55 protein-coding genes, 2 tRNA genes and 2 pseudogenes (1 of these 59 cut by a window edge) are annotated in these 55,783 nt (G+C 56.0%); 30 read left to right on the forward strand and 29 right to left on the reverse strand.

The features are described from left to right. Window positions 1-2 precede the first annotated feature (2 nt). Window positions 3-77, forward strand: a tRNA-Glu gene (locus AC2FHX_RS09755). A gap of 5 nt (window positions 78-82) precedes the next feature. Here the strand turns inward: AC2FHX_RS09755 and AC2FHX_RS09760 are convergent. Genes AC2FHX_RS09760 through AC2FHX_RS09790 form a run of 7 tightly spaced genes read right to left on the reverse strand, consistent with a single transcriptional unit; the run spans window position 83 to window position 7,469 of the window. After that, window positions 83-1,924, reverse strand: coding sequence for a V-type ATP synthase subunit A (locus AC2FHX_RS09760; protein ID WP_496701806.1), 1,842 nt, complete (start codon window positions 1,922-1,924; stop codon window positions 83-85). Then, window positions 1,921-2,613, reverse strand: a complete 693-nt coding sequence (locus AC2FHX_RS09765; protein WP_281994823.1) for a hypothetical protein — start codon at window positions 2,611-2,613, stop codon at window positions 1,921-1,923. Before AC2FHX_RS09765 ends, AC2FHX_RS09760 begins: the two co-directional genes overlap by 4 nt. A gap of 1 nt (window position 2,614) precedes the next feature. Beyond that, window positions 2,615-3,292 carry a hypothetical protein gene (locus AC2FHX_RS09770; RefSeq protein WP_496701804.1) on the reverse strand — a complete coding sequence of 226 codons (678 nt, stop codon included), beginning with the start codon at window positions 3,290-3,292 and terminating at the stop codon, window positions 2,615-2,617. After that, the gene (locus tag AC2FHX_RS09775) at window positions 3,292-3,735 is read right to left on the reverse strand and encodes an ATP synthase subunit C (RefSeq protein WP_281972343.1); all 444 of its coding nucleotides are present in this window, start codon (window positions 3,733-3,735) and stop codon (window positions 3,292-3,294) included. Before AC2FHX_RS09775 ends, AC2FHX_RS09770 begins: the two co-directional genes overlap by 1 nt. Further along, a complete protein-coding gene (locus tag AC2FHX_RS09780) occupies window positions 3,732-5,528 on the reverse strand; it encodes a V-type ATP synthase subunit I (RefSeq protein ID WP_496701802.1) in 1,797 nt (598 codons plus the stop codon). Before AC2FHX_RS09780 ends, AC2FHX_RS09775 begins: the two co-directional genes overlap by 4 nt. Further along, window positions 5,525-6,130, reverse strand: a complete 606-nt coding sequence (locus tag AC2FHX_RS09785; protein ID WP_496701800.1) for a V-type ATP synthase subunit D — start codon at window positions 6,128-6,130, stop codon at window positions 5,525-5,527. Before AC2FHX_RS09785 ends, AC2FHX_RS09780 begins: the two co-directional genes overlap by 4 nt. Beyond that, entirely contained in the window at window positions 6,108-7,469 is a 1,362-nt protein-coding gene (locus tag AC2FHX_RS09790; RefSeq protein WP_496689802.1) for a V-type ATP synthase subunit B, read from the reverse strand. Before AC2FHX_RS09790 ends, AC2FHX_RS09785 begins: the two co-directional genes overlap by 23 nt. Before the next feature lie 319 nt (window positions 7,470-7,788). Here AC2FHX_RS09790 and AC2FHX_RS09795 point away from each other — a divergent pair, with 319 nt between their 5' ends. From AC2FHX_RS09795 to AC2FHX_RS09830, 8 genes are all read left to right on the forward strand, one after another. After that, window positions 7,789-9,528: an ABC transporter substrate-binding protein gene (locus AC2FHX_RS09795; RefSeq protein WP_271946219.1), complete on the forward strand. Its 1,740-nt coding sequence runs from the start codon at window positions 7,789-7,791 to the stop codon at window positions 9,526-9,528. A gap of 62 nt (window positions 9,529-9,590) precedes the next feature. Next, window positions 9,591-10,640 carry an ABC transporter ATP-binding protein gene (locus AC2FHX_RS09800; RefSeq protein ID WP_496701798.1) on the forward strand — a complete coding sequence of 350 codons (1,050 nt, stop codon included), beginning with the start codon at window positions 9,591-9,593 and terminating at the stop codon, window positions 10,638-10,640. Window position 10,641: 1 nt separating this feature from the next. After that, a complete protein-coding gene (locus AC2FHX_RS09805; RefSeq protein WP_496701796.1) occupies window positions 10,642-11,718 on the forward strand; it encodes an ABC transporter ATP-binding protein in 1,077 nt (358 codons plus the stop codon). After that, a complete protein-coding gene (locus tag AC2FHX_RS09810; protein ID WP_142634709.1) occupies window positions 11,715-12,578 on the forward strand; it encodes a carbohydrate ABC transporter permease in 864 nt (287 codons plus the stop codon). The genes AC2FHX_RS09805 and AC2FHX_RS09810 overlap by 4 nt, the downstream gene beginning before the upstream one ends. Beyond that, complete coding sequence (locus AC2FHX_RS09815) at window positions 12,575-13,372, forward strand: carbohydrate ABC transporter permease (protein ID WP_142634711.1); 798 nt, start codon at window positions 12,575-12,577, stop codon at window positions 13,370-13,372. The genes AC2FHX_RS09810 and AC2FHX_RS09815 overlap by 4 nt, the downstream gene beginning before the upstream one ends. 8 nt (window positions 13,373-13,380) lie before the next feature. Continuing rightward, window positions 13,381-13,785, forward strand: coding sequence for a DUF2160 domain-containing protein (locus AC2FHX_RS09820; RefSeq protein WP_281972348.1), 405 nt, complete (start codon window positions 13,381-13,383; stop codon window positions 13,783-13,785). 65 nt (window positions 13,786-13,850) lie between these two features. Continuing rightward, window positions 13,851-14,246 carry a BlaI/MecI/CopY family transcriptional regulator gene (locus tag AC2FHX_RS09825; RefSeq protein WP_142634715.1) on the forward strand — a complete coding sequence of 132 codons (396 nt, stop codon included), beginning with the start codon at window positions 13,851-13,853 and terminating at the stop codon, window positions 14,244-14,246. Beyond that, the gene (locus tag AC2FHX_RS09830) at window positions 14,233-15,330 is read left to right on the forward strand and encodes a M56 family metallopeptidase (RefSeq protein ID WP_496701794.1); all 1,098 of its coding nucleotides are present in this window, start codon (window positions 14,233-14,235) and stop codon (window positions 15,328-15,330) included. The genes AC2FHX_RS09825 and AC2FHX_RS09830 overlap by 14 nt, the downstream gene beginning before the upstream one ends. A 217-nt stretch (window positions 15,331-15,547) precedes the next feature. On the opposite strand, the pseudogene AC2FHX_RS09835 reads toward AC2FHX_RS09830, so the two are convergent. The 5 genes and pseudogenes from AC2FHX_RS09835 to AC2FHX_RS09855 form a co-directional block, all read right to left on the reverse strand. Continuing rightward, a pseudogene (locus AC2FHX_RS09835) lies at window positions 15,548-16,084 on the reverse strand (DDE-type integrase/transposase/recombinase). Window positions 16,085-16,189: 105 nt separating this feature from the next. After that, window positions 16,190-17,239, reverse strand: coding sequence for a hypothetical protein (locus AC2FHX_RS09840; protein WP_496701793.1), 1,050 nt, complete (start codon window positions 17,237-17,239; stop codon window positions 16,190-16,192). 22 nt (window positions 17,240-17,261) lie between these two features. After that, window positions 17,262-17,573 carry a MocE family 2Fe-2S type ferredoxin gene (locus AC2FHX_RS09845; RefSeq protein ID WP_496694939.1) on the reverse strand — a complete coding sequence of 104 codons (312 nt, stop codon included), beginning with the start codon at window positions 17,571-17,573 and terminating at the stop codon, window positions 17,262-17,264. Then, window positions 17,573-18,733, reverse strand: a complete 1,161-nt coding sequence (locus AC2FHX_RS09850; RefSeq protein WP_496701791.1) for a fatty acid desaturase family protein — start codon at window positions 18,731-18,733, stop codon at window positions 17,573-17,575. Before AC2FHX_RS09850 ends, AC2FHX_RS09845 begins: the two co-directional genes overlap by 1 nt. Window positions 18,734-18,811: 78 nt before the next feature. Continuing rightward, window positions 18,812-19,840 carry a LacI family DNA-binding transcriptional regulator gene (locus AC2FHX_RS09855; RefSeq protein ID WP_496701789.1) on the reverse strand — a complete coding sequence of 343 codons (1,029 nt, stop codon included), beginning with the start codon at window positions 19,838-19,840 and terminating at the stop codon, window positions 18,812-18,814. A 177-nt stretch (window positions 19,841-20,017) separates the two neighbouring features. Between AC2FHX_RS09855 and AC2FHX_RS09860 the strand changes: the two genes are divergently transcribed. The 9 genes from AC2FHX_RS09860 (at window position 20,018) to AC2FHX_RS09900 (ending at window position 29,628) form a co-directional block, all read left to right on the forward strand. After that, window positions 20,018-20,746: an SDR family NAD(P)-dependent oxidoreductase gene (locus AC2FHX_RS09860; RefSeq protein ID WP_496701787.1), complete on the forward strand. Its 729-nt coding sequence runs from the start codon at window positions 20,018-20,020 to the stop codon at window positions 20,744-20,746. 12 nt (window positions 20,747-20,758) lie between these two features. Then, a complete protein-coding gene (locus AC2FHX_RS09865) occupies window positions 20,759-21,907 on the forward strand; it encodes a Gfo/Idh/MocA family protein (protein WP_496701785.1) in 1,149 nt (382 codons plus the stop codon). Window positions 21,908-21,923: 16 nt separating this feature from the next. Then, window positions 21,924-22,838: a sugar phosphate isomerase/epimerase family protein gene (locus AC2FHX_RS09870; protein WP_496701783.1), complete on the forward strand. Its 915-nt coding sequence runs from the start codon at window positions 21,924-21,926 to the stop codon at window positions 22,836-22,838. Window positions 22,839-22,883: 45 nt separating this feature from the next. Next, a complete protein-coding gene (locus AC2FHX_RS09875; protein WP_142634734.1) occupies window positions 22,884-23,921 on the forward strand; it encodes an ABC transporter substrate-binding protein in 1,038 nt (345 codons plus the stop codon). Window positions 23,922-23,994: 73 nt separating this feature from the next. Further along, window positions 23,995-25,479: a sugar ABC transporter ATP-binding protein gene (locus AC2FHX_RS09880; protein ID WP_496701781.1), complete on the forward strand. Its 1,485-nt coding sequence runs from the start codon at window positions 23,995-23,997 to the stop codon at window positions 25,477-25,479. After that, window positions 25,476-26,417, forward strand: a complete 942-nt coding sequence (locus AC2FHX_RS09885) for an ABC transporter permease (RefSeq protein WP_496701779.1) — start codon at window positions 25,476-25,478, stop codon at window positions 26,415-26,417. The genes AC2FHX_RS09880 and AC2FHX_RS09885 overlap by 4 nt, the downstream gene beginning before the upstream one ends. Continuing rightward, window positions 26,414-27,421 carry an ABC transporter permease gene (locus AC2FHX_RS09890; protein WP_496690824.1) on the forward strand — a complete coding sequence of 336 codons (1,008 nt, stop codon included), beginning with the start codon at window positions 26,414-26,416 and terminating at the stop codon, window positions 27,419-27,421. Before AC2FHX_RS09885 ends, AC2FHX_RS09890 begins: the two co-directional genes overlap by 4 nt. A 12-nt stretch (window positions 27,422-27,433) precedes the next feature. Continuing rightward, complete coding sequence (locus tag AC2FHX_RS09895) at window positions 27,434-28,510, forward strand: Gfo/Idh/MocA family protein (RefSeq protein WP_496701777.1); 1,077 nt, start codon at window positions 27,434-27,436, stop codon at window positions 28,508-28,510. A gap of 89 nt (window positions 28,511-28,599) precedes the next feature. After that, window positions 28,600-29,628 carry a Gfo/Idh/MocA family protein gene (locus AC2FHX_RS09900; RefSeq protein WP_496701775.1) on the forward strand — a complete coding sequence of 343 codons (1,029 nt, stop codon included), beginning with the start codon at window positions 28,600-28,602 and terminating at the stop codon, window positions 29,626-29,628. Here AC2FHX_RS09900 and AC2FHX_RS09905 read toward each other — a convergent pair. Continuing rightward, window positions 29,619-29,907, reverse strand: a pseudogene (locus AC2FHX_RS09905) (transposase); the annotation flags it as partial. The gene AC2FHX_RS09900 and the pseudogene AC2FHX_RS09905 sit on opposite strands and share 10 nt — an antisense overlap. Before the next feature lie 149 nt (window positions 29,908-30,056). On the opposite strand from AC2FHX_RS09905, the gene AC2FHX_RS09910 reads away from it, so the two are divergent. Continuing rightward, on the forward strand, window positions 30,057-30,671 hold the full coding sequence (locus tag AC2FHX_RS09910; protein ID WP_496701773.1) for a hypothetical protein: 615 nt from the start codon (window positions 30,057-30,059) through the stop codon (window positions 30,669-30,671). Between the two features lie 260 nt (window positions 30,672-30,931). Here AC2FHX_RS09910 and AC2FHX_RS09915 read toward each other — a convergent pair. Further along, a tRNA-Ser gene (locus AC2FHX_RS09915) sits at window positions 30,932-31,021 on the reverse strand. A gap of 204 nt (window positions 31,022-31,225) precedes the next feature. Between AC2FHX_RS09915 and AC2FHX_RS09920 the strand changes: the two genes are divergently transcribed. The 8 genes from AC2FHX_RS09920 (at window position 31,226) to AC2FHX_RS09955 (ending at window position 38,708) form a co-directional block, all read left to right on the forward strand. Continuing rightward, entirely contained in the window at window positions 31,226-32,410 is a 1,185-nt protein-coding gene (locus tag AC2FHX_RS09920; RefSeq protein WP_282021414.1) for an SPOR domain-containing protein, read from the forward strand. A gap of 64 nt (window positions 32,411-32,474) precedes the next feature. Beyond that, the gene (locus AC2FHX_RS09925) at window positions 32,475-33,596 is read left to right on the forward strand and encodes a D-alanyl-D-alanine carboxypeptidase family protein (protein WP_281994856.1); all 1,122 of its coding nucleotides are present in this window, start codon (window positions 32,475-32,477) and stop codon (window positions 33,594-33,596) included. After that, on the forward strand, window positions 33,593-34,216 hold the full coding sequence (gene tmk, locus AC2FHX_RS09930; RefSeq protein ID WP_496677443.1) for a dTMP kinase: 624 nt from the start codon (window positions 33,593-33,595) through the stop codon (window positions 34,214-34,216). Before AC2FHX_RS09925 ends, tmk begins: the two co-directional genes overlap by 4 nt. Window positions 34,217-34,226: 10 nt before the next feature. Beyond that, the gene (locus tag AC2FHX_RS09935) at window positions 34,227-35,348 is read left to right on the forward strand and encodes a DNA polymerase III subunit delta' (protein WP_496701770.1); all 1,122 of its coding nucleotides are present in this window, start codon (window positions 34,227-34,229) and stop codon (window positions 35,346-35,348) included. After that, entirely contained in the window at window positions 35,345-36,151 is an 807-nt protein-coding gene (locus AC2FHX_RS09940) for a TatD family hydrolase (RefSeq protein WP_496701768.1), read from the forward strand. The genes AC2FHX_RS09935 and AC2FHX_RS09940 overlap by 4 nt, the downstream gene beginning before the upstream one ends. Further along, entirely contained in the window at window positions 36,148-36,945 is a 798-nt protein-coding gene (locus AC2FHX_RS09945) for an MBL fold metallo-hydrolase (RefSeq protein ID WP_271950144.1), read from the forward strand. Before AC2FHX_RS09940 ends, AC2FHX_RS09945 begins: the two co-directional genes overlap by 4 nt. A 62-nt stretch (window positions 36,946-37,007) precedes the next feature. Next, window positions 37,008-37,940 carry an AEC family transporter gene (locus tag AC2FHX_RS09950; protein ID WP_142634838.1) on the forward strand — a complete coding sequence of 311 codons (933 nt, stop codon included), beginning with the start codon at window positions 37,008-37,010 and terminating at the stop codon, window positions 37,938-37,940. A gap of 69 nt (window positions 37,941-38,009) precedes the next feature. Further along, entirely contained in the window at window positions 38,010-38,708 is a 699-nt protein-coding gene (locus AC2FHX_RS09955) for a CbiX/SirB N-terminal domain-containing protein (protein ID WP_496701766.1), read from the forward strand. 45 nt (window positions 38,709-38,753) lie between these two features. Here AC2FHX_RS09955 and AC2FHX_RS09960 read toward each other — a convergent pair whose 3' ends face one another. The 5 genes from AC2FHX_RS09960 to AC2FHX_RS09980 all read right to left on the reverse strand — a co-directional run bounded on the left by AC2FHX_RS09960 (window position 38,754) and on the right by AC2FHX_RS09980 (window position 43,138). Next, a complete protein-coding gene (locus tag AC2FHX_RS09960) occupies window positions 38,754-39,749 on the reverse strand; it encodes a diguanylate cyclase domain-containing protein (protein ID WP_496701764.1) in 996 nt (331 codons plus the stop codon). Further along, window positions 39,746-40,333, reverse strand: coding sequence for a heme NO-binding domain-containing protein (locus AC2FHX_RS09965; RefSeq protein WP_496701762.1), 588 nt, complete (start codon window positions 40,331-40,333; stop codon window positions 39,746-39,748). Before AC2FHX_RS09965 ends, AC2FHX_RS09960 begins: the two co-directional genes overlap by 4 nt. A gap of 121 nt (window positions 40,334-40,454) precedes the next feature. Beyond that, window positions 40,455-42,014, reverse strand: a complete 1,560-nt coding sequence (locus AC2FHX_RS09970; protein ID WP_496690834.1) for a trimethylamine methyltransferase family protein — start codon at window positions 42,012-42,014, stop codon at window positions 40,455-40,457. Window positions 42,015-42,132: 118 nt separating this feature from the next. After that, on the reverse strand, window positions 42,133-42,828 hold the full coding sequence (locus AC2FHX_RS09975; protein WP_271950155.1) for an HAD family hydrolase: 696 nt from the start codon (window positions 42,826-42,828) through the stop codon (window positions 42,133-42,135). A 25-nt stretch (window positions 42,829-42,853) separates the two neighbouring features. Then, complete coding sequence (locus AC2FHX_RS09980) at window positions 42,854-43,138, reverse strand: DUF3572 domain-containing protein (RefSeq protein ID WP_142634849.1); 285 nt, start codon at window positions 43,136-43,138, stop codon at window positions 42,854-42,856. An 87-nt stretch (window positions 43,139-43,225) separates the two neighbouring features. Here AC2FHX_RS09980 and AC2FHX_RS09985 point away from each other — a divergent pair, with 87 nt between their 5' ends. Continuing rightward, the gene (locus AC2FHX_RS09985; protein ID WP_496701760.1) at window positions 43,226-44,626 is read left to right on the forward strand and encodes a diguanylate cyclase; all 1,401 of its coding nucleotides are present in this window, start codon (window positions 43,226-43,228) and stop codon (window positions 44,624-44,626) included. Between the two features lie 5 nt (window positions 44,627-44,631). On the opposite strand, the gene AC2FHX_RS09990 is transcribed toward AC2FHX_RS09985, so the two are convergent. From AC2FHX_RS09990 to AC2FHX_RS10005, 4 genes are read right to left on the reverse strand one after another with little or no spacing between them, the layout of a single operon-like run. Then, window positions 44,632-45,105: a periplasmic heavy metal sensor gene (locus AC2FHX_RS09990; protein ID WP_496701758.1), complete on the reverse strand. Its 474-nt coding sequence runs from the start codon at window positions 45,103-45,105 to the stop codon at window positions 44,632-44,634. Beyond that, window positions 45,102-45,443: a hypothetical protein gene (locus AC2FHX_RS09995; RefSeq protein ID WP_281972823.1), complete on the reverse strand. Its 342-nt coding sequence runs from the start codon at window positions 45,441-45,443 to the stop codon at window positions 45,102-45,104. Before AC2FHX_RS09995 ends, AC2FHX_RS09990 begins: the two co-directional genes overlap by 4 nt. Further along, window positions 45,436-46,050 (reverse strand): RNA polymerase sigma factor, encoded by a 615-nt coding sequence (locus AC2FHX_RS10000; RefSeq protein ID WP_496701756.1) that lies wholly within the window; start codon window positions 46,048-46,050, stop codon window positions 45,436-45,438. The genes AC2FHX_RS09995 and AC2FHX_RS10000 overlap by 8 nt, the downstream gene beginning before the upstream one ends. A gap of 6 nt (window positions 46,051-46,056) precedes the next feature. After that, complete coding sequence (locus tag AC2FHX_RS10005; protein ID WP_496701754.1) at window positions 46,057-46,524, reverse strand: EF-hand domain-containing protein; 468 nt, start codon at window positions 46,522-46,524, stop codon at window positions 46,057-46,059. Between the two features lie 223 nt (window positions 46,525-46,747). Here AC2FHX_RS10005 and AC2FHX_RS10010 point away from each other — a divergent pair, with 223 nt between their 5' ends. Further along, a complete protein-coding gene (locus AC2FHX_RS10010) occupies window positions 46,748-47,146 on the forward strand; it encodes a DUF983 domain-containing protein (RefSeq protein ID WP_142634860.1) in 399 nt (132 codons plus the stop codon). A 25-nt stretch (window positions 47,147-47,171) separates the two neighbouring features. Continuing rightward, window positions 47,172-47,876 (forward strand): NUDIX hydrolase, encoded by a 705-nt coding sequence (locus tag AC2FHX_RS10015; RefSeq protein WP_496691038.1) that lies wholly within the window; start codon window positions 47,172-47,174, stop codon window positions 47,874-47,876. A gap of 6 nt (window positions 47,877-47,882) precedes the next feature. On the opposite strand, the gene AC2FHX_RS10020 is transcribed toward AC2FHX_RS10015, so the two are convergent. The 6 genes in view from AC2FHX_RS10020 to nuoL are tightly spaced (at most 36 nt apart) and all read right to left on the reverse strand, a layout consistent with a single transcriptional unit that may run on beyond the window. Continuing rightward, window positions 47,883-49,550: a ribonuclease J gene (locus tag AC2FHX_RS10020; protein WP_496701752.1), complete on the reverse strand. Its 1,668-nt coding sequence runs from the start codon at window positions 49,548-49,550 to the stop codon at window positions 47,883-47,885. After that, entirely contained in the window at window positions 49,547-50,326 is a 780-nt protein-coding gene (locus tag AC2FHX_RS10025; protein WP_271950166.1) for a type III pantothenate kinase, read from the reverse strand. The genes AC2FHX_RS10020 and AC2FHX_RS10025 overlap by 4 nt, the downstream gene beginning before the upstream one ends. Before the next feature lie 11 nt (window positions 50,327-50,337). Then, on the reverse strand, window positions 50,338-51,087 hold the full coding sequence (locus AC2FHX_RS10030; protein ID WP_496690841.1) for a biotin--[acetyl-CoA-carboxylase] ligase: 750 nt from the start codon (window positions 51,085-51,087) through the stop codon (window positions 50,338-50,340). A 36-nt stretch (window positions 51,088-51,123) separates the two neighbouring features. Continuing rightward, window positions 51,124-52,566 carry an NADH-quinone oxidoreductase subunit NuoN gene (gene nuoN, locus AC2FHX_RS10035; RefSeq protein WP_496689762.1) on the reverse strand — a complete coding sequence of 481 codons (1,443 nt, stop codon included), beginning with the start codon at window positions 52,564-52,566 and terminating at the stop codon, window positions 51,124-51,126. 15 nt (window positions 52,567-52,581) lie between these two features. After that, window positions 52,582-54,126, reverse strand: coding sequence for an NADH-quinone oxidoreductase subunit M (locus AC2FHX_RS10040; protein ID WP_142634872.1), 1,545 nt, complete (start codon window positions 54,124-54,126; stop codon window positions 52,582-52,584). Next, window positions 54,126-55,783, reverse strand: the 3' portion of a protein-coding gene (gene nuoL, locus AC2FHX_RS10045) for an NADH-quinone oxidoreductase subunit L (protein ID WP_282021421.1). The gene runs 493 nt beyond the window's last position; only the last 1,658 of its 2,151 coding nucleotides appear in the window; its start codon lies off the right edge, out of view; its stop codon occupies window positions 54,126-54,128. The genes AC2FHX_RS10040 and nuoL overlap by 1 nt, the downstream gene beginning before the upstream one ends.

The following is a 55,783-nucleotide window of genomic DNA, read 5'->3' on the forward strand; positions in this document are numbered from 1 at the left end:
GTGGCCCGTTCGTCTATCGGTTAGGACGCCAGGTTTTCAACCTGGAAAGAGGGGTTCGATTCCCCTACGGGCTACCACTTCATCACACTCCGAACTTTTCCTGACACAGGGCCTGCACTTGCGCCCAGACGGATTTGAATTCCGGCGTGTTTTCGGCGGCATAGTGGAAGTTCTTCATCAACCCCGTAAGCTGAGTGAAGACCTGGCGTACCTCGGCCTTGTCGGCGAACTGCGCGGTGGATTGAGTGACGCCATAGACCAGTTTGAACGTCATCTTCTGACGCTCTAGCGGCACCGACGCATCCACCGGGTCAAAGGCATCCTGCTGCAGATAGACCATGTCGACAAACAGCGCCTTTTGCTGAGTCACAAAATCCTCGATCGTGACCCCTTCCTCGCCGGTCACCTGCATCATCTGGTCAACCTGTTCGCCCCTTTCGATCAATGCCAGCAAGTCGCGCACTTTGCCCGTCCATCCGGCCTCGGCGTTGGTGTCGTACCAGTCCGAGAGCTGTTCCAGATAACGCGACCAGCTGAGCATCGGATCGACCGCGGGATAGAACCGCTTGTAGGCGCGTTCGGACGACAGGCCGAGGAAACACTTCACCGTGGACAGCGTCGATTGCGTGACCGGTTCATCAAAGTTCCCACCTGCCGGTGAGACGGTCCCGATCAGGGTCAGGCTGCCGGTGTCCCCATCATTCGTCTTCATCGCTCCGGCCCGCTCGTACAGCCCCTTGATTGAGCTTTCGAGATAGGCGGGAAAGCCCTCCTCGCCGGGGATTTCTTCCAGTTTGCCCGATGTCTCGCGCATCGCCTGTGCCCAGCGGCTGGTACTGTCCGCAATCAGCAGCACGTCGTACCCCATCTGGCGGTAATACTCACCCAGAGTGATCCCAGTGAAGATCGACGCCTCGCGCGCAGCGACGGGCATCGAGGAGGTGTTGCAGATGATGATCGTCCGGTCCATCAGACTGCCGCCAGTGGTCGGGTCGGTCATCTTCGGGAATTCCGCAATCGTCTCGACAACCTCACCCGCGCGTTCACCACAGGCAACCACGATCACGATGTCCACCTTGGCGTTGCGTGCAATCAGGTTCTGCAGCACCGTCTTGCCTGCGCCGAACGGACCGGGAATACAGGCCGTCCCACCGCGGGCTATCGGAAAGAACGTGTCGATCAGGCGCTGAGAGGTCAGGACAGGTTCGGTTGGATAGAGCCGCTCGGACAAGGTGCGTTTCAGAACGTTTTCCGGCAAAGCCCGCCGTACCGGCCATTTCTGCGACAGGGTCAGCGTGTGCTCACCCCCCTGTGCATCTTCAAGCCGCGCCACGATATCATGGATCATGGCCGCACCCTTCTGAACCCAAATGACTTTGTAGTCCCCAACCCAGTTAAAGGGCAGCATGATCTTATGGGTAAAATGCCCCTCGGGCACCGCCCCGATGCTGTCGCCTGCAGTGACCGTGTCGCCCACCTTGACCGATGGGGTAAACGACCACTTTGCCTGAGTGTCCAACGACGCCACGTCCGCCCCACGCGGCAAAAAGGTTCCGAATTCTGTCGCCACTTTGGCCAAAGGCGACTGCAAGCCGTCAAACACCTGCCCCAACAGCCCAGGACCAAGTTCGACCGAGAGCAGCTGCCCGGATTGTTCGACCGGGTCGCCCACGGCGACGCCATCAGTGCTTTCGTAAACCTGCACATCGGCAGTGTCGCCCCGCACCCGTAACACTTCGGCTTTCAGACGTTCCTGACGTCCACCGGGGCCGGGCCGCGTGGGCAGAATGAAAACGACCTCATTCTTGACCAGCTGCCCGGGATGGCCTGTGGCATCAGGGTTCGCCTGAATTTGTACCAGCCCTTCCTGTACCGAGACGACGCGGGCAGTAGAGGTCTGCGTGGCGGAGGTTGGGGCTGTCATGCGCTTACTCCTTCAAAATCCAAGTCGATCGCACTTGCCATGGCGTGTTGCGCCAGTTTCTCAAAGCGCGTTGCCGCGTCACGCGCATTGCTTTGCGCCCAGCGATCAAAAATATTCCAGATCAGAACGTAAATCGCCACGGCTTCGAAATCGAACAGATGGCGCGCGGCGTAGCGTTTCAGTTGCTTATGGCTGACCGACAAAAGCAACCGTTCAAGCCCCAGGGGGTCATCGACATCCAGCAAGTGTTTGGCTTCTTTGATCCAGGGCATTGGGGTTTCCAGCCGAAAGGCAGGGTCGCCCCAGTTGGCTGGAATGTGTCGGCTCCAGCGTCCAATGCCATAGACGCCACTAGGTGCAGCCCCCCCCTGTTTGCGCAGGCGCAGCGCGGCAACCGCCGTCCTCAAATCCATCCGTTCCATGAACAGCTTGCGCAAGGTCGGTTGTGGAATGTGTCGGAGCGCTTCTTTGCATCGCTCAATGGTCTGTGCATCCGTGACGTTCATATCATAGTTGTTCCAGTTCAGAGCGTGTTCCATTACCTCCAGAACCCGCGCATCCGCTGGTGTCAGCGCCCGCAAGCGCCGGTCCAGCCTGAGCCGCGACAGCGGAGGTTGTTTGGCGATGAACAACCGTTCCGAGCCCGGCAGGCTGCTGATCAGCGCGATATAGGCGTCAGGATCCGACATGTTACCGGATCACACCTTCCAAAACGGCACGAAAGCGCGGCTGCAAATGTTCCATCAACAACGAGGCGACGGCCTTATCGGTCAGATCCAGAACAACCCCCTGTTCATCAGCCCGGATGCGGATGCCATTCTGGGTGTCATCCGCGCTGTGCAGCTCAACCTGTTCCTTCAGCATTTCAGCCGTCAGTCCCAGAACGTAACGCGTCAGCTTTCCCGACTGAATATCATCGGCGTTTTGTTTGATGTCATCCTGAGTGGCGACCCTGGGGGGCAGTATGACTTGCGCAGGCCCTACCAATCTGGCGTCTGACGCGGCGCGACCGACGACCTCAAGGATCATTTGTTTCAGCAGTTCAGGATCAGTCATTTCTTGGGTGACCAGCCGTTCAACATCCTTGCGGAATCGATCTGTCAGACCGGCCTTCATTGTAAGCACCGCATCACGCATCGCTGTGTTCAGCGCCTCTTCTCCGGCTGTGCGATAATTATCCGCCTCGGCACGGGCCTTTTTCCGATACTCATCTACGTCGCGCTTGGCATCGGCAAGAATTTTGGCCGCCTCGGCTTTGGCTTCAGCGCGCAGATTGTCTGCATCGGCCTGACCGGCAGCCACACCATCGCTGCGCAGCTTGTCGATCAGCGCATCCACCCCATGCGAAATCATCCCGTCCTGTGCCATCAGCTAATCCCCGCGCTGATGACCAAAGCAAAGACAAAGGCAAATACGCCAAAGCCCTCGATGATTGCAGCCGGCGCAAGTGCCAGGCCAAAAATCTCGGGCTTTTCCTTGGTTGCGTTAATCGCTGCAGCACAGGCCCTTCCCTGCCAGATGCCGCAATACATCAGGGCGATGCCCGACAGGATACCGATCCCGAACAGCCCGCCTGCATTTTCAGGCGTCACATCGCGGTTCAGCGTGAACATGATGACAATACCGTAGATCACCATCGTCGATGGAAAGGCCGACACGCCGATAAACCGGCCATACCCGCCTTCGGTTTCCGTCATCGCTCCGATACTGGCCTGTCCAGCAATGGAACAGCCAATCGCGCTTGCTGCGGCGCCCAGCGCCATGGGGGCATAGATTCCCAACCAGCCCAATGTAAGTACAAGCTCATTCATTCCTGAACCTCCTTGCGGGCGAACGGGCGAAAGACGATGCCTTCATCCGGCAGGCCCCATTTAAAGAATTCGATGTAATTGAGACGTAATCCGTGAACGACGCCGCTCATCATGGCGAGCGCGAAATTGAGGATATGCCCGGCGATCAGGATCAACACTCCGAACAGAAGGCCCAGCCCTTTCAGGGACTGCATCACCGAGACCGCCAGATCGTTGAACGTGATCGCCAGCGAAGCCGAGGCCAGCCCCAGCGCAAACAGGCGCATGTAGCTAAGCACATCGCCAAAGGCCCCCATCGCCCCGGCCAACCCCTGCACGCCCTCTATCAGGCGCCACAGCCAGTCAGAGGGTTTGGCAATCTCGCGCTCGCTAGTGAACAGAAGGATCGCCAAGGCCCCAGCGATCATGATCGCGGCCCCCGGTGCAGTTGGTCCGCCTTTCATATAGCTCAGCCACAGTATAAACCCGCCGATCAACACCGCGATCCAGCCAAGATTGGCAACGGAACTGCGCCGCCCCCAAGACGCGCGTGCTGCAAGCGCATTCGCCATTATCAGGTGCAGAACGCCGACCACGATTGAAATCATCATCATCAAGTCGAAATTGTTCAGGTCCAACAGCTTGAGTTTCCCCCAGATCGTGCCCGAGGTCGGGGAAGCGCCAAAATAGCTTCCAACCAAAATCCCGTACAGGACCGTCGCGCCCGAGATGATCAGACCATAAAGCCGCCACGATCTTTTCGCCGGTGTATTGTCGAGACGTTTCCAGAAGGCCAACAGCCCCAGCAGGATAACCAGGCCATAGCCGGCATCCGCAACGATCATCGCAAAGAAGATCGCGAACGAGACGGACACGATTATGCTGGGGTCCCATTCTCGGTACCCAGGAACCTGATAGAACAGGGCAAGGTCTACTGCTGCACTGCGATTTTCCGGCTGCTCAAGCAGCGTCGGAGGCATCTCGTTCGGGCCCGGGTCTTCGATCAAAACAGCGGCGTTCTGCGAATTGGCCATGTCCAGGACAGCCTCGACCTGATCGCTGGGCACCCAACCCTGCAGGGCAAACACTTCGCCTTCGTCGCGGACCTTTTGCGTGGCATGAGCCAGTTCTGCTGCGCTTTCGGCGGCGGCAAGATTACGCCGCATCAACGTCAGAAAACGGGTCTGCCCGATACGCTCGGCTTCCAGCGCCTCAATGGCGATTTCGGCTTCTTCCAGCTGAGCTTCAAGCTCGTGAATGGGCAACGAACCCGTATGGGTGCGCGGCACTGGAAGTATGTCGTCTTCGGGATCTTCCGGGGCGATCAGAACGGCGTAGAGAAACCGGTGATCCTCTTGCAGGATGGCCCAGGGCAACTGAAGCTCCGCCAGTGCCTCGCGGTGCTTTAGCGGCAGTTGATAGAACCAAAGCCGGTTACCTGCCAACACATCACTCGGCGGAAAATCCAGATCTCCCCACGGGCGCACCTGAGCGATCCGGTGGGATAGAAAATCCCGGTGGTCGGTCATATCCCTTATGCGCTGCATCAAGTCCAGGACTTCACCGACGAACTGGTCCATATCAAAACCAGAATCGCGCCGAACCTGACGGCGCGTTTCCGACGATTCTTTCAAAAACCGCAATGCTTTATACGCATCTCGGGCTCCACGCTCGTTGATCCGCTCTGGCTCTGCCGGCGGCGGTGCCAAAGGTAAAACATGCATGCATCCCAATGTCTGCAGCGCGCCCAGAGTGTCCCCCTTGTTCGCGGCGCGGCCGACCAAAGACAGTTTTTTCAGCCTTGCAACACTCATGCCGCTACCTCCTTCGCATGTTTGCGTTTGGAGATTTTCGAGCGCACAACGGATTGCATCTGTTCATCGCTCAGATAGATGCGGATTTTCTTGATGTTGGCCCTGGCGCGCGGGATCAACACCTTCTCGAACAGATTGACGCGCTGGGTGATCGTGGCGACTGATTTGTCAAAAATCCTGACCCTTTCTTCGGCCACTTTCACGCGCAATCGGGCTTCGATCATGTCATGCAACAAACGCGCCACTGCATCCACCCAATGTGGCTTGGCCAAAAGGGAATACGGACGTACCGCGACCTCGATTCGGTCCAGATCGGGCATGGCAACGCCAACCACGTTGACCTTCTTCAGCCGGTAATCCTTTAGTTCGACCAACCCTTCCAGGTCGACACCTTGTTGCGCCAGCATGGGCAGCTTTTCCCCGACCTGCTGTGCCAAGCGCGTCACCTCCTCCTGCAGGTGCTGCACATTTTTACGTGCCTTGGCCCGTTCAGCCATCAGTTGCTGACGCTTCAGGTCCAGAGACGGCAAGAACCGCTCATAGCTTTTCAGCTGCGTCTGCTCGCGTGCAAGCGACGATTTATTCAGCTGCAACCGCGCCATGTGCATCCTTTGGGAAGTATTTGTCGATCAGATCCTGCTTCATCAGCAACTGCTCGGGGGCAAAGCATTCAGCTAGTGTCTTCCATGCCAGATCTAACGCATCCTCCAGCGGAATCGAGACGTTGATGTCCATAAAGCGTTTTCGGAACAAAGCGCCGAATTTCAGCAACTGGTTGTCATAATCCGATAGGTCAAACGCCATGGCCTGTTTCTGCGCGGCATCTCGGCTTTCGGAATAGAACCGGATCATCGTGTTCATGATCTGGCCGTGGTCTTCGCGCGTGGTCTTGCCGATTACATTCTGCTTGAGGCGCGACAAACTGCCGAACGGGTCGATCACCCCGGAATGCAGGTAAAACTGGCCTTCAGTGATATATCCGGTGTTGTCCGGCACCGGATGCGTCACGTCATTCCCGGGCATGGTTGTGACAGTCAGCACAGTAACCGATCCACCTTTGGCATAGTCGCAAGCTTTCTCATACCGTCGTGCCAGTTGCGAGTAGAGATCGCCCATATATCCACGCTGCGATGGGACGCGTTCCTGGCTGATCCCAACCTCTTTCATCGCATCGGCATAGGCGGTCATATCCGTCAGCAGGACCAGAACACGCTTGCCCTCTTCCACAGCGAATTTCTCGGCAACGGCCAGCGCCATATCCGGCACCAACAGGCGTTCTACCAACGGGTCCATGGCCTGATTGACGAACATCACGGTCCGCGAGAACACGCCCGCATCCTCGAACGAGGTTCTGAACGTGTGGAAGTCGTCAAAAATCAGCCCTAGCCCGCCAAACACAACAATATCCGCATCCGCCTGAATGCCGATGCGGCTGAGAAACGCGTTGAACGGCTCGCCGGATACCGAAAATATTGGGATCTTCTGGCTTTCGACCAGCGTATTGAACACGTCGATCATCGGCACATCCGTGCGAATCATCTTGTTGGGAACCGACCGCTCAACCGGATTCACCGTCGGTCCCCCAATGTCGATGCGCGGTTCGGCAGACAAGTCCGGACCGCCGTCAATCGCCTCGCCTGCGCCGTCAAACACCCGGCCCAGAATATTGGCCGAATACGGGGTTTGCATCGGATGACCAAGGAACGTTGCTGTCGCCTCGGTCGAAATCCCTTTGGTACCCGAGAACACTTGCAAGGTTATCACATCGCGGTCGATGAAGATGACTTGCGCCAGCGTTCTGTGCCCATCGACAGTTTCGATCACGGCCAGATCGTTGAAACGCACCGTCGCGTCAGCGGACCCGTCACTCGGAACTTTTATCTTTAGCGTATCCCCCACGATCTCGAGAACGCGGGTAAATTTCAGAAGACTTCGGGACATTTCTGATCCTCATAGCCTGAAAACTTGATTGAACTCAAATCGTGCAGCAAACGGTCACAAAAGTCTGCTTTTCAAATCGACCCGCATCACAGCGTCTGCCGAAAAACCATGCGCGCGACCCTGCATTCAAGGGGTCTGCGAACTGAAATTAATGGGCAAATGGTGCTTTAAAACATGATATAAATCAATTCATTTTCAGAAATTTATCCCGGCTATCACCTCAATTACTAAAAATTTAGTTTGACACGCAGGAGGCAAATCGCTGATGCTGATCGTCATCCGGTCTGCGCCGGATCACATTATCTTTGGGAGGAAACAGATGCGGAGACATCTACTTTCCGCAGTGGCGGCGGCTGCCGTCATTGCGGGGCACGGTCCCGTTTGGGCCGACGAAGCCGCAGCACAACGTTGGATCGACGACGAATTCCAGCCATCAACCCTGTCGAAAGACGAACAGATGGCCGAGATGCAATGGTTCATCGAAGCTGCACAGCCTTACAATGGCATGGAAATCAACGTCCTGTCCGAAGGCATCCCTACGCACTCTTACGAATCTGAGGTTCTGACCAAGGCGTTCGAAGAAATTACCGGCATCAAGGTCAATCACCAGATTCTGGGTGAAGGCGAAGTAGTTCAAGCCGTTCAAACCCAGCTGCAAACAGGTCGGAATCTGTATGACGGCTACGTGAACGACAGTGACCTGATCGGCACCCACTCGCGTCTGCAGTTGGCGTATCCGCTGACCGACATGATGGGTGGCGACTGGGCGGGCACGACCTCTCCGACGCTGGATCTGGATGACTTCATGGGCATTCAGTTCACCACCGGTCCGGATGGCAAGCTGTATCAGCTGCCTGATCAGCAGTTTGCGAACCTCTACTGGTTCCGCAAGGACTGGTTCGACGATGAGGCAAACAAAGCCGCGTTCAAAGAGAAGTACGGCTATGATCTGGGCGTTCCGGTCAACTGGTCCGCTTACGAAGACATCGCCGATTTCTTTACCAACGATGTGAAAGAAGTCGACGGTACCGCGATCTATGGCCACATGGATTACGGCAAGCGCGCACCTGACCTGGGTTGGCGTATGACCGACGCGTGGCTGTCGATGGCTGGTGCTGGCGACAAGGGTGAGCCGAACGGTATCCCCGTTGACGAATGGGGCATCCGCATGGAAGCGGGCACCTGTAACCCTGTTGGCGCATCTGTGTCGCGCGGTGGTGCGGCAAACGGTCCGGCTGCGGTCTATGCGATCCGCAAATGGGACGAATGGCTGCGCAACTATGCGCCTCCAGGTGCCGCGTCTTATGACTTCTACCAGTCGCTGCCGGCGCTTAGCCAAGGCAACGTGGCCCAGCAAATCTTCTGGTACACCGCCTTTACCGCCGACATGGTGAAGCCGAAGTCCGAAGGCAACAACACCGTCGACGACGAAGGCACACCGCTTTGGCGGATGGCGCCGAGCCCGCATGGCCCCTATTGGGAAGATGGTCAGAAGGTTGGGTATCAGGACGTGGGATCCTGGACTTTCCTGAAGTCGACCCCTGCGGATCGTGCTCAGGCGGCTTGGCTGTATGCCCAGTTCGTGACATCCAAGACGGTCGACGTGAAGAAGTCCCATGTGGGTCTGACTTTCATTCGCGACAGCTCGGTCAACCACGAGTCGTTCACCGAACGCGCGCCCAAGCTGGGTGGTTTGGTCGAGTTCTATCGCTCACCTGACCGCGTGGCATGGTCCCCGACCGGCATCAACGTGCCGGATTATCCAAAGCTGGCCCAGATCTGGTGGCAGCAGATCGGTGACGTGAACTCGGGTGCCTTCACTCCGCAAGAAGCGATGGATCGTCTGGCCGAAGAGATGGACATCACAATGGGCCGGATGCAGGCCGCGGATGAAAGCGCCGGTGTCTACGGCGGTTGTGGTCCGCGCTTGAACGAGCCGCAGGATGCGTCCTTCTGGCTGGAAAAGCCGGGTTCGCCAAAAGCCAAGCTGGAGAACGAAAAGCCGCAAGGCCAGACCGTCAACTATGACGAACTGGTTCAGCGCTGGCAGTCCCAGTAAGCGTAAACTCGTAGGCCGGGCTCAGACCCGGCCTACCCCCAAATACCCCCAGAGAACACCAGATGATCGAACTTCAAGACGCGACCAAACGGGTCGGCAACGTCATCCATATCAAACCCACGAATCTGACGCTGCAAACAGGCCATTTCAATGTGTTACTGGGTGCCACCGGTTCCGGGAAAACATCACTGATCAAGATGATGGCTGGACTGGATCCGATCGCCACAGGCAAAGTCCTGATGGACGGTCAGGACGTGACTCGGCTGAATACGCAGAAGCGTAAGATCAGTCTGGTGCACCAGTTTTTCGTCAATTACCCCCATATGAGCGTTTTCGACAACATTGCCTCGCCCCTGCGCGTGGCAGGCATGGCGAAAAGCGAAATCGAAGGCCGCGTGGAAGAGGCCGCTGATCTGCTGCAACTGCGTCCGATGCTGCAGCGCCGCCCGCACGAGCTGTCGGGTGGGCAACAACAACGCACCGCTTTGGCCCGCGCGATTGCCAAGGAAAGCCGGGCCGTGTTCCTTGATGAACCCCTTGCCAATCTGGACTACAAACTGCGCGAAGAGCTACGCGAGCAACTTCCTGATCTTTTTGCCGGACGCGGGGCCGTTGTGGTCTATGCGACATCAGAACCGGAAGAAGCATTGCTGCTCGGTGGTCATACCGCTCTGATGGCAGACGGCCGGGTCACCCAATTTGGGCCAACCGCTGATATCTACCGCAATCCGGAAAACATCGCTGCCGCACGTGTGTTCTCGGATCCGCCCATCAACGTCGCGCATATCACCGTCTCGGGTGCGCAGGCGCAACTTGCAGGGGGCGGTGGATGGGCCGTCACCGGCATCGCAGACGGTGAATACACAGTGGCGATACGCCCGCATCGCGTGACGCCATTCCGCACATCGGACGCAGATGTAGAGCTGACCGGGCGTGTGATCGTGACCGAGCTATCCGGATCTGACTCCAGTGCGCATTTCCAACATGGGAACGACGCATGGGTCTCATTGGCGGCGGGCGTACATCCCTATCAGGTTGGCGAAGACCATAGTTTCTATATGAATCCGGCCCATTGCCGGTATTTCGGCCAAGACGGCAAAAGGGTGGCCTGACATGGCACAGATCAAGCTTTCAAACCTTCGACACAGCTATATGCCATCGCCGCAAGGCCCCGAAGATTATGCGCTGAAGGAAATCGACGTCACTTGGCGCGATGGTGGGGCCTATGCGCTGCTGGGGCCATCAGGCTGCGGCAAGTCTACGCTGCTGAACATCATCTCGGGCCTGCTGACACCCTCCGAGGGGCAGATCCTGTTTGATGACCGCGACGTGACCGCCCTGCCCCCTGATCAGCGCAACATTGCGCAGGTTTTTCAGTTTCCAGTGATCTACGACACGATGACCGTAGGCGAGAACCTAGCCTTTCCTCTGAAAAACCGGGGCGTTGACGCGGCAACCATCAAGCGGCGTGTTGATGAGATTTCCGAAATGCTGGATGTCACAGATATGCTGGGCACCAAAGCCTCTGGCCTGAGCCCGGATAACAAGCAAAAAATCTCGATGGGGCGCGGACTGGTGCGCGATGACGTGAATGCGGTGATGTTTGATGAGCCGCTGACCGTGATCGACCCGCATCTGAAATGGAAACTGCGTTCCAAGCTGAAAGAGCTGCACCAGCGCGTAAAAGCCACAATGATCTACGTCACCCACGACCAGACCGAGGCGTTGACTTTTGCTGATGAAGTCGTGGTCATGCAGGATGGTGAAGTGGTTCAGATTGGTACGCCGGTTGAACTGTTCGAGCGGCCTCAGCATACATTCGTTGGTCACTTTATCGGCTCGCCCGGCATGAATGTCTTGCCCTGCGAGACCAAGGGCGATCGCGCTATTTTCGAAGGGCATGAGGTGGCCTTGGAAGGTCCGACCCATGGTGAAGGTGGTCGCACCGATCTGGGAATACGCCCGGAATATGTAGGCTTCGGCCAATCCGGCATACCGGCACATGTCACCAAAGTAGCCGATATCGGGCGCCATTACGTGGTCAGTGCCATGGTTGGGAACACGCCGATCAAGGCCGTCACCGAACACAATGCGCCTGAACAAGGCTCGATGGTCTTTCTGCAATTCAAACCCGAGCAGTCCCGCGTCTATCGCGACGGCTGGATCGCAACGCAGGAGCGGGCCCAATGAGAACAATAAACCAAAGAGCATGGTTCTTTGTCCTGCCGGTTCTGGCACTGGTCGCGTTCAACGCGCTGGTGCCAATGATGACAGTGGTCAACTACTCGGTGCAGGAGACCTTCGGCAATAACCAGTTCTTCTGGGAAGGGCTGGGATGGTTCGAACAAATCCTGCGCTCCGACCGTTTTCAGGCCGCTTTGGGGCGACAGTTCCTGTTTACCTTCATGATCCTGATCATCGAGGTGCCGCTGGGCATCATTGTCGCCCTGTCGATGCCGCGCAAAGGCTTTTGGGTGCCGGTCTGTCTGGTGCTGATGGCTCTGCCGATGCTCATCCCCTGGAACGTAGTCGGCTCGATGTGGAACATCTTTACCCTGCCAAAAATCGGCCTGCTGGGGTATTTTCTGAATGACGTGCTGGGCATCAATTATGACATGACACAGCAACCATTGTCGGCCTGGATCACTGTCATCATCATGGATGTCTGGCACTGGACTTCGCTGGTGGTTCTACTGTGCTATGCGGGTCTGGTTTCGATCCCGGACGCCTATTATCAGGCGGCCAAGATCGACGGTGCAAGCCCGTGGTCAGTGTTCCGGTATATCCAGTTACCCAAGATGAAGACGGTTCTGACAATCGCCATCCTGCTGCGGTTCATGGACAGTTTCAACATCTACACCGAACCCTTCGTTTTGACTGGCGGGGGTCCCGGAAACTCGACCACCTTACTGTCGATTGATCTTGTAAAGATCGCGCTGGGACAATTCGACCTTGGCCCTGCGGCTGCGATGAGCTTGATCTATTTCGCCATCACACTGCTGGTCTCATGGGTCTTCTACACTCTGATGACAAAGGATGACGCCGAATGAAAAAGCGCTCCCTCATCCCGATTCTCTATATCGCGTTCCTGATGTTGCCGATCTATTGGCTGGTGGCGATGTCCTTCAAGACCACGAACGAGATCCTGTCGGGCTTTTCTCTGTTCCCACAGACCTTTACGCTGGAAAACTACATCACGATCTTCACAGACCCGACGTGGTATTGGGGCTACATCAACTCGATCACCTATGTGACGTTGAACACGGTGCTTTCCGTCTGTGTCGCCCTACCAGCGGCCTATGCGTTCTCACGCTATCGGTTCCTAGGGGACAAGCAGTTGTTCTTCTGGCTGCTGACCAACCGGATGGCACCGGCTGCGGTGTTCGCCTTGCCGTTCTTTCAGCTCTATTCGTCAATTCAGTTGTTTGACACCTATCTGGCGGTGGCGCTGGCGCATACGCTGTTCAACGTGCCGCTAGCGGTGTGGATTTTGGAAGGGTTCATGCGTGGCATCCCCAAGGAGTTGGACGAAACCGCTTATGTGGACGGGTATTCCTTCCCGCGCTTTTTCGTCACGATATTCCTGCCAAATATCAAAGCGGGTGTAGGCGTCGCGGCATTCTTCTGCTTCATGTTCTCATGGGTCGAAATGCTGTTGGCCAAGACCCTGACAGCGGTCGAGGCCAAACCCATCGCTGCCGTAATGACCCGAACCGCGTCCAGCGCCGGGTACGAATTGGGCCTGCTGGCCGCCGCCGGGACGCTGACCATCATCCCCGGCGCCATCGTCATCTGGTTTGTCCGCAACTACATCGCGCGTGGTTTCGCGATGGGGCGTGTATGAGGTTCGATATGCGTAAACTGCTTTTGATCCCCTTTCTGATCCCCGGTTCGGCCTTGGCGCAAGCACAGGCCGGGTGGGGAAGTGTGGGTCAGCCCGAAGAAAAAGAGTTTTCCTGGACTGCGCCCTTGTGGCCGGATTTCTGGATGGCGTGGACACCGGCGACCCTGGCCGTATTTGTCGGCATCTTTTCAGCCATCGCGCTGATCGGTCTGCTGGAAGGGTTCAAATTCCGCGACGGGATTGAACGGCGCGGCGTTCTGGGCTTGACCACCACATTGGGCGACCGGCTGTTCATCACTTTGCTTGGGGCAGCTTACATTTTTCTGGCCTGGTTAGGGCTAGTCGGGCAACCGGTCTGGACACCGCTGTTCCTGTCCATCGGCTGGGGCGTTTTCGTGTTCTGGAAAGTTTAAGCTTTGCGAAACCATCAAAGGATGCTTGTCTGTCAGGCACAGGAAAAATGACGGCACCGGGATCAATGCGAAAGAAAAAGACGACAAACCTGCTGACCGAGGTCGAACTGGAGTTCATGAACGAACTCTGGGCTCTGGGTCAGGGCTCGGTGCGTGATGTACTGGACCGGCTGCCACCAGATCGGAACCTGGCCTATACGTCAGGGGCAACAATCCTTCGCATTCTTGACGAAAAAGGCTTTGTAGAAAGTCGCAAAAACGGCAAGACCCTGAGTTATACGCCGCTTCTGGAGAAGGATAGGTATCAGGCGCGATCACTGCAGAACCTGTCACGAACCCTGTTCGATGACACACCAGCCACGCTGGTTGCACGGTTGGTAGATGACGCCGGTCTGAGCGAGGCAGATCTTGAGGATATTCGGGCACTGGTAGAGAGGAGACTGCAAAATGACAGCGGTTAAACCGGTTCTCGACGCATTTCTCGAACTGAATCTGGTTCTTGCCCTAGCGGCTATTGTATGGATCGCGGCAAGATACGTGGTTTCAATGACGCAGATGCGACACGGGTTTGTTGCACAGCTGCGCGCATTGAAAATTCTGTGTCTTTGCGTCCTGCTCAGCCCCCTTTTGGCAATCGTGGCTGGTTTGGTCATGGCGCTGTATTCCGTTGAAGGCGGGGTCGCCATTGGGGATCTTGCGGTTGCAGCCTATCTGCGTGGCGATATCGCCATGCCCGCTACCCAGTTCGAGGCCCTGCTCAATACCCGGCAAAGGTGGATCGAACAGACCCTTGCAGGAGAAAACCCGATTATATCGGCAATCTTGGTGGTAATGGCGCTCTATTCTGCGGTCTGCATCCTGCGCATTATCCGTGACGGGTTGGCAATCCGAGGCATTGTTCGCTCCAGCTACCTGTGGCGAAGCTCGGAGAAGGTCGATATCCGCCTGTCCGACCGGGTCACAGTCCCCTTCGCCGTTCGCGGTTTGTGGCGCAGGCATGTGGTATTGCCCAGCCATCTGCTCAACACCCCCAGCGATATGCGGTTTGCCCTTGCACACGAGCTGCAACATGTCAGGGCTGCCGATGTTGAATGGGAACTGGGGTTCGAGCTTTTGCGGCCGTTCCTGTTCTGGAACCCGGCATATCTGATTCTCAAGTTTCAATTCGATCGGCTGCGCGAGCTGGCCTGTGATCAATCCGTCGTTTCGCGCCGTGGAATCAACGCGGTCGAATACACCTCCTGCCTGCTGAACTATTGCTCCAATACAGTAATGCGCGGCAGCCCGCGTGTATTGAATGTGGCTTTGGTTAAAGGGGGCAAGGCCAAACGCGTCTTGCGTCAACGTGTGATTGCCCTGGCAGATGCCCCTGCAATCCAACCCACAATGCCTCCTCTGTTCTTTGCCTTAAGCGCAGCTTTTGCTGTGACATTGGCGTTAGGCGCTGCGTCATTGCAGCCTGTAGACGACTGGAGCCATGACAGGTTGATGTTGTCGACCGTTGTGAACCTTGAACGGTTGGAAGCCCGCAATCAGGGCAACTGACCCTTATTCGTGGGAAATATTCTCGAAGGATCTGCAGCGCGACGCACATTCTTGCAGCGAAGCCAATCTGCGTTTGCAGAAGAAAGAAATCGCAGGTTGCTTGGTGAAACAGGCTGAGTGGCGGTGCTGTCAGGTAAATTCGAACCAGTCTCAGTCTACCTCAGAAAGCTAAAAATTAGGCGAAACTAAATTGGCTCCACGCCGAAAGGGCGGCAGTTCAACTGAGTTTGAACTTGTCGCGTGAGTAAAGCTGCCGTTCATGATTGAAGTGACTATGGACGGAAGTGTCGTCTGCGGCAAAATTTTGCAAACATCACATTTGCCGGAGGCAGAGCATCGCACGTTCTTTTCGCCGACGGAAGATGTGAATACTCAGCAAGATTGTTCTTCCTACGGCCAGTTTCTTGTCCTAACGCATTCCCTATGACTTTCATCGCCGCGTCGTAAGAGTGCAATTTGTCAGTGACGACGAAACCTGGCTGGCCGTATCGTTTCATCGCTTTCTTCGAGGGCCGCAACACGATCCCGGCGGTTCGTGACATAGCTTTCCAAGACCTCGCCTTCATGGTCGGCTGCCCGTCACAGGTAATATTGCTTGCCGTTGATCTTCAATAATAACCTTTTTGAGATGCCGCTAACAGTTCGCGGAACATCGCATCCGATTTATGTGTTTTCGGCTAATTTCTGCAGCACAGATAGGGCCAAACCTATTCAACCAGAATCGAACGTACACGATCACTGCTAGACGAATGATCTCAGGGTTGGTTTTGAAGCAGCAAAAAAGTGAGCGTTTTTGTCATCAAGCGAAGCTACGAAACTGCCCTGCCTGTCTCAAACCAATTTCCCCTGCACCACCCGTTCAAATGTTCAGGGCTTGCGGATCGAATGGCACAAGAATCTCCTGATTTTCTGTACCTCGGATCAAAAGTTGGTTTCCCAGAGTTTCAACTGCAATCACCCTGGCTCCACTACGCCAACGAAGCGCCCCGATGACATGTGTAACCTCAACTTGGCGATCGGGGTTTAGATGAATGACGCCGTGATCGTTCGGGAAACTGTTTTCGACCTTTCCCAGGATGGGCGAAGCGGCCCCCTCCTCAACCCCAAGGCAGGCGAAGTGGCGGCTCGACCAAGGAGCATAATATCGACCACCGTTCGAATGCCACAACATCGTCATCGGCAAAGCCTGAGCCGATTTAAGCGACAGGAACATGTCGCCCTCCACGGGGCGAGTTACCGCGGTCCAACCCAATTTCTCATCAGGCGAATCCAATCCAACAACAAAGTCTTCACTCTGTGGAGACCATGGGTAGTTTGACAGATTCACTTCGCGGTCTTTCCCGGGAAAAGACGCCAACGTTTGGCTTTCAGCCGGATATCTAAGCGCTGAATAGCCTAAGGCCGGATCAACTTCCTGTTCAACCTTAGGCGTTCTCCAACACTGCTTTCGAGAGGTTTGAATGATCCCACCATTGGGCAAGGATACATTTGCGTGATTTGCAACCGGCATCGTGCCGTCGCCACCAATGAAAGTGTGACGCTGGTAGACGAATGGATGCTCAGGATGCAGTGTAATCTCTTTTTGCAGCCTAGCTCCATAGACCGTTCTGTCGAGCTCAGCGCGCAAATAGCTGTCGGTCTTTTCTTCTAGTCTCCAACGAGAGTTAGCTGGCCACCCATGCAGCGGCGATGTCCCCTCAGTTGACCCGAATGGGGCGCAGAAGAAATCACCGCCGAGTTTTTCCAAATGAGGTGCTATACCTTCGGGCATAACTTCGTCTGTGCCGACCCAAGGTGCGCGATGTAGTGGTGAAATCTCAGCGTTACCGTCGTACACACTGAAACTCTCGATCAACCCCAACTGCAAATCGAATGAAAGCCGGATGCCTGTTGCGGACAGCTCGATCACAAACCACTCCTAGCCCAAAAAATCATTCCACCAATACCATGACGCGACCATTTCCTACTCTGGTTTCGTAGGTGCGAAGATCTTCGCATACGGGCGCCCTCAAAGCTTTGCCCGTGCGATAGTCGAATAGCCCATTATGCTTGGGGCACTCTATCTCGTTGTCCATCACCAGCCCGTCCGACAAGTGCACTTGTTCGTGTGTACAGAGGCCGTCGGTGCAATAGAACTCATTGTCCAAACTGCGAACAATCACGTAGGTTCTACCGTCGTGGTCCCAACGAATGAGATCTTCTTCCTCAACATCGTCTACGGCGCATGCGTCAACCCAAGGCATTACGTTCCTCCTCGATCACCGATTTCTAACCCCGTGTTTCTCTCCGGAACTCCCAAGTGAAAATGTTCCCGATATGGGCGGGCCGTCGGCGGGAGAGACTTTCGTATGGCGTAACTCGGGTCAACACGCTGCTTCATGACGGAACCCATCATTTCTTTGTAGCCGTCCCAAATCGAAGTATTCGGCGGCGGCAGATCATCCTTGATCAGATCATGAAGCGCTGGAAGAGAGTAATACGGAACCATCGGGAACATGTGATGCTCAATATGGTAATTCATGTTCCAGTAAACCCAACGGCTTATCGGGTTCATATAAAGTGTACGTGAATTTAAACGGTGATCAAGAACGTTCTCCGCAAGCCCTCCATGCTGAAGCAACCCCGTCATTACAAAATGCCAACACCCATAGACCCGAGGACCTCCGATCAAGAGTATGGGGATCAGGGATTTCCATGCGGCCCCGGAGACAAGCAAAACAAATGAAATCAACAAAACAGCGGCGTAGATCGCAATGTGAATCCGCGCCCAAAGGACCGCTTTGGGCCATTGGCTTTCCGGAATGTAATCCTGCTCTTCTTGCGACAAGTTCCCCATGGCATTTCGCATTAGAACTTTGAGTGAAGTCCAGGTCTCAAAAATCCCTACAAATGCAAGCGCCTTCAGGATCAGGCTGATCGGGTGCATCCACGCTATTTCCGGATCGCGGCCAACAATGAGTGTATCGGTGTGATGCCGCGCATGGCTCCAGCGCCAATTGACCGGGTTTCGCATAATCTGGAAGGACGCGATGTGGTACACGACGTCGTTCATCCATCGGGTTCGAAAGGCTGTTCCGTGTCCGCATTCGTGCCAACGGCTGTCGCAGGCCGAACCATACACGACACCGTAAGCAAACCAGAATGGCACGCAAAGCCAGCTGCCCCAGAAGTACAGCCCGCCAGCCGCAAATACAAAGTGCAAAGCGATCCAGATCACTGTGTCACGAATGGCCGGCGCATCCCTGCGCTTCATAAGCGATTTCAGCTTCTTACGAGGAACATCGCTGTGGTACCACTCTGCGGCCGAAAGATCGTTTTCTATCGCTTGACGCGTATTCACACCAGTCAGGGAATAATCCCGAACAGTGAGTTCAGAGCCAATGGGTGTGGTCGACTTACTCATTTCCCCTGTCTCCATCGCTCACAGCGCGTCCCGCGCGTCTTCGTTGACTATAGCAAAGGCGCCAAAATTTTGACTTCGCTAATTGGGCGGCGCGGAGCTCGCCCGCGTTACAAGCTCTACGGGAAGCGCTGATTTCATTGGAAGCGCTTTGCCAGTGTTCGCCAACTGGCCCAGCAAAACCTCTGCCGCACGGCGTCCCAGTTGGTGTCGGTCCTGTCGGATTGTTGTCAGAGCCGGAACATAAGATCCTGACATTTCGATATCATCGAAACCAACAACCGAAATGTCACCGGGCACCTTCAAACCACCCGCGACCAGCCCAGAAATCAACCCAAAGGCAACCATATCCGCGGCGCAGAACACCGCCGTTGGGCGCTTATCCATCGCAAGTATTCGTCTGGCGGCCTCATGTCCGGATTCCAGCGAAAAGTCGCCCCTGATAATCCACTCGGGCCGCGCTGGAAGCCCCAAGCGTGTCCGTTCTTCGACCATACCCTTACGCCGAGCGGTCGTCAGAACATTCCCGTCGGGACCGGTAACATGCGCGATTTTTTTGTGGCCCAAATCATGCAGGTGCCTGATCGCCAATCGCGCACCTTCGGCGTTGTCGCTGGAAATCACCGGAAAGGCCTCGCCTTCCACCCATTCACACAAAAATACTATGCGGTCGCCCGCGCCGTATGTGACGCATTGCTGAAGTGCGGTCGAAGGAATGCCACCATCCAAAGAGATTGCGCCATCTATCCGGCCGTCTCGAAAGTACCCAGCAAGAGTTTCTTCCTGAAGCGGATTGCTTTCGGTGTCGGTGATCAGAACTGCATAATCCGACCCGGCGAACCCCTCGCTGATACCAGCGAGAATGCCCGAATAAAATGGTTTGCCGAGGTTGGGAACAAGGATCAGTACCGCCCCCGCCCTTTTCATCCGCAGGTTTCGGGCAGCTTGATTAACACGATATCCCGTCTCGCGAATAGCATCCAAAACAGCACCACGTGTTGATTTTGACACCAGATCGGGATTGGACAGAACTCGACTTACAGTGGCTGTCGACACCTGCGAAACACGTGCGACGTCCTGTATTGTGGCGGGTTTGGGTATCTTGCTCATTGCTTGGCAGTCGATTTCTGGCTTGACTCGAATCTCATGTGATGCCGATTATGTAATCGATTACACAATTTGGAAAGTAGGTTTTTCCCAAAATGTAATCGATTGCAGTAACGATTTCGCCAAACGAGGGAAACTGATGGCATCCGAAGTCAAACGCAACAAAAGCCGGGTTCTTTGATGGTTTCGAAGGTCACATTCGACTTTGCCGGGGCACAGGTCCTGGTGATCGGTGCCAGCCGAGCCGGAATTGGTGCCGCTATTGCAAGAGAATTCCAGGACTCGGGTGCCACAGTGGAGATTACCGGTGTGGAACCGCAATGCGTCGAAGAGGACGCCGCCCGGTTTGACTACATTCAACTGGATGTAACCAACACCGAGGAAGTCTACAATTTTGCAGGTGAACGGGACCATATTGACGTCTTGGTAAACTGTGCGGCGGTGACTCGACGCGGTGAAGAAATGGCACCTGAGTTCTTTTCCCACGTGCTGGACGTAAATCTGACCGGGTCTTTTCGCTGCGCCGAAGCGCTGCACCCTGCCCTTTCGGTCGCGAAAGGGCGCGTCATAAATGTGGCCTCCATGTATGCGCGCTTTGGTTCACCGCTCAACCCAGCCTATGGCGCGTCAAAAGCCGGCGTGGAACAACTAACAAAATCACTGGCGATTGCGTGGGCCAAAGACGATATTCGGGTGAACGCGATCGCGCCCGGGTTCATCGTGACCGAGCAATCGGCGAAAGCCCGAAAAGACGCCAGTTTCTCAACAGCTGTAGAAGCACGCACACCCTTGGCACGCTGGGGTCACCCAGAAGATATCGCTGGAACAGCCTTGTTTCTCGCATCCGATGCGGCAGCCTTTGTGACCGGTACCTGCGTGATCGTGGACGGAGGGTATTCGGTTGTTTGACAGGAGCGCACGATGAGTGACTTCGCAAAAATCCGCGCTGCGGTGATCGGGACCGGCTTCATAGGAACAGTGCACGTTCAGGCGCTTCGGCGTCTGGGCGTGGAGGTAAGAGGTGTTCTTGGGTCATCGCCAGAGCGCGGAAGGGAACGAGCGCGGGCAATGAGCGTAGCCCGGGCTTATGACTCTCTGGAGGATCTGTTGGCGGATGAAAACATCGATATAGTGCACGTAACGACCCCTAACCACGCACACTATCCGCAAGTGAAATCGATCCTAGCTGCGGGCAAACACGTCATCTGCGAGAAACCACTTGCCATGACGTCCGTAGAAAGCGCCGAGATGGTCGACCTAGCCAAGGCTTCTGGCAAAGTTGCAGCGGTTTGTTACAACATTCGCTTTTATCCGCTGAACCAACAAGCCCACGGCATGGTAATGGCCGGGGATCTGGGTGATATCCGTTTTGTTACCGGGCACTACCATCAGGACTGGCTTGCCAAGCCCAACGACTGGAATTGGCGGTTGGAAAGCGAAATGGGTGGTGTGTTGCGTTCGGTCGGTGACATTGGAACGCACTGGGTTGACCTGACGAGCTTTGTCACCGGGTTGAAGGCGACCTCCGTCTTTGCAGAGCTGACAACCTTCCTTCCGGAACGCCAGAAACCTCTTGGCCCAATTGAGACATTTACCAGCGGAACCGGTGAAACCGAGACTGTGCGCATCGATACCGACGATGCTGCCATGATCCTTATCCGATATGAGAGCGGAGCACGGGCCGTGATGAGCACATCTCAGGTCAACATGGGGCGAAAGAACTCATTGCAATGGGACATCGCCGGAGCAAATGCCAGTGCGGCTTGGGACAGTGAAACTCCTGATCATCTGTTCATTGGGCATCGTGACGCGCCCAACCAGACCCTGATGCGTGACTTCACCTTGATGAACGGTCCGGGGATCGCAGCCGCCACCTTGCCGCCCGGGCATGTCGAAGGGTTCGCAGATTCATTCTTCAACTTTTTCCGGGCGGTCTATGCCGACGTCATCGCAGGCGGGCGGCAACAAGGCAGCACATGGGCGACATTTGAGGACGGCCACTACGAGATGCAGTTCTGCGATGCCGTCGTCAAGTCGGCGAGTGAGAGCCGCTGGGTCGATTTGAGCTAGATTTGAGGGCGATGACATGAAACTGGGCTTACTGACTGCACCATTCGAAAACCTTCATTTGACTGAGGTGGCGGCCTGGGCCGGTTCCAATGGGTTTTCGGCGATGGAGGTCGCCTGCTGGCCATCGTCAGGTGGCGAACAACGGCGCTATGCGGGAACCAGCCACATCAACGTAGATGGCCTTTCCGCGGATCAGGGCAATGAAATTGTCGGGCAACTCGGCGATCAGGGGATCGAGATTTCGGGTCTGGGGTACTATCCCAACGCGCTCCACGCCGATGAAGAGCATCGGGTTGAAGTTATTGGACATCTTAACAAAGTAATCACCGCCGCCGGTGTTATGGGCATCAAAGTTGTCAACACATTCGTCGGCGGAGATCGCACTTTGCATCTAGACGCGAACTGGGAGCGTGCCACCGAAATTTTCGATCCGATCGTGAAGCATGCACTAAACTCTGGTGTGCGTCTGTGCTTTGAGAACTGCCCAATGATCTTCAGCTATGACGAATGGCCCGCGGGTCACAACATTGCTTACTCGCCAAGAATCTGGCGGCGGATTTTTGAAGAATGGGGCGATGCGGTTGGCATGAACTTCGATCCTTCACATCTGATCTGGCAGTTCATCGATCAGACACGGTTCATCAAGGAGTTCGGTCCTCACATGGCTCATGTCCATGCCAAAGATGTGATGGTCGATCAGGACGGGCTTTATGAAAACGGGGTGATGTCAACCGGTATGGGATGGCAAATCCCGAGACTTTGTGGGCTGGGCGATGTGGACTGGTCTGATTTCTTTTCTGGCCTTTACCGCGCCGGATACGACGGTCCGATCATTATCGAACATGAAGACAGATTGTTCGAAGGGAATGACGAAAAGGTCAAGCGGGGTTTTCTGCTGGCCCGGGATGTCCTGTCACCATTCATCAAGTGAAGAAATTATCAAATTTGAAATGACTAAAACTGGGAGGAAACTAAAATGAAGAACCTACTTTATGGTGTTGCTGCTCTTGCAGTTTCAGCGTCTCTTTCAACTGTGGCGATGGCTGACGGGCACAAGCAATACACAATCGGAGTGTCCAACACCGTTCAAGGCAATGGCTGGCGCGAACAGATGATTTGCGCCATGCGTGCCCAAGCTCTGGTCGAAGCCGATGTGACAAACCTGATCGTCGCGCATCGCAACACTGATTCAGCCGGGCAACTGGAAGACATCAACAACCTCATCGAAGCGGGTGTAGACGCCATCGTGCTGAACCCATCCAACCCGGATGCTTTGAATTCGGCACTGGAAAAAGCAATGGCGCAAGATATCGTCATTGTTGCCGTGGATGCCGGTGTTTCGGCTGAAGGCGCCTACATTCTTTCGAACAATCAAGAAGAATACGCCTATCTTGGCGCCAAGTGGTTATTTGAACAGCTCGGTGGCAAAGGTGACGTTGTCTATATGCGAGGCATTGCTGGCGTCTCAGCCGATACTGACCGCGACAACGGCTTTAAACGCGCGTTGGCAGAACACCCCGATATCAATGTGGTGCATGAAGTTTTCACCGGCTGGCAGCAAGACCAGGGTAAGCAACAGATCTTTGATTACCTGGCCACCGGCATCCCGTTTGACGGTGTCTGGACCAGCGGCATCGACAACGTAATCGTCGACGCTTTCACTGAATCCGGGGCACCTTTGGTTCCGATCGTTGGCGCAGACAACGCAGGATTTGTTCAATATCTGACCGAGGTTGAGGGATTGAACGGCGCGGCAGTGACAAATCCTGGCTCAGTCGGCGGCGCAGGCATTGCTTTGGCTGTCGACATTCTGAACGGCAAGGCACCTGAGAACAAAACCGTTCTTGTAGATCCTGTGCTTTGGGAGAATGCGACGGACGCAGGCCGTGAAACGATCACAGCGGCTCAGAATCCTAACCTTGACCCAGAGTGGCCCGTATCAGTGACTGTTCCCGGCTGGACCGATTACACGATGGAACAAATCATCGACTGTAAGGGACCCGGCGAGGGCTGATCCGAATTGACTGGCCTTCCGCCTTTAGCTGGGCGGAAGGCAAATCCAACCCACTCGGCATTCAAGGGCATCCATGAGCAGCACACCACTTCTCTACGCGTCTGACGTGGCTAAAAGTTTTGGCGCCGTACGGGCGTTGACCAATGCGCACCTCACGGTTGCCGAAGGCGAGATCGTCGCCTTGATGGGCGCAAATGGCGCTGGCAAGTCCACTTTCGTCAAGATCATTACCGGTGCCCTTAAACCCGACGCTGGTCAGGTATTGATCAGAGGCAAACAAGCGTTTGTCGGAAGCCCCGCCGAGGCGCGCCGTTCTGGTTTGGTGCCGGTTTATCAAGAACCCTCACTCATTCCTGATCTCGACGTATCCGACAATCTTCGGCTGACAGACACACCTGTCGATCAGTTTCAAAACTGGGTTACAGAACTTGGCATCGAAGGCCTGAAACTATCGGCAATGATTGGCGACCTGCCACTTGCTACGCTGCGCATCCTCGATCTGGCACGCGCGCTGGCAGTTGAACCAGATGTCCTCTTGCTGGACGAAATGACCGCGGCGCTGCCGACGGATCTGGTTGAACGCGTATTGAAGACCGTACGGCGCAAAGCAAATGACGGGATGGGTGTGATCTATGTTTCTCACCGTTTCACCGAGATTTCGGAACTGTGCGATCGGGCCACTGTGTTGCGGGATGGCATGTCTGTCGGAGATCTCGACATTGAACCCGGCGTAGAAGAACGCGTGGTCGAATTGATGCTGGGTCAGAAGATTGACATTGGAACACGTCAGATCCTTCGAGCAAATCAACCACAGGCTAAGACACCGCGCCTGAGCATTAAGTCACTGGCTTTTGAGCCCAGTTTTTCGGATGTTTCGTTCGACTTATTCCCCGGCGAGGTCCTAGGCGTGGTCGCGCTTGAGGGTCAGGGGCAAGATGAACTGTTTGAGGTTCTGGCGGGCTTTGATCGCCCATCTTCAGGATCGATGGAAGTTGATGGAAAGCCCGTAAACTTCGCCCACCCCGCCGACGCCATTGCAGTCGGGATAACCTTCGTTCCGGGCGATCGTTCAGACGCTCTGCTGGCGCAAAGGTCAGTTAAAGAAAACATCGCTCTGCCATTTTCAGCCCGGCTCAAGAACTGGGGACCAATAAAATTGCGGCATGAGCGCGATCGGGTCGCTTATGCGGTTGAGAAACTTCAGATCGACACACGCGCGCAAGGCGAGGTGCAAAGGCTTTCAGGTGGCAACCAACAGAAAGTCACCATTGGTCGCTGGCTCGCGACAGGTGTCGAAACCCTGCTTCTATTCGATCCGACCCGTGGCATCGATGTGCGCACAAAACGCCAGATTTACCCGCTTGTCCGTGAGTTGGCAGATCAAGGAGCGGCGGTTCTATTCTATACGTCCGAGTTGGAAGAAATCCCACTTGCCTGTGACCGCGCGGTCGTAATCTTCAACGGTCGCGTGGTTGACGTGATAGATGCGGCCGACGCGGATGAACAAACACTGATGCGTGCGGCCTATGGCCTGACCGAGACGGAGGGCGCGGCGTGAGCGTGGCCATCCGAAGACACGCATGGGTCATGGGGTTAGCGGTTCTTCTTATGATCCTTTTGACCATCACAAAATTGATACAACCAACTTTCGGTGCGTCAGGACTGGAGAGTATTGCCCGCGCCGCCCTGCCCTTTGCTTTCGCAACCGCCGGTATGGCCATCGTCGTAATTGTCGGCGGTATCGACCTGTCTGTTGCGTCTATGATGGCGGTCTGTGCTGTGACTGCAGCCGTTCTGATGGAGCGCATGGCCGGTGTACCGGCCTTGTTTATCGTGTTGGGGGTCGGGTTTTTGATGGGGTTGATCAATGGTCTTTTGATCGTTGTAACGCGCGTGCCCGACATCGTTGTGACACTCGCCATGCTGTTTGTCTGGGAAGGCGTCGCGCTGTTGATACTTGAGACACCGGGCGGCGCGACTGCAGATTGGCTGGAACAGGCAATACGCGGTCAGTTTCTATTCGACGGGCTGCCTAAGGCATTGCTCATCGTTGCCTTTGGCATCGCTGTTGTCTGGTTGCCGATCCGGCGCTCCAAACTCGGGCTCTCGATTTACGCCACCGGATCAGACGAGCTTGCCGCCTTCCGTTCTGGTGTTTCAGTGGGAAGAACAAAGATAGCAGCCTATGCGCTATGCGGGCTGTTTTGTGCCATGGGCGGTCTAAGCCTCGCTGCGCTGACCGGGATTGGAGAGCCGGTACCGGGGCCATATCTTATGGCCTCGGTCGCGGCCGTAGTTCTGGGCGGTGTCGTGCTGGGCGGTGGCAAAGGCGGTCTGCTTGGGCCGATCATCGCGGTGTTCATTTTGCGGATCATTCGGACGATCCTGACATTGCTGGCCGTCGATCCAAACGTGACCACGATTATCGAAGGCACAATTATGGTTCTCGTCGTTATGTTGGGCACGGCGGCTTCACTAAAGGGAGCCCGCCGATGAGCATGGACACCATAGATCCACCGATGGTCCGCTTTGGCCGTTATCTGCGCGACAACCCAATTATTCCGCTATTGGTCTTCCTTGTCCTGATGATCGCTGTGCTGGAAGTATTGCGGCCAGGTATCGTTACCCCGGTCCGAGCAGGTCGGGATGGGCTGATTTCAACCTTTTGGGTTGGCAACCTGATCAAGTTCGCAATTCCATTGGCGATGCTTGCGGCTTGTCAGGTGCTGACAATGCTAACCGCAGGAATTGATCTCTCGGTCGGGGTAGTTGCCACCGTGTCAGCCTTCGTTTGCGCAACACTTAGTGCGATTTGGGGCGTGACACCTGCAGTATTGATCGCGCTGTCAGCTGGCCTAGTTGTGGGCGTTGTAAATGGCATCGGTGTGGGATTGGTCCGGGTCCATCCATTGATCATGACACTGGGATCGGGGTTAATCGCCACCGGATGTCTGCAGGTCTATCAACGCCTCGTTATCAATGCTGGCACCGAAATCCCCGCCTTCCTTGCCTGGCTCGGAACCGGCCGCACCGCTGGAATGCCGAATGGCCTTTTTGTATTCATCCCGTTTGCGCTCTTTATCCTGTGGCTTATGCGCTATACAGGATTTGGTCGGCTGCTGTTCGCCCTAGGCTCCAATGAGCAGGCCGCTAAGCTGTCCGGGGTCCGAGCATGGCAGGTCTATCTGGGGCTCTACGTGCTTTCAAGTTTGATCGCTGCGCTGGCTGGCTTGCTCTATCTCGGCATGATCCGTCAAACTTCGCTGAGCCTTGCCAACCCCTTATTGTTACCCTCTGTCGCTGCGGCGGTGATTGGCGGCACATCAATCTTCGGAGGTCGTGGCAGTTTCGCAGGTGCGATTGTGGGCGCACTTATTCTACGTGTGCTGGATACTATGCTAACATTGATGCAAATGCCGGAAGGTGCGCGCACGGCCCTGTTTGGGCTGATCATTCTTGCAGTTACCGCACTCTACGTCAGGATCACCGGCACGCGCTAAAGGGAGTTTCCAATGGCCAAATTCCGGATCGTCGGCATCAGTTTCGATCACATGCATATGGGTGACTTGCTTCGGATGGTGCACGATCACCCTGACGCTGAAATCGCCGGTATATTCGATCCTGATTGGGACAAGATGAAGGCAGCGGCAACGGCATTCAGCGTTCCCGAAGATCGGATCTTTACCGACTTCGACACATGCATGGCTGCGGGACCCTACGACATGGCAATTCTTTGTGTGGCAACGGCTCAGCATGCGGAATATACCGAACGTCTGGCCTCTTACGACCTGCATGTTTTTGTCGAAAAGCCCTTTGCCGCATCTTCTGATGATGCGCGCCGCATGATGGCTGCAATGGATAGGACCGACAAGCAGTTGATCATCAACTGGCCATTACGATGGGTCGAAAGCCACGTCACGGCCAAACGGTTGATTGATGAGGGGATGATCGGCAACCTGCGCGAAGTGCATTTCTACGACGGAAATCGCGGCCCCCTATACCATCTGGCCGACAAGGTCGAAGTCACCCCGGACGAGGTTGAGCGTCAGAAACCGAACTCATGGTGGTATAAGCGGGCATCGGGCGGTGGGTCGCTGTTGGATTACCTTGGCTACGGCGCGACGCTTGGAACCTGGTATTTAGGGGGAAAGGAGCCGATCGAGGTGACATGCACAGTCGATGAGACGCCGGGGGTTGAGGTCGATCAACACGCCATTGCCGTTTGCCGTTATGAAACGGGGCTCTCAAAAATGGAAACGCGCTGGGGCACCTTCACCGACCCGTGGACAACGCAACCTCAACCAACTTGCGGCTTCGTCTTTGTGGGCACAGACGGCACCATTTCATCGCCCGATTATGCCGATCACATAACGGTTCAAACCCGCACACGACCTGACCGGCACGAGATACCAGTGACTCCGCTACCGTTAGGTGAACGAAATGCGATTGAGTACGTCCTTGACTGCATATCCAGAGAAATCCCGGTCAAAGGGCCACTGGATCCAGCACTTTGCCTGACAGCGCAACGGATCGTCGATACGGCGCTCCGCTCGGCATATGAAAAACGAACACTTCGGTTACTCGCATGACCTCAGACAGTGCCAATACAGACCAGTACGCACTAAAATCTGCGCATCGGCACGAAATCGATGCGCCGGATCTGCAATATCTTCCACCAATGCCTCGACGCTATAGACCCCGGATCGGGGTTATTGGTACGGGTGGGATTTCTGCAAGCCATCTTGATGCCTACCGAACAGCAGGCTGGGACGTCGCCGCAATCTGGAACCGTACGCGCGCGAAGGCTGAAGAGAAAGCTGCTGTTTACTGCCCGTCTGCCCGCATCGAAAATGACTGGGAGGCGCTTCTTGCCGATAGCGAGATCGACGTTGTCGATGTCACGCTGCACCCTGAACATCGCGTGCCAATCATCAGAGCTGCCTTGCAAGCGGGCAAACACGTGCTCAGCCAGAAGCCTTTTGTCACCGACCTCGATCTGGGTAATGACCTTGTGAAGCTGGCAGATGATCAAGGCGTTAAACTAGCGGTAAACCAGAACGGTCGTTGGGCCCCGCACCTGTCCTGGATGCGTGAGGCGGTTTCAGCCGGATTGATCGGAGATGTTCTGTCGGCCCATATCTCAATTCACTGGGATCACAGCTGGACTGCAGGTACCCCGTTTGACGAAATCGACCAGCTGATACTTTACGACTTTGGAATTCACTGGTTCGACTTTCTTGCGTCTCTTGTCGGAGATAGAGCAGAAAGCGTCTTTGCAACTGCTACATCTGCACGCGGCCAGGCCAACAAAGTGCCTCTGATGTCGCAGGCTCTGGTTCGTTTGGACCAAGGCCAAGCAAGCCTGGTTTTTGACGGGGGCGTTCCCTATGGGCCTCGCGATACAACATACGTTGCAGGTAAGACCGGTAGCCTGACATCAGTTGGACCGGATCTGTCGACGCAATCTGTGACACTTGAGACAGCGCATGGCATTGCGCGGCCTGCACTCGAAGGACAATGGTTCAACGACGGGTTTCGTGGCGCCATGGGGGAGCTTCTTTGTTCAATTGAAGACGACCGAGAGCCCTCAACATCTGCAAGAACCAACCTAAAATCATTGGCCATCGTTCTCGCCGCGGTTGCTTCGTCTAAACGCAAAAGGGAGGTCGAGATAGGAAGCATTAGGCTCAGGACACATAGCGAATAGATGACCAAAGCGGCGAGAGCGATTTCTGAGAGGAAGACTTGGGACACCTGTCGAACCGCGTCGCCAGTCCTTCAATCTGCCAAACATGATCTCAATCCGATTGCGGCGTTTGTAGCGGCACTTGTCGTATCGGACAGTTGTCTTGCGCTGTTTGCGGCCTGGGATGCACGCGCGTATCCCTTTGTCTTTCAACGCTTCTCTAAACCAATCGGCATCATATCCGCGCTCACCCAGCAACCATTCGACATTTGGCGGGCTGCTGACCAATGCCCTCGCGCTAATGTAGTTGTTGAACTAACCGGCAGTGACAGACAGATCCCAGGGGTTTCATTCGCCATTGTGCTTTAACCAATAGCGCAAAAGGGCTCATCTGTCACAAACCGCATGCAACTTTGTGTTCATGCCGGCCTTGGTGCGCCCGATCAGACATGTGCACCGCTCATTTTGAACGCGATGAATCACGCAGCCAAACGGAAATCAATGGGCCTAAATTATTGTTGTCGCGTGACGTCTTCCAACGAAGCGGAATATACTCCAGCATAGCCCGCGCAGTCTCCAGACCGGTTGCTGAGCAGAAGATTGGTGATGTCCTGAGCCGCGTTCTGAGCATGAGTTTGAACGGCAGTAAATCCTGTAAGAAGCGCGCTGAATGTCAAAACACTCACTCGCATGGTTCGATCTCCTTAGGGTTCTCAGAAATCCAAAAATATGTTGCGCGATGGGAGTTGATGTCAGTCATTTTATCCTCAAAACGCTACGCGGTCCCCTCCTTTCAAGTCCAGGATTTCTCTCGCTTCATCGGGAGTTGCGACCTGACTGCCTTTCTCTCACCGAAGATTCAGGCCGCGATTCTCGACGGCACCCGGCCGCCCGAACTCACACTCAAGCGTCTGGTCAGCGTTACCCACGCACTTGATTGGGCCGAACAGGAATGTCGTTCGACTTTTGACACCTCAAGAACCGGCCTCCCAGATACAGGGTTCGCCCTCCTTGATCTGTGGGAACAATTCCCTGCTCCACCTTTTAGGGAATTTGCAGCATAGACCTCTGAAAAACATACATTTCTGAGAGGAGAAACTCTGGATTCCAGACCCATCTCACGAAAATTCCCTGTAAGTTTCCGGGTATCAGGGAAATCCCTCCCAAAGCGACCCCGCCAAAATGCGCCACTGAGACTGAGGCCTGAATTGCGTTCTGAGTGTACGGTTTGCTCCATCTCTGATTGAAAGCGCATGCGCCAACTCGCGGGAATTGCGGCGCAATTCCGGATCAGAAAACACAACTGAAGTGAGACAGGTATGAGTGGCGGGGAGACAGGGATTCGAACCCTGGGGACGCTCTCACGCCCAACGGTTTTCAAGACCGCCGCATTCGACCACTCTGCCACCTCCCCGCGTGGGGCCGGGTCTAAGGCTATCTTTAAACGGTGGCAAGACCAAATAGGGAAATCTTGCCGAAGCCTGTGCAGCAGACTTTCCATGGCCGAACGTGCAGGCTATGCTTTGCGTGAAAGACCGTGACAGGCTGGCAGTTCAGAACCAGCGATCGGCGGCGGGGTACGATGAAAGAGGCCCCTTACAGGCAAGGGATTGCAAATATGGATCGAGCGACCACGACACGCGCAAAACCGCGGGCACTGGCGGTTCTGGTAATAACAGTTGCGGCTCTGTCAGGGTGCGACGAGGCCCTGACATCGGGTGGAACATCCACCGAGCAGGCGGACGAAAGCGTGCAGGACGACGGCAAATTAGAGCTGTTTCCCAAAACGACAGGGAACGCGCGTGATGATGTTGAAGCTCCTGATGTCTTCAAGGTCACCGAAGCCGGTTTGTGGGATGGGCGCCCCTCGTTGGGCGGAATCTGGGTCGCGCACCCGGACGTTACACAGCCTGAACGTGTTCGGATAACGAATACAAAGAACAACAAATCCGTAACCGGCGCACTTTTCCGCCGCGAACGCAACTTGCCGGGCCCTGCGCTGCAACTGTCTTCGACTGCCGCCGCGAAACTGGGTATCCTCGCAGGCGCACCGACTCGGGTTGAAGTTGTTGCCCTGCGGCGCAAGCCTGCCGAGAAAGTAGAAGAAAAAGCTCCTGAGCCCGAAGAGGTCGCTGAACCCGAAGAGACCCCAACGGCTGAGGCGGTTGAACCTCAGGACAAGAAAACCGATAGCCAGACCACAGCAGATGTGTCCGAAGACGTTGATAAACCAGCCAAGCGTAAATGGTGGCAAAAGAAGGCTCCAGTTGCTGCAGCTGGTGCTGCGACAGCTTCAGCCGTGGCTGAAACCGCAGAAAAGACCGATGAGGTGGCAACAGAGATTATCGAGGCGGCGCCTGAGCCAGCACCAACCGCAAATCTGACCGATCCCACTGTCACGCCGCCAACCGAGGCTGCACCGAAGCGGAAATGGTGGCAAAAGAAGCCTGCCGACGAAATCACCGAAACACCTCTGGACCCGATTGAGGGCGCTGCAGCGGCCATCGAAGAGGCCGCCCCTACCCCGGCAGCAACCGCAGCCAGCACTGAGGCAACCTCCGTTTCATCGCTTTCAAAACCGTTTATTCAGGTGGGCACCTTCACAGTTGAAGAAAATGCCGAAGGTGCTGCCGAGAAAATTCGGCGAAACGGGTTGCCTGCGAAAGTTCAAAAACTCGAAGCCAATGGCAAAACTGTTTGGAGGGTGATCGTTGGTCCTGCTTTGACGCGGGCGGAACGAAACGCAATGCAAAGCGACGTCAAAGATCTGGGCTTTTCTGACGCCTATACCGTGAAGAATTAAGCAAAAGGAGGTCCCCCTCGTGCTGTCCTCATTTCGATCATCTGTACTGACCCTCGGTTTGGCTATGTTTGCCCTGCCCGCACAAGCTTTCGATACGCAAGCCCGTGCTGCCTATGTCATGGACCAAACGACAGGAACCGTTCTTTTGTCCAAAGACGCAGACCAGCCGTTGCCGCCCGCGTCCATGTCCAAACTCATGACCCTGTTTGTAGCATTCGAAGCGCTGCGGGACGGTCGCCTGGAACTGAATGAGGAACTTCCGGTTTCCGAACATGCGACCAGCTATAAGGGCTCAAGTATGTTCCTGAACACGCAGGACCGTGTCCGGGTCGAAGACCTGCTGCGCGGGATCATAGTCCTGTCAGGAAATGACGCATGTGTTGTTATCGCCGAAGCCCTTAGCCCGGACGGAACCGAAGCTGGGTTTGCCCGGTTCATGACCCAACGCGCGCAACAGCTGGGCATGAATAATTCGAACTTTGCGAATTCGAACGGATGGCCAGCCGCAGGCCACATGATGTCTGTGCATGACCTCGCCATTCTGGCCGACCATCTGATTAGCGACTTTCCCGAATATTACCCTCTGTTCGCCGAGGAAGAGTTCGAATTCGACAACCGGGTGCCGTCAAATTCGCGTAACCGGAATCCCTTACTGAAACTTGGGATTGGTGCGGATGGGCTAAAGACTGGCCACACGCAAGAAGCGGGCTATGGCCTTGTAGGATCGGCCCAACAGGGCGATCGCAGGGTCATATTCGTTTTGTCGGGGCTCGACAGCGTCGCCCGCCGCGCAGAGGAGGCTGAGGCCGTCGTTAACTGGTCGTTTCGCAATTTTGTCGAGAGGCAGCTTGCCGAAGCAGAAAAACCGATAGGACAAGCCGATATCTGGATGGGCACTTCGAAAACGGTTGATCTTGTCCCGCAAGAGGATTTGACACTGCTGCTGCCTGTTCTCGGGGATAAGAATGTTGAGGCAGAAATCGTCTATGACGGTCCGCTTGAGGCCCCCATCGCCAAAGGACAGGAAATCGCTGAGCTTGTCATCAAACCCGATGGCCTGCCCGAGATCCGCCGACCTCTGGTCGCAGCGGAAAGCGTCGAAAAGGGCGGTTTCTTCGTGCGGATCATGACGGTCGGCGGCATTGTTGCAAAAGATGTCATCGGTAACCCGTTGGGCGCGATGTGACGGCGGGCGGGTTGTTTCTGACCTTCGAAGGCATTGACGGATCGGGCAAATCCTCTCAAGCGCGCATGCTGGCCGAGCATTTGCGCGGCCTCGGGCATGATGTCGTACTGACACGTGAACCTGGCGGCTCAGCCGGGGCCGAAGAAATCCGCAGGCTGGTTCTTGAGGGCGATCCCGACCGCTGGTCCGCCGAGACGGAAATCCTGCTGTTCACTGCTGCGCGGCGCGACCATCTGGAACGCACCATTGAACCCGCTTTGACTGCGGGCAAGATCGTCATCTGCGACCGTTTCGCCGATAGCACCCGCATGTATCAGGGCCTATCTCGCGGCGACCTGCGGGGATTGGTCGATCAGTTGCATAAGCTGATGATCAAACGTGAACCGGATCTGACCGTGTTGATCGACATGGATCCTGAAACCGGCCTCTCTCGGGCCAAGGGTCGGCAGGGCACCGAAGAACGGTTCGAGGATTTCGGCATTCACCTGCAACAGAAGATGCGGGCCGGTTTTCTGGCATTGGCAGATGAGTTCTCCGACCGGTTTCGCGTGATCGACGGCGACAGGGACATGGACAGCGTTGCCCGGGATGTGACAGATATCGTCATGCAAGCCTTGTGACGGACGATTGATGAGCGACGACACCCCGATCCCGGATCAGGCACCCGGTGCCCTCCATCCGCGCGAAACACCGCAACTGTTTGGGCAGGCCGAGGCCGAGCAGGCCTTTCTTGACGCCTATACTTCTGATCGTCTGCACCACGGCTGGCTGCTGACCGGCCCCCGAGGTGTGGGTAAGGCAACGCTGGCCTGGCGGATCGCGCGGTTTCTGCTGGCAACCCCGCCGGTCGAAGAGGACGGACTGTTTGGCGCGCCACCTCCCCCTAAAACGCTTGAGATTCCACCAGATCACCCGGTTGTTCATCGAATTCTGGCTGGTGCCGAGCCTGGCCTGGCCGCCATCAAACGATCCGTGAACGATCAGGGCAGGTTGCGAAATGAAATCGTTGTGGACGACATTCGCAAACTTGGGAAGTTCTTCGGCCTGTCCTCGGCCGATGCGGGCCGCCGTGTCGTCATCGTAGATTCTGCGGATGAAATGAACATCAGCGCCGCCAACGCATTGCTGAAAATGCTCGAAGAACCGCCTGCGCGGACAACGCTGCTGTTGATATCGCATCAACCGTCCCGCCTTTTGCCCACGATCCGATCCCGGTGCCGTACCTTGCGCCTTTCGCCGCTGAACGCGGAAGATATGAACGCCGCACTGACCCAGACCGGGGTTGAGCTGACTGGAAACCCCGACCATCTGGCCGCTCTGGCCAGCGGGTCCGTTGGGGACGCCGTCCGCCTGATAAATCTGAGCGGACTCGAAATATATGCCGAGCTCATCGCGATCCTGAGCACCCTGCCCCGGCTGGACAGACAACGCGCTCTGGCTCTGGCCGAGGCTGCCGCACAGCGCGGAGCAGCCGAACGGTTCGAGTTGCTGTTGACGCTGATCGACATTGCCTTGTCACGTCTTGCTGTGACCGGTGCGACTGGTGCTCCGCCATCGCCAGAGGCCGCGCCAAACGAAGGTGATATCCTGTCCCGTTTGTCCAGATCGCCGGAGCAGGCACGCCTTTGGGCGGAAACCGCAGCCCAGATCACCGCCCGCGCCCGCCACGGGCAGGTGGTGAACCTTGACCCTGCCGCTCTGGTCCTAGATACGGTGTTCAAGATACAGGAAACCGCCGGTCAGAACAGATGAGCGACACCCCCCAAATCACCGACAGCCATTGCCATCTGGACTTCCCCGATTTTGAAGGACAGTTGGACCTGATCGTCGCAAATGCGGCCGAATCCGGTGTGACCCGGATGGTGACGATCTGCACCAGGTTGAGGAACGAACCCACTGTGCGCGCCATAGCTGAGGCTCACGCGCCGGTATTCTACGCGGCAGGCACGCACCCGATGAGTGCAGCCGATGAACCGATGGCAACTGTGGACGAGCTGGTGGCACTGTCACAGCACCCCAAGTTTGTTGGTATCGGTGAAACCGGGCTGGATTATCACTATACCGCCGACAGTGCGCAGGTTCAGCAGCAATCCCTGCGCGTTCATATCGAGGCCGCTCAGCGTACCGGACTGCCTTTGATCATTCATGCGCGCGCGGCGGACGAAGACATGGCCCGCATTCTGGCCGAAGAATACGGCAATGCCCCCTATTCATGTGTGATGCATTGTTTTTCGTCTTCGGCCGAACTGGCACAGTCCGCCCTGGATCTTGGGTTTTACCTGTCCATGTCGGGCATCGCCGCTTTTCCCAAAAGCCAGGAATTGCGCGATATTTTCGCAAATGCGCCAGTAGACCGCATCCTGGTTGAAACCGACGCGCCCTATCTGGCGCCGCCCCCGTTTCGCGGCAAACGGAATGAACCGGCCTATACCGCCCACACCGCCCGCAAAGGCGCCGAGGTCTTTGGCATGGGCTATGCCGATTTCGCGGCGCAGACCCAGGCCAATTTCGAAAGACTCTTCACCAAGGTCGCCTCTCACAAGGCGGCGGCATGACCACGCTGCGCTGCACCATTTTGGGCTGCGGCTCGTCAGGTGGAGTGCCACGTCTTGGCGGTCACTGGGGCGACTGCGACCCCGAAAACCCCAGGAACATCCGCCGCCGCTGCTCGATGTTGGTCGAACGTGACGGGCCCGAAGGCACCACCTCGGTTCTGATCGACACAACGCCTGACATGCGCAGCCAGCTGCTGGACACCGGCACCGGGCGGTTGGACGGGGTGGTCTATACCCATTCCCATGCCGACCACGTCCATGGCATTGACGACTTGCGCATGATCGTCTTCAACATGCGCGAACGGGTGCCGGTCTGGGCTGATGGCGACACCCAGAATGATCTTTTGGGCCGATTTGGCTATGCCTTCATCCAACCCGAAAACTCACCCTACCCGCCGATCCTCAACCTCAAGACAATCGACGGCCCGTTCGAGATCACTGGCCCGGGAGGCCCTATCCCATTTCACCCCTTCAAGGTGAACCACGGATCAATCGACGCGCTTGGTTTCAAAATGGGCAATCTGGCCTACCTGCCGGACGTGGCAGAGATATATGACGATGCCTGGACCACATTAGAGGGTCTGGACTGTCTGGTGATCGACGCGCTGCGCCGGTCCCCGCACCCGACCCATGCGCATCTGGAAAAGACCCTTGGCTGGATCGACCTGTTGCAACCAAAAACCGCGGTTCTGACCAACATGCATATCGATCTTGACTATGCCACGGTCGACGCAGAAACCGCAGACAACATCACCCCTGCTTATGACGGCATGGTGATACATCAGGCTCTGTAGAGCCCTGGCCGAGATCATGCAGATATCCTTTCCCGCGCGAATAACTGTTGCGGAACGCTGACATGTTGCAAAATCTCATTGAAGTCATCCTTCCAGTTTTTCTTGTTATTGGAGCAGGTTACGTCTCCACTCTTCTTGGATACTTCAAGGAAAACCACATTGATGGCCTGATGAAGTTCACTCAGGGTTTTGCAATCCCCTGCCTTCTGTTTCTTGCGATTTCACATCTCGACCTCAGTGTCAGTTTTGATCCCAAGCTGTTGATCAGCTTTTACTCTGCTGCGGCGCTTTGCTTTTGTGCCGGCCTGTTCGGCGCGCGACTGATCTTCAACCGCGAATGGGAAGATTGCGTCGCAATCGGTTTTTGCTGCCTGTTCTCCAATTCCGTCCTGCTGGGATTGCCGATTACTGAACGGGCTTATGGCCCTGAAAGCCTTACGGGCAATTATGCCGTCATCGCCTTTCACTCGCCGTTTTGTTACGGCCTAGGCATCACGGTAATGGAGGTGATCCGGAACCGAGGCCACGGAGGATCGCGAATGGTTCGCTCGGTCCTGACCGCGATGTTTCGCAACGCTCTGATTGTCGGGATCTCACTGGGTTTCATCGTAAATCTGTCCGGGCTCGGCGTGCCAGCCGTTGTGGATGATGCCCTTGGCCTGGTGACCCGCGCGGCCCTTCCCGGCGCGCTGTTCGCGCTTGGGGGCGTTCTGGTTAAATACAGACCCGAAGGTGACCTAAGGGCGATCGCCTTTGTCTGCGGCGTTTCTCTGCTGCTGCACCCGAGCCTTTTCTGGCTTTTCGGATCCACCCTTGGACTGCCACAGGATCTATTCCGGTCCGGAGTGATGACAGCCGCCATGGCCCCTGGTTTCAACGCCTATATCTTTGCAAACATCTATGGCCGCGCCAAACGGGTTGCTGCATCCTCTGTTCTGTTGGGTACGGCAGTATCTATCCTGAGCGTCTGGTTTTGGCTGACCCTATTGGGCTGACGGTGCGGCAGGCGGATTGACTTTTACACGACGCGGCGCACCTATCGCTAAAGTGGACAGGACAGATTTATGACACACGCCCTTATCGTTACCCATGGCCAACCTTCTGACCCAGAACCAGCCGAAGCGGTCTTGGCGGCTTATGCGGCCGATGTAAATGCCCTGTGTGCCGGTGTTTCGGTTCATTCTGCAACGCTGGCAGCCCCTGGGGCACTTGACAGCGCACTGGACAAGATTCCCGGCAACGCCGTCATCTATCCCCTATTCATGGCCAAAGGGTGGTTTGTCACAGATGTGCTGCCGAAACGTATTGGTGACCGCCGAAACCCTATTCTGGATCCCTTGGGCGCGGACCCGAAATTGCCCCATTTGGTCGCGCAAACCCTTGAGGGAACGCTGCAGGACAAAGACTGGCGGTCACAAGAAACGGACCTTGTGATCGCTGCGCATGGATCGGGCCGCAGCAGAAACCCTTCCGCCGTTGCAACGGCATTCGGCGACGCTTTGTTGCAACTGATACCACTTGGATCCCTGCGCCTTGGGTTTGTCGAAGAGGCCCCTTCGATTTCTGTGGCCGCCGCAGGAACCGGCGCCCAAACCCTGTGTTTGCCATTTTTTGCCTGCACGGGTGGCCATGTTCTTGAGGATGTGCCGCAAGAATTAAGCAAGGCCAAGTTCAAGGGACAGGTTTTACCGGTTGTGGGTGAACTGCCACTGGTGCAGCAACACATAGCGTCCGTTCTCAAAGCTTTTTCTCCATCGAAGTAGAGTCGTCTGACCACATACACTTTGCCGGTTCCTTTAGGGGGAAACCTATCTGTGTGAGTGATCCACAAGCTGCGAATATAGACAGTGGCGAGACCGGCCATTTCGCTTGGCCGCATACAGGGCAAGGTCTGCCGCATGCAAAATCTCAGCCGGTTTAAGCGATGGAAACTGGGTCGAAAGCGCCGTGCCTATACTGGCTGAAACCTGGCACGACACGTTGTCGAACATCATCGGTTCCCGCAGCCGTTCGATCAGCCTGCTGGCGATTGCAGAGAGAACACCCTCGTCCGTCAATCCTTTGTATATAATTACAAATTCGTCCCCGCCGACACGCGCCACTGTATCGTCTCCGCGGATTTCCTCACCCATGATCCGCGCCGCCTGTTGCAACACATAGTCGCCTGCGGCATGCCCGAATTGGTCATTGACCGATTTGAAAAAATCAAGATCCAGATGCATCAGCGCGAATGGAGATTTGGACGAGATCATGTGATCCAATAGAACATCCATCGCCCGGCGATTTTTCAGCCCTGTCAGTGTATCTGTAAATGCCTTTTCCTCGGCGGCAAGCATCGCCCCTTGAAGGCGCAGGTTCAGAGATCTGGACGCCTCCATCGCTGCCGATTTCGCCTCGACCAGATACAATAATTCGATCGCCAGATCAGTGCCCGAGAAATCCGCACTGGTCAGGGCATAGTCCCGGACCGCATCCAAAATCGATATTCCGAAAGACAGATTGATGACCGCCCCCTTACCTTCGGGCAGCGGAGCGATAAGGCCCTTCAATGCGGTGCGCGGGGCGTCGTGAAACCTGAGGTGCAATTTGGTGCCCGCCTGGGACATCAAGCCTGAAACCGTAGTCACCGCTCTGGGGCGAAGCAGCTCAAAGATATCCAGAAAGCTTTGACCTTCCATCGGCTTTTCAGGGCGCAGCTTTTGCAAGGTTGATCCGACGCGGGTCACTTTCCCATCCTCGTTCACCAGCAAAAACATCGGACACAGGGTTTGTAAAAGCTCTCCCAGATAATTCGCGTTCATCATGCTTTTCGCGCCCCTAAATCAAAATGCCGACCTTCTGAAAAAGCGCTTTCTACCAGAACGATTGAGATAAACTCGATCTCACCCTGCTGGCCCTCATGCGACAACATGGCCAGAGCCCCGTAATCATCAGCCATCGCGCGCAATACGCCAACCATGACGCTTGAAAACCCAGGCAGACCTGGATGGCAGGACAATCTGTATTCCGTCGGTGAAAGCTCGTGCAATTCAAGTGCCGGAAGATTTAGATCCGATACGGCCAATCTGACACGGTCAGACAGATCATCAAGCGAATGGAGAAATTCCAGATAGCTGACACCGCCAAATCGCAACAGACGGCGCAGGTCTTCCATGTTGGGATGAGACACAAGGTACGTTCCCAGATCTTCAAGAACGTCACTGCGTGAACGTTTCAGGACCGTGCATACCTCATCCAATACCTGCTCGGTAATATCATCGTCGTAAACAAGCATGGCCTCGAACTCGGCAAAGCCCAGTTCGGCTGAATCCATCACGCGCATCCAGCACGGCTGCCCGTAGGCCACCGCAACAAAGGATTGAATCGCCCGGTTGATCAGACCATGCATGAGAGACCTCAAATTGGTTTCTCACGCAGTGTGCTCTGAAATTTGTTAACAAACACCCAACACGCGGGCGTCACCGCATAGAATTCACGCAAGTATCGAAGTGGAAGTGACTGAGATTACGCTAGAAATCTGTCGGCGCTCCGCCTTCGGTTTTGCGTCGTGCGACAAAGTCGGCAAGCTCTTCCCGGATGCCCTCATCCATTGCCGGAGCTTCAAAGCTGGTGATGATTTCCTTGAACATGTGATGCGCGCGCTCAGCGGTCCAGACGCCTCCTGCGACTTCCCAACCCTCATAGTTCTTCCAGTCACTCAGAAACGGCTGATAAAACGCTGTGGTATAGCGATCCTGAGTGTGCTGAATGCCAAAGAAATGCCCGTCATTGCCGACTGACCGGATCGCATCCAGAGCAATCTCGTCAGGGCCGGTTGCCGTCAATTCCGGCTGCATATACCGCTGAATTTGCTGCAATATCTCGCAATCCATAATGAACTTTTCAGGGCTTGCGATCAGGCCACCCTCAAGCCAACCTGCAGCGTGATAGACCATGTTGGTGCCCGATTGCACCGCCGCCCATAATGAGTTCGAGGTCTCCCACACAGATTGGCCATCCGGAACGTTTGCCGCGCAGACACCCGAAGACCGCAGGGGCAGGTCATAAAATCGGGCCATCTGGCCGGTCATCTGTGTCGCCCGCATGTATTCCGGCGTTCCAAAAGCCGGAGCACCAGATTTCATATCCACATTCGAGGTGAACGTACCGATGACACAAGGAATCCCTGGTCGCACATATTGGAACAATGCAATCGCGCACAGCGCCTCAGCCAGGGATTGCGCTACTGCACCGGCCATTGTGACGGGGGCCATCGCCCCGGCCAAGGTGAACGGCGTCACAACAATCGCCTGCCCGCGCCGCGCCAACCTCAGGCAACCGTCGATCATGGGCTGATCGTGCTTCAACGGCGAGGTCGAGTTGATGTTGGTATACATCCTCGGCTTGGCTTCGAATTCTTCATGGCTCAGACCCCCTGCGATCCGCACCATTTCCATGACGTCTTCGACGCGTTCCTTGCCCAGCGAATAGGCATGCATCGCCTTATCGGTCAGAGTCAGCTTGTCGTAGAGAACATCCAGATGCCGGACGCTGGCATGTATATCCACTGGCTCGACCGGGTATCCGCCGGCAAAATGGATACAGTTGAAATACTGCGTCAACTTCAACAGGTTCCGGCACATCTCGCGATTTCCCGGTACCTTGGTGCCAATCTCCATATCCCAGTAGTTCGGCGGGGACGACACATTTCCGAACAGCAGGTTTTTGCCCCCGATCTCGATTGCGCGGTCGGGATTACGCGGTGTGATGGTAAAGGTGGATGGGGCTTTACGCACCATTTCCATGACAAAGTCCCGGCCCATTCGAACGTTGTCGCCGTTGATCGTACATCCGGCCTCACGCAGGATTCCGATTGCCTCTTCGTTGTAGAACTCGATCCCGATCTCTTCGAGAATCCGCATTGCGCCCTCGTGGATCGCCGCGACGCCAATCTCGTCCAACGGTTCGGTTGGTTTGTCGGTGTTGATCGGAGGGCTCCACGGCATCTGATCAATAACCGCTGCGCCCCGTCTCTCGGCGGCACCGGCCCGTCCTCCGCTGCGACCTCTGCGTGCTTTCTTGTCGGCCATTGGACACTCCTCGGAACTTGGCTTTCTAGAAGCAAGCCCCGAACGCGTACTGTTGGCCGCTCTGTCTGCGACAGGCTATGTCGGTTTCGACGTCTGAACCGCCGAATTCACAGCCCGATCACGCATTTTCGTACAACCAAGCAGGTATATGTCCGATGTTTGGCAAGACGACATCGGCCATCGCTTCGAGCGTTTCTGCACGCGCCAGACCCGTCAGAACCCCGATCGTCTTCATACCTGCTGCCCGTCCGGCCTGCAGATCATGCAGGCTGTCGCCCACCATTGCTATGTTTTCTGGGTTTACCCCCACATGCTGTGCAAAGGCGAAGAGTTGACCCGGGCCTGGCTTGAATCCGTGCCCACTGTCATAACCGGCGACAAAATCGAAATGTTCGCGGATTCCTGCAGACGAAAGATGCTCGGATGCGGGCATCTCTCCGTCATTGGTCGCAACACCCAGTTTCAGCCCTGCCTCACGCAGCCCCTCAAGGAACGGGATAAGTGGAACGGCCTGGGCTTGCGGAGATGAGGCCGACTCGGCATTCAACAGATCCACCAACTCTTCGCGCGGCATTTCCGGGAGGTGCGGCTCTAGAACCTCGGCGATTTCTTCGACGGTGCCCGCTATGACAACACTGTCCTCAGAATAGGCAACCTGTTCGAGGTCAAAGCCGATCACCTGCCCAAGCTCGGCCGCACGGGCATGATCTCCGTTCGTCACTCGCAGTAAAAAATTGCGCCCGAACGTGCCCCAGGTTTCCGCGAAATCGAACAAGGTACCGTCTTTGTCGAACAGGATGGCTTGGATTGGCATTGTGAAACTCCTGCCCGGTAGGCTTTCAGGTCCAATGAACTTCCGCGCCGCCGGACAACAAGGCGCGGGCCTGGCCCGGCTGATCATACGGCACAGAATTGACGTCACAAAACTCGACTACCCACGAATCGTCAAGCATTAGAAAATCCAGAACAGAGCCCAGAAACTCCGGCTCTGCTGCCCTGTCTTTTATGTCCTGCACCGAAGCCCCCGTCGAACCCAGAAATACAGGCAGCAGGTCATCATTGCCCACAAGCCAGGCAAGGGCATTCAGCGCCAGCGTTTCGGCGGATTGAGCGGAAATTGGCATAAAGAATCCCCTGATCTGATATTGGAAAGGGTTTGTTAACCAGAGTCATAAACACTTTAGCAACGCATGCAATCAACGGTGACTGATATGTCGGTGCAAGGAACGATCCTTGTCCTGGACGGGACCTCAACCAATCGAATTATGCTGAAGGTACAGCTTACCGCGGCCTGGTATCACGTCGCACAGGGGGAAAATCTGCGGGGTCTTGATGGGCTGCTGAAACGTGTGCGCCCCGATTTAATTTTAACCGCGCAGTCATTGCCGGATGGAACGGCGGCTGATGTCAAGAAAGTGGTAATGGCCGACCCGGATCTGGCGGATATTCCCATTGTCGCTATCGCGCCGCAAAACGACAAATCCGCAAGGTTGAGGGCATTGTCAGATGGGTTGGACGATGTATTGGCGCACCCGTTCAAGGACACGTTGTTGCTAGCTCGGGTTCGCAGCTTGCTAAGGGCACGCGCCGATACGCAGGAATTGCAAGACAATAGCGGATCGCCATGTTTGGGATTTGCCGAAGCGACAAGCGCCTTTGCTACGCCACCCAAAGCTGCGCGCGCCGCCCTACTGACGCAATCCGCTAAAACCGGGGCGCTTTGGCAGAAGGCGCTGTCCGAACATACGCATCACAGTCTGTCAATTCACACGATATCGAACCTTCACCGCCTGCTTTCCGGCCCCATCCCGGACGCGATTATTGTCGAAATTGATGGCGAATCTTCAGGCCTGAGTATTCTGGCGGATTTGAAATCGCGCGGGGCAACACGGCACACAGTGCTGATCGGCATCTTGAGAAAGGATGACGCGTCTCTGGCTGCCGAAGCGCTGGATCGTGGCGCGGATGCCATCTGTATGGCGGGGTTCTGCCCCCGTGAAACTCTGTTGCGGCTTGATAACCAGCTTGCCCGCAAAAGCCGAATTGACCAGATGCGGGATTCTTTGCGGCGTGGCGTCGCGGAATCCTGGGTGGATCCACTGACCGGCCTGCATAACCGCCGCTATGCAATGCGAGCATTGAAGCAAATCGCCCGGCAGTCTGCGCAGACCGGGCGCGGTTTTACCGTGATGGTGGCCGATCTGGACCATTTCAAATCAATCAACGACAAGTTTGGCCATGCCGGAGGCGATCAGGTCTTGATCGAAACAGCCAAGCGCATGCGCAATTCCATTGGTTCTGACGGCTTTGTGGCACGGATTGGGGGCGAAGAATTCTTGATCGGTCTGCCTGAAACTACGGGGCCGCGGGCATTGGGGATCGCACGAACCGTCTGCGACGACATCTGTCAGTGTCCATTTGACCTATCCGAGGCCGCCGAACCAATCGCAGTGACAATCAGCATCGGCCTCATTACAGCCGATGACAACACGTTTCGCCAGGGTATCCCACCCGCACCATTGGACAACATGATAAAATCTGCGGATACGGCCCTGTATGCTGCGAAAAAGGCGGGACGCAATCAGGTCATGGTCCAGAATCACGCAGCCTGATCCGGTCAGTCGCGTTTTCTGCCCGCTTTCGATTTTCGGTGCACCACATCTTCCAGACGATCAGCGTATTCGACGCGTTCTTTCGGGCTCATGGCTGACACACGGATCAGCCACTGTTCCTGCAAAGCAGACTGCATCTCTGACATCACCTGCGCCTGCTGACCCAACAAAGTCTCTACAGCGTCAACCGCGAAGGGTTCGGCACGAAGTGCGTCGCCAAGGGCTTGAAAATCCGCCGTCCGATGATCGACACCTTGGCGGTGCAGGCCCGAAAGCTCGGCCCGCATCGCCTGGCGTTCATGCTTGGGAAGCGCGCGATAAAGCGCCGATCCAAATCCCGGAGGGGTTTTGACGTGGTCATTGTTTCTGACGCGCAGCGCCGTGCCAACAACCGCACCGATGACTAGCAGATTGATAGCAAGGGACACGATCAGCAGGACAGGCATCCACCGGCGTTTAGGTTTTGACTGTTCGCTCATTCGCCTTCCTCCAGGAAGATTGTATTCAGATCCATATCCGCAACCTCAAATCCAGAGGATTGCGAATAAAGCAACGTCGCCGGATCGGGCAAAAAGGCCGGGGCAGTCAATCCAATCCAGATGCCAGCAATGCCCGCGGCCGCCAGACCTCCCATCCCCTGCCAGCCAAAGAAACTATCCAATGCCTGTGCCCAGAACCCTTGGGGTGATTTCTGAAGCCTTTGCAAACGAACGGTTTCCGCATCGGCCAGAATACGAAGGGCGAGTGCATCGGGTAACGGCTCATTTTCTTGACGAGCACGTAAAAACAGGTGATTCAGGTCGCTATTCTCATCCATCGGCATATCCCAACTCGTCTCTTCTTGCGGCTAACTGCTGTGCCAGTGCCCGCTTTCCCCGAGCTGTCAGACTCTCTACAGCTTCGACGGAAATATCCATGATTCCCGCGATTTCGGGATTGGGCAACTCTTCGATGTGGCGCAAGACAACAGCCTGACGTTGCCGATCCGGAAGTTGCGCCAACGCGAACTGCAGTGCGTCCAACCTAGCGGCATCCTGAAGGTGTTCGGTTGCACTGATCGCATCGCTTTCAGGTTCGGCAACATCAGAAAGACTGTCCGCCGATTTCTTCCGCCGAATATCGACACACAGGTTCAGAGTGACCCGGTAAAGCCAAGTCGACACCTTTGCCTGTCCAGCAACCCAATCCGGCGCCATCTTCCATAGGCGCATCATGGCTTCCTGTGTGACATCTTCGGCTTCGGTCCGGTCGTTCAACAGCCTGAGCGCCACCGAAAAACTGCGCGGCCCAAGCCGATCGGTCAAAATGCGTGCCGCATCAGCGTCACCCTCGGCGAACCGCCGCAACAATGCATCGTCTCCAGGGTCGCCCGCAGCCTGACTTTGGCTGCGAGCCCCCGTTGATGAGGTACTCAGGTCCCGCATCCTTCATTAGCTGTCGTCGGTGCCAGCCTTGTCACGTTTTTTGTGATGCCAGCCCATCCGGTTTTTCGCATCGGCAAATTCCTGTTCCGAGATCGTGCCATTTTTGTCCGCGTCGATGCGGTCAAACATCTTGCCAGCACGGCGCGGCTTGGGCAACTCATCATCGGATAAGAGGCCATCCTGATTGGCGTCGTGCTTTTCGAACATTTGATTCACACGCTCATTCGCCTTCTTCTGGCCAGCCGCTTGCATCTCGTCGACGCTCAGCATGCCGTCGCCATTGGTGTCGGCATTGGTGAAACGCTGTTGCCTATAGGTTTGCATTTCTTCCTGTGTTACCTGACCATCATTGTTCAGGTCCAACTCTTGAAAGGTCACGTCCTCTCGGCCTTTCGGACCGACGGCCAAGGCGGTTGTGCCTGTCAATGCAATGGCCGATACCAGAATGGCCGGGATAAGTTTCGCGCTTTTCATATCGTTTTCCTTTGTTTCTCGCGACCGGTTTGTCGCTGCTCACATAGGTTAAAACGGTGCAGTTTTCGGTTTCCGTCGCCCAATTTTAATTTTTTTCTGTTGCTCACTGCCAACGACCACATAATTTCCGGACATCTCATCGCGGCACAAAGCGACGCACCCCCCTTTTCTGTGGGGCAAAACAAGCGCAATATCAGGGCAATCTGAATGCGCGAGTTTCAAAATGACAGATCAAACGATCGACACAATATCCGAGAACGACCGTCCAACCCGGCCTGCGCTAATCAAAGGCTTCCGTTGCCGCTGCCCAAAATGCGGTGAAGGCAAGCTGTTGCACAGCTACCTGAAGGTGAATGACAGCTGCAGCAGCTGTGGTCAGGAACTGTTTCATCACCGTGCGGATGACGGTCCAGCCTATCTGACAATCCTGTTGGTCGGTCACCTGCTGGCGCCCGCTTTGCACATCTCTTATGTCCAGTGGCGCCCTGACCCGCTGAACATGTTCCTGATTTTTGCATTCGGATGTACAGCCTTGACACTGTTCCTGCTACCGCGAATGAAAGGGGCCGTTGTCGCCTATCAGTGGGCACGACGGATGCATGGGTTCGAAACGGACCGATGACTGGAATGATTGGGTCGGCCCTGAGATGAGTACGGACAAAACTGCTATACGGGACGCTGCAACAGTTATCGTGTTGCGGGACCGGATGTCGAACCCTTCCATTTTGATGGGTCAAAGGGGCGCAAAAGCCGTTTTTATGCCGAACAAATTCGTGTTTCCGGGTGGCGCGGTAGACGCAGAGGACGCCCTGGTCCCGCTATCGGCTGACATGTCCCAGCTCTGCCGCGATCGGCTTGCTGAACAGTCTCCGCCCGGGCTGCAGAATGCTTTGGCGGCCGCCGCAATCCGCGAGCTCTGGGAGGAAACCGGCCTGGTGCTTGGAGTTCCCGGCGCTTGGACAGGTGAGGTGCCGATTGACTGGCAAAGCTATGCAGAGGCAGGATTTCTGCCCTCTGCACAGGCATTGCAGTTTGTTTTTCGCGCCGTCACCCCGCCCGGCCGTACGCGCCGGTTTGATGCACGATTCTTTTTGGTAGATGCAGACGCCCTGCAAGGCGATCTGGATGACTTTGGCCGCGCTTCGGATGAGTTGTCTCACCTGCAATGGGTTCCGTTGAACAAGGCGCGCGAGCTTGATCTTCCCTTCATAACCGAAGTTGTTCTGGCCGAAGTTGCAGCCCGGGTCACACGACCCGAACCACCTCAAAGCGTCCCGTTCTTCCTCAATCAAGAAGAACAAAGCCTGTTCTTACAGATCAAAGGCTATCCAATGTCCGAACAGGACTTCTAGCCGAACCTACTTCATTCGGCTGATCACCGTGGTCACCTCGGGCTTTTTGCCGATCTCGGTCTTTGCTGTCTGACGCACGATCCGGCGCAATGCCTCTTCCAGCTTGTCATCGTCGCGCAGGGTTTTGGTATCCGCCCGCATGAGGAATTGGTTCAGGTCCTCTTCCAGAACTTCGACCAGTGCTGCGCGCGATGTTCCGGTCTCGGCCAAGCCCATCGTATCGCACCAGGGTTCACCCAACGGTTCGTCTTCTTCGTCTAAAATAACCGTCACGGTCACATGCCCGTTCAAGGCCATGCGAATGCGGTCGCGGACAACTCCATCCAAGGCTCCGACCTTTACGGTTCCATCCAGATAAGTTCGGCCTGTCTCGACGTAGTCGACGACCTTGGGGGCATTGCCGCTGAGATCCAGCATCGTGCCATTGACTGCCACAACCCCGGTACGACCACCCGCTTCGGCCAGTTTAGCATGTTCGCGCAGATGTCGGTGTTCACCATGCATGGGAATAACCATCTGTGGGTTGACTATGGCGTGCACTTTTTCCAGATCAGGCCGGTTGGCATGGCCAGAGACGTGATACAGACCCGAGCTGTCATCCACCACATCAACGCCCTTTTCGCTGAGCTGGTTCATGATGAAGATTACGCCCTTCTCATTGCCCGGTATCGTCTTCGACGAGAACAGGAACAGATCGCCTTCCTTCAACTCGATCCCGCGGTATTTACCGCGTGCAAGCTGGGCACTGGCCGCACGGCGTTCACCCTGGCTGCCGGTTACGATCAGCATCAGGTTCTGGCGCGGGATATCTACGGCCTCTTCGGCGCTGATAACCTTGGGAAAATCCGCGAGAATACCGGTTTCCGTCGCGGCCTCGATCATCCGCCGCATCGCACGACCTAACAGTACGACCGAGCGTCCCGCGCGCTGCCCAGCCTCGGCCAGCGTCTTCACCCGTGCGACATTCGAGGCAAAAGTCGTCGCAACCACCATGGATTTGGCATTTTCGACCAATTTGGTGATCTCAGGCCCGACTTCGGATTCCGAGCGGCCCGCATGCGTTGAAAACACGTTCGTGCTGTCGCAGACCAATGCTTTCACGCCGTCCTTGGCAACCTCGGCCCACAGGTCCTGATCAAACGGTTCGCCGACCACAGGGTTGGCATCCAGCTTGAAATCACCTGTATGCACGATCCGCCCCGCAGGCGAGTCTATGACAAGCGCCGCACTTTCGGGGATCGAGTGGGAGACCGGCAAAAACCCGACTGTAAACGGGCCAACCGTCACCTGTTCAGGCCAGGCTGACAGGGTCTGAACCGCGTCTGTCGGATGGGCTTTCTCTTCCATCTTGCGACGCGCGAGATTTGCGGTGAAGGCGCGTGCATAGATCGGGGCGCCCAAGTCGTCATAGCAATGCGCCACAGCGCCGACATGATCTTCGTGGGCATGGGTGACGAATACCGCCTCAAGCCGGTCGGTACGTTCTTTTAGCCAGTTGATATCGGCATGGATCAGGTCGACACCGGGTGTTGTGTCCATATCTGGGAAGGTTACACCAAGATCGACAAGGATCAGCTTTTCCTTTCCCGGCTTGCCATAGCCATAGACATAGGCATTCATCCCAATTTCGCCCGCCCCGCCCAGGGGCAGATAGATCAGTCGTTCACTGCTCATGTTGAGCCATTTTCCTTGTTATAGCGATGGATCACGGTCAGTCCGTGCATCGTCAAATCGTCTTCTATAGCGTCAAACCCAACATCTGCCTGATCGAACAGAGGCGCAAGCCCCCCAGTCCCCACGACTTTCATCGGCATGCCATATTCCGCCTTTATCCGGGCAATCAGCCCTTCGATCAGACCGGAATAGCCCCAATACACGCCAGATTGAATGCAGCCAACCGTATTTGTTCCAATCACTTTTTCGGGACGTGTGATGTCGATATGCGGCAACGCGGCGGCCCCCTGGTGCAACGCCTCAAGGCTCAGGTTTACACCTGGAGCGATGATGCCTCCGACATATGCTCCATCCGAAGACACCACGTCAAAGTTGGTGGCCGTTCCAAAATCGACAACAACCACATCCCCGCCATGCCGTTCAAACGCCCCGGCAGCATTGGCCAGGCGATCCGGGCCAGGGACCGTACCCTCGTCTATGCGCGGGCTGACAGGCAGCAGACATTCCGGCTTGCCCACGACCAATGGGCGACAGCCAAAGAACCGGTCCGCAAAGACGCGCAGATTGAATACCACACGCGGCACGGTCGAGGCGATAATCACATCGGTGATATCAGCTTGGATCTCATAATGTTTGACCAGCGTAGAGTACCAGGTGAAATAGGCATCTGCCGTACGGGCATGGTGCGTAGAAGTGCGCAGCGTGCAGACGAATTCCTCACCGTCCCAAATCGAGAAAACGGTATTGGTGTTGCCGCAGTCGATGGCTAGAAGCATTGGTGCCCCTTTCAGAAAAATACGTCTGCCGCAGGTATGCTGACGCGGCCCTTCGCGGTGTTTAGGACAAGGTTACCGCCTGCGTCCACCGTTTCGAAGGTCCCGACCGTCTCAGTGGTGACAGTACGCGCGGTGATGACCTCGCCCAGCTTAGCTGCGCGGGACAACCAAGCAGCGCGGATGGGTTCGAACCCGTAGGTTACAAACTGGGCCTCGAAACGCGCATAGGCCGATGCAAGCTCGGTCAAAAAATCTTCGGTGGTGACATCTGCCCCTGTCTCGGACAACAGCGAAACCGGCCTTAGCGCACCTGGTTCGACTTTATCTGCAGTCGGTGCCTGCGCGAGATTGACGCCAATGCCGATTGCCAAATGCGAGACGTCCCGCCCCTGCCCGGTACTTTCCAGCAGAATCCCCGCAAGCTTACCACCGTTCAGCAACACATCATTGGGCCATTTTAGCGACAAACCCGATATGCGTCCGGTGACCGCCACACATGCATCAAACAGGGCCAAGGCAGCGACAAAACTGCGCAGAGCGGCCTGTTCCGGGCGTCCTGCGGGCCGCATCAGCAGCGTTGCGGCAAGATTTCCCTCGGGGTTTGTCCAGACCCGTCCGCGCCGACCGCGCGCCTGTGTCTGGCGGTGCGCCAGGATCCAGACCGGACCCTGAGCCATCGGCGCGATCCGGGCGGCTTCGTTCAGAGTGCTATCGACCTCTTGCAATACATGCAGGCCATATCCATCCGGCCAATCACTCATGTCACAAGTACAATAGGCCGCCGGTAATGGTCGAAATCAGTTAACAAGCGTCGCCGCTGCAGCTGCCGCTGCGCCCTCAATCCCAAACTGATAGAATACGCCAACCAACATCAATGCAGCTGACCCCATCAGAGCAACCCACAGAACCGGAGACGAATTTGCGTCGATCGGGTCGTCATTCTCGGCACCGAAATACATATAGTATACGATCCGTAGGTAATAGAATGCACCGATCACCGAGGCGATGGCAGACATGATAACCAGACCGGTCAGGCCAGCCTCAATACCCGCTTGCCAGACGCCGAATTTCGCAAAGAACCCAAGCATCGGTGGAACACCGGCAAGGCTGAACATCAGGATCAGCACGGCCAGAGCCTTACCCGGATCGCGTTTGGAATACTGGCGCAAAGCGTCAATGTCGGTAACAGGTTTACCGTCCCGTTCCATCATCAGGATAAAGGCGAAAGTTCCGACATTCATGGTCACGTAAATCGCCAGATACATCAGCATCGCCTTGATACCCAGCTCGGTCCCAGCCGCCAGTCCGATCAGCGCATACCCCATATGGGCAATCGACGAAAACGCCATCAGCCGTTTAATGTCGCGTTGTCCGATGGCAGCCACGGCCCCCAACAGCATAGACAGAACAGACAAGAGTACGATCACCTGCTGCCAGTCCTTTACGACACCTCCAAATGCGTCGTGCAACACGCGGGCAAACAGGGCCATAGCGGCCACTTTGGGCGCCGTGGCGAAGAAGGCAGTGACTGGTGTGGGCGATCCTTCATAGACATCCGGTGTCCACATGTGGAACGGAACAGCCGAAACCTTGAACGCGAGCCCCGAGATCAGGAAGATCAACCCGAACAGCAACCCGAGGGTCACATCGCCGTGGTGAACTGTTTGAATGATGCCCGAGAACAGCGTGGTACCCGTAAAGCCGTAGACAAGCGAAGCCCCATACAGCAGCAAGCCCGAGCTAAGCGCGCCCAGAACGAAATATTTCAGGCCAGCCTCGGTGGATTTGGCGCTGTCACGACGCAGCGCAGCCACAACGTAAAGTGCCAGCGACTGCAGCTCGAGCCCCATATACAGAGACATCAGGTCACCCGCGCTGACCATCATCATCATGCCGACAGCGGCAAGCGCTACCAGCAAAGGGTATTCGAAACGCAACAACCCGCGGCGGGTCATATAGTCCTGGCTCATCATCAAAACGGCTGCGGCAGATAGCAGGATCGCCACTTTGGCAAAGCGCGCGAATCCGTCATCAACGAACATGCCGTTAAACGCGATGTTCGTTCCGTCGCCATTGGTGGCGATCCAGAACGCCAGCAGCGCCATCAGCCCTGCTGTCACCCAGACCAATGTCGGCGCAAGCCCGTCCTTGGTGGTGTAAACAGCCGCAAGCAATGCCGCCATCGCATATAGTGCCAGAACGATCTCTGGCAGGATAATTGTCAGATCAGCCTGGATCATGTCTCCAAAGCCTCCTTAATGCGAGGCGGCTGTCTGGGTCGCGGTCTCAGCCGCGGCCAGAGCCGTATCATAGTTCGAAATCAGCGCGGCAGTCGAGTTGCCAATCACATCTGTTACCAGCGATGGATACACACCCAGCAGGATCGTCATGACGATCAGGGGGGCAAATATCAACCGCTCGCGCGAGCTCATATCAGTCATCGCCTTGAGGCTTTCTTTGATAAGATCCCCAAATACGACTCGACGATACAGCCACAAAGCATATCCCGCCGAGAAGATAACACCAGTCGCGGCCACAGCAGTCACCCAGGTATTGACCTGGAATGCGCCCATCAGGGTCAGGAACTCTCCGATGAACCCACTGGTGCCCGGCAGGCCAACATTGGCCATGGTGAACAGCATGAAGACCAGCGCGTAGGCCGGCATCCGGATTACCAGACCGCCATAGGCCTCGATATCGCGGGTGTGCATCCGGTCATAGATCACGCCGACACACAGGAAGAGCGCCGCCGAGATGAACCCGTGGCTGAGCATCTGGAAGATGGCTCCGTCGACCCCCTGCTGGTTTGCCGCAAAGATGCCCATGGTGACAAAGCCCATATGCGCGACCGAGGAATAAGCGATCAGCTTTTTCATGTCCTCCTGCACCAGTGCAACCAGCGAGGTATAGACCACAGCGATGGCCGACATCCACAGCACCAGATCGGTCATCACCGCCGACCCCACCGGGAACATCGGCAGGCTGAACCGCAGGAAGCCATAGCCACCCATCTTCAACAGGATCGCCGCCAGCACGACCGACCCTGCGGTCGGCGCCTGCACGTGTGCATCCGGCAGCCAGGTGTGGACCGGCCACATCGGCATCTTCACCGCAAATGAGGCAAAGAACGCCAGGAACATCAGCGTCTGCATACCGCCTACGATATGGATGCCCAGAACGGTAAAGCTGTCGGACGAAAAATGATGCGCCATCAGCGCTTCGATATCCGTCGTGCCTGCATCCGCATACATCGCAACCATAGCCACCAGCATCAGCACAGAGCCAAGGAACGTGTAGAGGAAGAACTTGAAGCTGGCATAGATGCGCTCTTTACCACCCCAGATGCCGATGATCAGGAACATCGGGATCAGACCCGCTTCGAAGAACAGGTAGAACAGCACCAGGTCCAGCGCCATGAACACGCCAAGCATCAGCGTTTCCAGCAGCAGGAAAGCAATCATGTATTCCTTGACGCGGTCTGTCACATTCCAGCTGGCCAGAATTGTCAGCGGCATAATGAAAGTGGTCAGCAACACGAACAGGACGCTGATGCCATCCACACCCATCTTGTATTTCAGACCCATCAGCCACTGGCCCTCTTCCACCATCTGGAAGCCGGTGTTTTCAGGATCAAAGCCAGTATAGATGCCAACCGAGACCAGGAAGGTCACCGTCGTCGCAACCATGGCCACCCATTTGGCATTGCGTTGCGCGGCTGCGTCGTCGCCCTGCAGAAACAGCGCCAGTATGGCGGCCGCCGCTGCGGGGATGAAGGTGACGATCGAGAGGATATTGTCCATTAGTGTGCGCCTCCGCCGATCGACATCCAGGTGACCAGGGCAGCAATTCCCAGGACCATCCAGAAGGCATAGGTAAATATGTAACCAGTCTGCGCCTTGCCTGCGAGGCGGGTGAAGAATGGCACGATGCCCATCGCTACCCCGTTCAGGAAACCGTCAATCGTGTTGCCGTCGCCGCGTTTCCACAGGAACCGCCCAAGTGCCAAGGCAGGTTTGACGAAGATCGCGTCATAGATCTCATCAAAGTACCATTTGTTCAGCAGGAACAGATAAAGCGGACGCTGGTTTGCTGCCAAGCGCGCGGGCAACGTCGTATTCACGATATAGAACCAATAGGCCACGATGAAACCAAGCAGCATCGCAACGAAGGGTGAGACCTTGACCCATTTCGGAACAGCATGCGCATCGTCCAGCACATGATTGTCCGGTGCGATGTAGAGCGCGCCTTCTCCGGGCGTTCCAACAAAGGCATAATGGTGATCGCCGCCCTGCGCGTCCTTCTCACCATGGCTGTCCTCCGCGTGACCAGCATCCGCATGCGTATCGTCGCCGTGATCATCTTCGGCATGGGTATCGTCCCCATGCGCGCCCTCTGCCGCGTGGCCATCCACCGAAGCCTCTGCAACCGGAATGCCATAGAACTGGCCGACCTTGTCGGTGTGGCCAAAAAAGTTGCCATACCAGATCATCCCGGCGAAAACCGCACCCAGCGACAGAACGCCCAGCGGAACCAGCATGACCAACGGGCTTTCATGCGCATGGTCATGCGTGTGCTTGTCCCCGCGCGGCTCGCCATAGAAGGTCAGGAAAATCAGACGCCAGCTGTAGAATGACGTAAATACCGCCGCAATCACCAGCATCCAGAACGCATAGCCGGTGCCTCCGGCAAAGGCGCTTTCGATGATGGCATCCTTGGACAAGAACCCGGCAAAACCGAATGTGGTCAGCGGAATGCCAACCCCGGTAATAGCCAGCGTACCGATCATCATCGCCCAAAACGTATAAGGGATTTTCTTCCGTAACCCGCCATATTCCGTCATCTCTTGCTCGTGATGCATCGCGTGGATCACAGAACCCGCCCCAAGGAACAGCAGCGCCTTGAAAAACGCGTGTGTCAGCAGGTGGAACATCGCCGCCGAATACATGCCAACGCCTGCGGCCACAAACATGTAACCAAGCTGCGAACAGGTCGAATAGGCGATAACACGTTTGATATCGGTCTGAACCAATCCCACGGTCGCTGCAAAGAAAGCCGTCGAAGCGCCGAGGAAGGTGATGAACCCGGTCGCACCCGGCGCAAACTCCATCAGCGGAGACATGCGGCAGATCAAAAATACACCCGCAGTCACCATGGTCGCGGCGTGGATCAGGGCTGATACAGGCGTCGGACCTTCCATCGCATCCGGCAACCAGGTGTGCAGGAACAACTGTGCCGATTTGCCCATCGCACCGATGAACAGCAGAACGCAGATCACCTCGATCGCGGTCCATTCACCCCACAGGAAGTGCAGCTTCTCTTCGGCCAATGCCGGGGCAGAGGCGAAGATGTCCGAGAAATTGATGCTGTCGGTCAGCAGGAATAGCGCAAAGATACCAAGCGCAAAGCCAAAGTCCCCAACCCGGTTGACGATAAACGCCTTCATCGCCGCCGCATTGG

The organism is Ruegeria sp. CDSC042 (assembly GCF_059610745.1).

Excerpts from the sequence above, each read along its gene's own strand:
- AC2FHX_RS09760 (WP_496701806.1), bottom strand. The coding sequence starts at position 1,924 with ATGACAGCCCCAACCTCCGCCACGCAGACCTCTACTGCCCGCGTCGTC.
- AC2FHX_RS09765 (WP_281994823.1), bottom strand. The coding sequence starts at position 2,613 with ATGTCGGATCCTGACGCCTATATCGCGCTGATCAGCAGCCTGCCGGGC.
- AC2FHX_RS09770 (WP_496701804.1), bottom strand. The coding sequence starts at position 3,292 with ATGGCACAGGACGGGATGATTTCGCATGGGGTGGATGCGCTGATCGAC.
- AC2FHX_RS09775 (WP_281972343.1), bottom strand. The coding sequence starts at position 3,735 with ATGAATGAGCTTGTACTTACATTGGGCTGGTTGGGAATCTATGCCCCC.
- AC2FHX_RS09780 (WP_496701802.1), bottom strand. The coding sequence starts at position 5,528 with ATGAGTGTTGCAAGGCTGAAAAAACTGTCTTTGGTCGGCCGCGCCGCG.
- AC2FHX_RS09785 (WP_496701800.1), bottom strand. The coding sequence starts at position 6,130 with ATGGCGCGGTTGCAGCTGAATAAATCGTCGCTTGCACGCGAGCAGACG.
- AC2FHX_RS09790 (WP_496689802.1), bottom strand. The coding sequence starts at position 7,469 with ATGTCCCGAAGTCTTCTGAAATTTACCCGCGTTCTCGAGATCGTGGGG.
- AC2FHX_RS09795 (WP_271946219.1), top strand. The coding sequence starts at position 7,789 with ATGCGGAGACATCTACTTTCCGCAGTGGCGGCGGCTGCCGTCATTGCG.
- AC2FHX_RS09800 (WP_496701798.1), top strand. The coding sequence starts at position 9,591 with ATGATCGAACTTCAAGACGCGACCAAACGGGTCGGCAACGTCATCCAT.
- AC2FHX_RS09805 (WP_496701796.1), top strand. The coding sequence starts at position 10,642 with ATGGCACAGATCAAGCTTTCAAACCTTCGACACAGCTATATGCCATCG.
- AC2FHX_RS09810 (WP_142634709.1), top strand. The coding sequence starts at position 11,715 with ATGAGAACAATAAACCAAAGAGCATGGTTCTTTGTCCTGCCGGTTCTG.
- AC2FHX_RS09815 (WP_142634711.1), top strand. The coding sequence starts at position 12,575 with ATGAAAAAGCGCTCCCTCATCCCGATTCTCTATATCGCGTTCCTGATG.
- AC2FHX_RS09820 (WP_281972348.1), top strand. The coding sequence starts at position 13,381 with ATGCGTAAACTGCTTTTGATCCCCTTTCTGATCCCCGGTTCGGCCTTG.
- AC2FHX_RS09825 (WP_142634715.1), top strand. The coding sequence starts at position 13,851 with ATGCGAAAGAAAAAGACGACAAACCTGCTGACCGAGGTCGAACTGGAG.
- AC2FHX_RS09830 (WP_496701794.1), top strand. The coding sequence starts at position 14,233 with ATGACAGCGGTTAAACCGGTTCTCGACGCATTTCTCGAACTGAATCTG.
- AC2FHX_RS09845 (WP_496694939.1), bottom strand. The coding sequence starts at position 17,573 with ATGCCTTGGGTTGACGCATGCGCCGTAGACGATGTTGAGGAAGAAGAT.
- AC2FHX_RS09850 (WP_496701791.1), bottom strand. The coding sequence starts at position 18,733 with ATGAGTAAGTCGACCACACCCATTGGCTCTGAACTCACTGTTCGGGAT.
- AC2FHX_RS09855 (WP_496701789.1), bottom strand. The coding sequence starts at position 19,840 with ATGAGCAAGATACCCAAACCCGCCACAATACAGGACGTCGCACGTGTT.
- AC2FHX_RS09860 (WP_496701787.1), top strand. The coding sequence starts at position 20,018 with ATGGTTTCGAAGGTCACATTCGACTTTGCCGGGGCACAGGTCCTGGTG.
- AC2FHX_RS09865 (WP_496701785.1), top strand. The coding sequence starts at position 20,759 with ATGAGTGACTTCGCAAAAATCCGCGCTGCGGTGATCGGGACCGGCTTC.
- AC2FHX_RS09870 (WP_496701783.1), top strand. The coding sequence starts at position 21,924 with ATGAAACTGGGCTTACTGACTGCACCATTCGAAAACCTTCATTTGACT.
- AC2FHX_RS09875 (WP_142634734.1), top strand. The coding sequence starts at position 22,884 with ATGAAGAACCTACTTTATGGTGTTGCTGCTCTTGCAGTTTCAGCGTCT.
- AC2FHX_RS09880 (WP_496701781.1), top strand. The coding sequence starts at position 23,995 with ATGAGCAGCACACCACTTCTCTACGCGTCTGACGTGGCTAAAAGTTTT.
- AC2FHX_RS09890 (WP_496690824.1), top strand. The coding sequence starts at position 26,414 with ATGAGCATGGACACCATAGATCCACCGATGGTCCGCTTTGGCCGTTAT.
- AC2FHX_RS09895 (WP_496701777.1), top strand. The coding sequence starts at position 27,434 with ATGGCCAAATTCCGGATCGTCGGCATCAGTTTCGATCACATGCATATG.
- AC2FHX_RS09900 (WP_496701775.1), top strand. The coding sequence starts at position 28,600 with ATGCCTCGACGCTATAGACCCCGGATCGGGGTTATTGGTACGGGTGGG.
- AC2FHX_RS09910 (WP_496701773.1), top strand. The coding sequence starts at position 30,057 with ATGTGCACCGCTCATTTTGAACGCGATGAATCACGCAGCCAAACGGAA.
- AC2FHX_RS09920 (WP_282021414.1), top strand. The coding sequence starts at position 31,226 with ATGGATCGAGCGACCACGACACGCGCAAAACCGCGGGCACTGGCGGTT.
- AC2FHX_RS09925 (WP_281994856.1), top strand. The coding sequence starts at position 32,475 with ATGTTTGCCCTGCCCGCACAAGCTTTCGATACGCAAGCCCGTGCTGCC.
- AC2FHX_RS09935 (WP_496701770.1), top strand. The coding sequence starts at position 34,227 with ATGAGCGACGACACCCCGATCCCGGATCAGGCACCCGGTGCCCTCCAT.
- AC2FHX_RS09940 (WP_496701768.1), top strand. The coding sequence starts at position 35,345 with ATGAGCGACACCCCCCAAATCACCGACAGCCATTGCCATCTGGACTTC.
- AC2FHX_RS09945 (WP_271950144.1), top strand. The coding sequence starts at position 36,148 with ATGACCACGCTGCGCTGCACCATTTTGGGCTGCGGCTCGTCAGGTGGA.
- AC2FHX_RS09950 (WP_142634838.1), top strand. The coding sequence starts at position 37,008 with ATGTTGCAAAATCTCATTGAAGTCATCCTTCCAGTTTTTCTTGTTATT.
- AC2FHX_RS09955 (WP_496701766.1), top strand. The coding sequence starts at position 38,010 with ATGACACACGCCCTTATCGTTACCCATGGCCAACCTTCTGACCCAGAA.
- AC2FHX_RS09960 (WP_496701764.1), bottom strand. The coding sequence starts at position 39,749 with ATGATGAACGCGAATTATCTGGGAGAGCTTTTACAAACCCTGTGTCCG.
- AC2FHX_RS09965 (WP_496701762.1), bottom strand. The coding sequence starts at position 40,333 with ATGCATGGTCTGATCAACCGGGCGATTCAATCCTTTGTTGCGGTGGCC.
- AC2FHX_RS09970 (WP_496690834.1), bottom strand. The coding sequence starts at position 42,014 with ATGGCCGACAAGAAAGCACGCAGAGGTCGCAGCGGAGGACGGGCCGGT.
- AC2FHX_RS09975 (WP_271950155.1), bottom strand. The coding sequence starts at position 42,828 with ATGCCAATCCAAGCCATCCTGTTCGACAAAGACGGTACCTTGTTCGAT.
- AC2FHX_RS09980 (WP_142634849.1), bottom strand. The coding sequence starts at position 43,138 with ATGCCAATTTCCGCTCAATCCGCCGAAACGCTGGCGCTGAATGCCCTT.
- AC2FHX_RS09985 (WP_496701760.1), top strand. The coding sequence starts at position 43,226 with ATGTCGGTGCAAGGAACGATCCTTGTCCTGGACGGGACCTCAACCAAT.
- AC2FHX_RS09990 (WP_496701758.1), bottom strand. The coding sequence starts at position 45,105 with ATGAGCGAACAGTCAAAACCTAAACGCCGGTGGATGCCTGTCCTGCTG.
- AC2FHX_RS09995 (WP_281972823.1), bottom strand. The coding sequence starts at position 45,443 with ATGGATGAGAATAGCGACCTGAATCACCTGTTTTTACGTGCTCGTCAA.
- AC2FHX_RS10000 (WP_496701756.1), bottom strand. The coding sequence starts at position 46,050 with ATGCGGGACCTGAGTACCTCATCAACGGGGGCTCGCAGCCAAAGTCAG.
- AC2FHX_RS10005 (WP_496701754.1), bottom strand. The coding sequence starts at position 46,524 with ATGAAAAGCGCGAAACTTATCCCGGCCATTCTGGTATCGGCCATTGCA.
- AC2FHX_RS10010 (WP_142634860.1), top strand. The coding sequence starts at position 46,748 with ATGACAGATCAAACGATCGACACAATATCCGAGAACGACCGTCCAACC.
- AC2FHX_RS10015 (WP_496691038.1), top strand. The coding sequence starts at position 47,172 with ATGAGTACGGACAAAACTGCTATACGGGACGCTGCAACAGTTATCGTG.
- AC2FHX_RS10020 (WP_496701752.1), bottom strand. The coding sequence starts at position 49,550 with ATGAGCAGTGAACGACTGATCTATCTGCCCCTGGGCGGGGCGGGCGAA.
- AC2FHX_RS10025 (WP_271950166.1), bottom strand. The coding sequence starts at position 50,326 with ATGCTTCTAGCCATCGACTGCGGCAACACCAATACCGTTTTCTCGATT.
- AC2FHX_RS10030 (WP_496690841.1), bottom strand. The coding sequence starts at position 51,087 with ATGAGTGATTGGCCGGATGGATATGGCCTGCATGTATTGCAAGAGGTC.
- nuoN (WP_496689762.1), bottom strand. The coding sequence starts at position 52,566 with ATGATCCAGGCTGATCTGACAATTATCCTGCCAGAGATCGTTCTGGCA.
- AC2FHX_RS10040 (WP_142634872.1), bottom strand. The coding sequence starts at position 54,126 with ATGGACAATATCCTCTCGATCGTCACCTTCATCCCCGCAGCGGCGGCC.